Here is a 57,671-nt window from a genome sequence, read left to right as displayed (position 1 = left end):
GCCCTGTGCTCCGTGCTGCCGCCCAGCCGGCAGGCCGAGGTGCTGCGCGCCTGGGAGATCGCCGTCGACAAGACCGGCGGCTACCTCTACTCGCGCGCTCTGATGGCGCTGATCTCCGGCGTCGCGCATTACGTCCTGCTCCAGGTCCTCGGGGTGCCGTACGCCCCCGCGCTCGCGGTCTGGGTCGGGCTCGTCTCCCAGTTCATCCCGACCATCGGCACTTACCTCGCGGGCGCGCTCCCGATGCTGCTCGCCTTCACGGTGAACCCCTGGTACGCGGTGTGGGTGCTCGGCTTCGTCGTGATCTACCAGCAGTTCGAGAACTACCTGCTCCAGCCGCGCATCACGGCCAAGACCGTCGACCTGCACCCGGCCGTGGCCTTCGGTTCGGTGGTCGCGGGCACCGCGCTGCTCGGTGCGGTGGGCGCGCTGATCGCCATCCCGGCGACCGCGACGCTCCAGGCCTTCCTCGGCGCGTACGTGAAGCGCTACGACGTCACGGACGACCCGCGGGTGCACGGCCGGCGGCCGCGCCGCGGCCCGGGAGATTCGATCTTCGGGCGGTTGTTCAGGGCGTGGCGCGGGCGGTGACGCGGGCGGAGTGGCGCGCTTGACACCAAAATCGAACATCCATTCTTATGGGGTTCCGGGCCTGATGACGGACGCTGGTAGAGGCGAGTTATCCACAGGCCAGGACGACGCCCGGGCCGATTGTCAGTGGCAGGCGTTAGCGTCGTGGACGTGAAGCGATCGACTCAAGCAAACCGGGTGGAACCCATGGCAGGAACCGACCGCGAGAAGGCGCTGGACGCCGCACTCGCACAGATTGAACGCCAATTCGGCAAGGGCGCGGTGATGCGCCTCGGCGACCGGCCTAACGACCCCATCGAGGTCATCCCCACCGGGTCGACCGCTCTCGACGTCGCTCTCGGCGTCGGCGGACTGCCGCGTGGCCGTGTCGTGGAGGTGTACGGACCGGAGTCCTCCGGTAAGACCACCCTCACCCTGCACGCCGTGGCCAACGCGCAGAAGGCGGGCGGCACGGTCGCCTTCGTCGACGCGGAGCACGCGCTCGACCCGGAGTACGCGAAGGCGCTCGGCGTCGACACGGACAACCTCATCCTCTCCCAGCCGGACACCGGCGAGCAGGCGCTGGAAATCGTGGACATGCTGGTCCGCTCCGGTGCCCTCGACCTGATCGTCATCGACTCCGTCGCCGCCCTGGTGCCGCGCGCGGAGATCGAGGGCGAGATGGGCGACTCGCACGTCGGCCTCCAGGCCCGACTGATGAGCCAGGCGCTCCGTAAGATCACCAGTGCGCTCAACCAGTCCAAGACCACCGCGATCTTCATCAACCAGCTCCGCGAGAAGATCGGCGTCATGTTCGGCTCCCCGGAGACGACGACCGGTGGCCGGGCGCTGAAGTTCTACGCCTCGGTGCGACTGGACATCCGCCGCATCGAGACCCTCAAGGACGGCACCGAGGCCGTCGGTAACCGCACCCGTGTGAAGGTCGTCAAGAACAAGGTCGCGCCGCCCTTCAAGCAGGCCGAGTTCGACATCCTCTACGGCCAGGGCATCAGCCGCGAGGGCGGCCTGATCGACATGGGTGTGGAGCACGGCTTCGTCCGCAAGGCCGGTGCCTGGTACACCTACGAGGGCGACCAGCTCGGCCAGGGCAAGGAGAACGCCCGTAACTTCCTGAAGGACAACCCCGACCTCGCCAACGAGATCGAGAAGAAGATCAAGGAAAAGCTGGGCGTGGGCGTGCGCCCCGAGGCTCCGGCCGCCGAGCCCGGCCCGGACGCCGCCGGCGAGCCCGCCAAGTCGGTGCCGGCCCCCGCGGCCAAGTCCACGGGCAAGTCGGCCAAGGCCGCGGCGGCCAAGAGCTAGACCGTGGCACAGCGATGGGGGTACCGCCCCCGGCCTCAGGCCGGGGGAGACCGGTCGGACCTGGGCGCGGACGACCGCATGGACGGCGGCCCCCCTTCCCCGTCGAGGGCCGGGGACGGGGCGCCGCAGCGGCCGGAGGAGCAGGCGCGGGCGATCTGCCTGCGCCTGCTCACCGGATCGCCCCGGACCCGCAAGCAGCTGGCGGACGCGCTGGCCAAGCGCGGGATCTCCGACGAGGTGGCGGAGGAGGTGCTGTCGCGGTTCGAGGACGTGGGGCTGATCGACGACGCGGCCTTTGCCGACGCATGGGTGGAGTCCCGGCACCACGGCCGGGGGCTGGCCCGCCGTGCCCTGGCGCGTGAACTGCGCACCAAGGGCGTGGACTCCGCGGTGATCGACGAGGCCGTCGGGCAGCTCGACTCCGAGCAGGAGGAGCGCACGGCCCGGGAGCTGGTCGAGCGCAAGCTGCGGGCCACCCGCGGCCTGGACCGGGAGAAGCGACTCCGACGCCTCGCCGGGATGCTGGCCCGCAAGGGCTACGCCGAGGGTCTCGCCCTCCGAGTGGTGCGCCAGGCCCTGGAGGATGAGGGTGACGACCCCGAGCTGCTGGACCACTACCTGCCCGACGACTGACCGACGGGCGGTCCGGGCTCGGCTCGGACCCCGCCGCCCGCCGCGCCGGTGTCCGATGACGGTCGCCCGCGAGCGCCCGCCCCACGGGAGCCGACCCGAGCGCCGGCCCGAAGGGGTGGCACAGGGGCCTGCCGTCACGGCCGCGCCTGCGGTCAGGGCACCACCGGGAGTCCCGCCGCCCGCCAGGCCTGGAAACCACCCACCACGTCCGTGGCGTGGCGCAGCCCCAGCTGCCGCAGGGAGACGGCGGCCAGGCTGGAGGCGTAGCCCTCGTTGCAGATCACGACCACCCGCAGGTCGTGACCGCTCGCCTCCGCCGCCCGGTGTTCGCAGACGGGGTCGAGCCGCCATTCCAGTTCATTGCGCTCCACGACGAGCGCCCCGGGGATGGTCCCGTCACGTTCCCGCAGCGCCGCGTAGCGGATATCGACCAGCAGGCCGCCCCCGGCCTGCACTTCGGCGGCCTGGGCCGCATCGAGGCGGTCGAGGTCCGCGCGGGCGGCGGCCAGCAGCTCCTCGATCCTCATGCCCACTCCTGCGCCCACTCGACCTGCTCCAGCCGCAGTACCTGTCCCACCCGGCTGTAGCGCCGCATCATCGGCAGCGGTGGGTAGTAGGCGTGCACGGACACCGCGTGCTCCCTCGCCGAGGCGTTGAACACCTGGTGCACATGGTGCGGTCCGAAGGCCCGGCCCTGCCCGTCGGCGAGCTGCCGCTGACGGTCGACGCCGTCCGCCAGCTCCAGCACCTTCCAGCCCTCGGTGGGCAGTTGGGCGGACAGTGACTGCTCGGTGAGCCGTCCCGCCGCCGCCGCGAAGGCTCCGTGCGAGCCGCCGTGGTCGTGCCAGCCCGTACCGGTGCCGGGCGGCCACCCGATCAGCCAGGCCTCACTTCCGCCCGGCCCCTCCAGCCGGATCCAGGTACGGCCCTCGGGGTCGAGGGGGAGCGAGGCGACGAGCGCGGTGTCGGAAGCGGTGCGGCGGGCGAATCCCAGAAGATCGGCTGCCGAAGGCGCGGGGACATCCGAAGAGGGAGCCGCGGAGGAGCCGGAGGCCAGCGAGGAGACAGCGGAGGAGGCAGAAGCGGGAAGCGCGGACGCGCCGACGGGGAGAGACACAGGGGGACCGTCCTGAGGGATCGCGAAGGAGCGCGCGACCTCCCACAGACATGGCGGGAAGACGATCGCGCGAAGAGACAGCGGATCAGCAGGACGGACGACAGACGCAACCCGCATAGCGGACCAGGTCCAGATGGACCCTCCGCCAGAAACGCGCGCCGCTCTCAGTCACGCTCCGGAGTCAACCACGGTGGCCCGGACGGGTCAACGATTGGCCGTAGCCTCACTGGCCGCTCCGTCGGTCGCCCCCGCGAGCCCGGCGCGTCCGGCCCGGCCCGAGCGTTTCGCGGGTCCTTGGGACACCGTGCCCCCGGCGGTTCCGGTCGTTGCGGTCATCCCGGCGATCTCCGTGCCGCCACCGGCCGCTCCCGTCTCGCGCACGTCGGGCGTTCCCACCGCGCCGCCACGCACCGCGTCCGCGCACGCGTACAGCTCCGCCGGCCGCACCCCGGCCAGCGCCGCGGCCAGATGCCCATCCGGCCGCACCAGCAGCACCGTGTGTGCCGCGGCCCCCGGATACCCCTCGGTGACCAGCAGTTCCGCGGGCATCGGCAGAGCGCAGACGGCTGCCGCGAGCCGTGGCATGAGCCCGGCACCCAGCCAGTGCCGCCGCTCCCACACGCTTGTGCCGGGGGCGACGAGGACCACCAGCAGACCGCCGCCCAGCCGGTCCCGCAGCCGGGTGTCCGAACCGTCCGGCGCGGTCACCGGGACGTCCACGACCGGCGCCCCCACGGCAGTCCCCACCGGGACGGCGCTCGCGGGAGGCGCGGCCGGGGCCAGGGGCGTGCGGGTGTAGACGTAGGGCGCTCCCAGCGGTCCGCGCCCCAAGTGCCCGTCGCCGAGCAGCCCGTCGTGCCCCCGCGCCGCGCCCGGTACCACCGTCCGCCGCACCGCGCTCCAGCCACCCACGCCGCGCACCGGCGGCAGCGCCCGGTCCGCGGCGCGCAGCCGGGCGCCGATCGCCCCGCGCCGCTCCGCCTGGTAGCTGTCGAGCAGGGCGTCCGAGGCGCCCTGGTGCCAGGCCAGGCCCAGCTTCCAGGCGAGGTTGTCGGCGTCCCGCAGCCCTTCGTCGAGCCCTTGGGTGCCGAGAGCGCCGAGCAGATGCGCGGCGTCCCCGGCGAGGAACGCCCGGCCGGTGCGCCAGCGGCGGGCGAGCCGGTGGTGCACGGCGTGCACGCCGGTGTCCAGGAGTTCGTACGGCGGCACTTCTCCGCACCACGTGTACAGGGAATCGCGCACCCGCGCGACGAGCAGGTCCGGGGTGACCAGATCGCGGCCCGGCGGCAGCAGCCAGTCGAGCCGCCAGACCCCGTCCGGCAGCGGACGGGCCGTCACCTCGCCGCCGCCGTGCGGCGGCGCGCGGTGCAGCACGGCCTCGCCCGGCCAGGGCAGCTCGGCGCGGAGCGCGGCCACCGCGTACCGCTCCACGGCCGTGCGTCCCGGGAAGCGCACGCCCAGCAGCTTGCGGACGACGGAACGGGCGCCGTCACAGCCCACCAGGTAACTGCCGCGCCAGGTCGCGCCGTTGGCGCCCCGGGTGTGCGCGGTGACCCCGGTGGCGTCCTGCTCCAGGGTGTCCAGGCGGCTGCCCCCGACGATCCGGACCCCCGGGGCGCGGGCGAGGGCGGCGCGCAGTCCGCGTGTCAGCGCGTACTGCGGCAGGTGCAGCGGGGACGGCTCGCCCGGCTGCTCCTCGAAGTCGCCGAAGCGCCCGGGCTGTTTGACGTGCTCGACGCCTTCGCGCTCCCTGAACGTCAGCTGGGCGGCCACGGCGCGGCGCCGTACCGTGCGCCAACCGGTCCACCGGGCGCCGTCCCCCGTGGCACAGCCCAGCCGCTCCAGCATCCGGGCGGTGTCCGGCCGCAGCACGGCCGTACGGGCGAGGCGCTCGTCGTCGAGGTCCGCGCCACCGGTCGCGCCGACGGCCGGGTCCGCTCCCTCGGCGCGGCCCGCCGGCCCCTCGTCGAGGACGACGACGGGCACCTCGTGCCGGGTCAGGGCGAGGGCCAGGGTGAGGCCGACCGGGCCAGCCCCGACGACGATCACCGGGTCCACGGCACGGCTCCTTCGGACCCGTGGGGACCGGCGATCCCGTGGCGGGTCGCGCGGTGCGTACCGCCCGTACGGGCCGTACGGGTCATAGGGGGACAGCCGGGGGGAACACGGTGCGCGATCACAGAACGTATGCAACCCATTGCGGGTGCTTGCGTCAAGTGACCATGGCGTTCGCCACGGCGCGCCGGAACGCGTGCGCCCCGTCGGCCCGATCGGGCCGACGGGGCGTCACCGTCGTGTCGTGCGGTCGGGCTTGGGGCGTCACGCGCCGGAGCCGCCCGGCACCGGTCTAGGCCGTTTGGCCCCCGGCGCCCCCCATCCCGTTGGTGATGCTCGGGTCGTCGGCGGGCATCGCGGGAGGGGAGCCCTTGCGCGAGCGCTTTGTGCGCCGTTCGACCCAAGTGGCGACGGAGGACAGGGCCAGACAGAGCAGGATGTAGATCGAACCGAAGACGATCACCATCGGGATGAAGGCGTAGACGCCGTTCACGGGCGGGGTCTGCTGGGCGAACGCCTTACCGACGAACAGCAGCTCCTCGTACAGGATGATGAACCCGAGCGAGGTGTCCTTGAGGGTCACCACGAGCTGGCTGATGATCGACGGCAGCATCGAGCGGACGGCCTGCGGGACGAGTACGCCCGTCATCACCTGGGTCTTGCGCAGCCCGATCGCGTACGCCGCCTCGCTCTGCCCGCGGGGCACGGCGTTGATGCCGGACCGGAAGATCTCCGCCTGCACCGAGCCGTTGTACAGGGTCAGGCCGATGACCAGGGCCCACATCGGCTCGGAGGTGAAGACCGCCGCGTAGAGCAGGAAGATCATGATGAGCAGCGGCATGGCGCGGAAGAACTCCACGACCGTGGTGGCCACCCAGCGCACGGGCTTGTGGTCGGAGAGCCGGCCCGTCGCGAGCACGGTGCCGAGCACCACGGAGAGCACCGCGGCGATCGCGAACGTCTTCAGTGTCGTCAGCAGACCGTCGAGGATCCGCTGCTGTGTGTCGGCGTACTCGTAGTCGTCCCACAGGCCGGCCTGGAACTGGCCGGTCGAGTCGAGCTTGTAGACGATGAAGGCGATCAGGCCGAGGATGGCGACGGCGGACACGACGCCGTAGACCCGGTTGCGGACCTTGGCCCTGGGGCCCGGTACGTCGTACAGGACGCTCGAGGTCATCGGGCCACCGCCAGCCGGTTCTCCAGCAGTCGGAAGAGACCGCTGATCGTGAAAGTGATGATGATGTAGCAGACCGCGATCCACAGGAAGATCACGTAAATGTCATAGCCCGAGGCGGCGTTGAGGGTCTTCTGCACGGAGCCGAGCTCCGTGACGTTGAAGCCCGAGGCGATCGCCGTGTTCTTGGCGAGGGCGATCATCAGGCTGCCGATGGGCGGAATCGCCGTCCGGGCCGCCTGCGGCAGGACTATCTGGCCCAGGGTCTGGTTGAAGGTCATGCCGATCGAGCGGGCGGCCTCGGCCTGGCCCACCGGCACCGTGTTGATGCCGGACCGGATGGCCTCGCAGATGAACGCCGAGGTGTAGCAGCCCAGCGCCATGACGGCGAGCCAGAAGGAGTCCCAGCCCTTGAGCCCGAGCGCGGGCAGCCCCAGGGTGACGGCGAGGAAGAGCAGCACCAGCGGGGTGTTGCGCAACAGCGTCACCCAGGCGGTGCCGAATATTCGCAGCGCGGGCACCGGAGAAACGCGGAACGCCGCGATCAGGGTGCCCAGCACCAGGGCGAGCGCCGCGCTCAGCGCCGTCAGCTCGACGGTGCCGAGAAATCCTTCGCGGAACATCGCGAAGTTGTCCGACAGAACGTTCAAGTCACTTCTCCGGAAATCGCGTGGCGGGCAGCCGCGCCGGGGCGCCCGGCCCCCGGGTCACCCCGGGGGCCGGACCTCGCCGGCGCGGCACCGATCAGGCACCGCTGGTCAGTAGCGGTCGACCGCGGGCGGGGTCTGGGCGGCGGCCCCGGAGAGACCGAGCGTGGCGTCGTACGCCTTCTTCCAGTCGCCGCTCTTCATGTGCGCCTCGATGGCGTTGTTGACCGCGTCGCGCAGCGCCTTGTCGTCCTTCATCAGGCCGACGCCGTACGGCTCCTTGGAGAACGGAGCGCCGACGACCTTCAGGGCGCCCTTGTTCTCCGCGGCGTAGCCCTTGAGGATCGAGTCGTCCGTGGTGACGGCGTCGACCGAGCCGTTGACCAGGTCCTGCACACAGAGCTGGTAGCCCTGCTGCGCCTTGGCCTCGCCCACCCCGTACTTGGCTTCCTTGATCCGCTTGAGCGGCGTGGAGCCGGTCGCCGAGCAGACCTTCTTGCCCTTGAGGTCGTCCGGGCCCTTGATGTCGCTGTCGGCCTTCACCAGCAGGTCCTGGCCGGCGATGTAGTACGGGCCGCCGAAGCCGACCTGCTTCTTGCGCTCGTCGTTGATCGTGTACGTGCCGACGTACAGATCCACGCCGCCACTGGCGATCTGCGTCTCGCGGGCCTCGGAGGGGACCGTCTTGAACTTGATGTGCGCCTCGTCGAAGCCGAGGTCGGCCGCGATCATGCGGGCGATCTCCACGTCGAAGCCGGAGCGCTTCTTGGTGCCGGGGTTCTCGAAACCGAGGCCGGGCTGGTCGGCCTTGGTGCCGATGGTGATCGTCTTGCCCTTGATCTTCTCGAAGACGGGCGAGTCCTTCACATCGGCGGCGGAGTTCACCTTGTACGTCGGCAGGGTCGGTGCCGACGCGCCGCCGCTGGCCTTGTCGCTCTCGTCATCGGGGCTGCCCGACTTGCCGCAGGCGGTCGCGGACGCGGTGAGCGCCAGCACCACGGCGGCCGCTGCGGCGGTTTTGCGGAGCTTCATGGTGAACATCCTTTGCGTCTGCGGGTGTCCGCTGGGTGGTCGAAACCGCCGGCGGCCCGGCGGGGGAAAAGGGGGTAGGGGTAAAAGGCGGTCCGCGAAGCGCGGCCGGAATCGATCAGTGGTGGAGGATCTTCGAGAGGAAGTCCTTCGCCCGGTCGCTGCGCGGGTTGGCGAAGAACTGGTCCGGGCGCGCCTCTTCGACGATCTTCCCGTCCGCCATGAAGACGACACGGTTCGCGGCGGAGCGCGCGAAGCCCATCTCGTGCGTGACGACGACCATCGTCATGCCGTCCGCCGCGAGCTGCCGCATGACCTCCAGCACCTCATTGATCATCTCCGGGTCCAGGGCCGAGGTCGGCTCGTCGAAGAGCATGACCTTGGGGTCCATGGCCAGTGCCCGGGCTATCGCCACGCGCTGCTGCTGGCCACCGGAGAGCTGCGCCGGGTACTTGTCCGCCTGGGCGCCCACGCCGACCCGGTCGAGCAGCGAACGGGCCTTCGTCTCGGCCGTCTTGCGGTCCGTCTTGCGGACCTTGACCTGGCCCAGCGTCACGTTCTCCAGCACGGTCTTGTGCGCGAAGAGGTTGAAGGACTGGAAGACCATGCCCACATCCGCGCGCAGCCGTGCCAGCTCCCTGCCCTCCTGGGGCAGCGGCTTGCCGTCGATGCTGATCGTGCCGGAGTCGGTCGTCTCCAGCCGGTTGATCGTCCGGCACAGGGTCGACTTACCGGACCCCGAGGGCCCGATGACGACGACTACCTCGCCGCGCGCGATGGTCAGGTCGATGTCCTGGAGCACATGCAGCGCGCCGAAGTGCTTGTTGACGTTGTTCAGGACGACCAGTGCGTCCGCGACGGGGGTCGCGTCCTTGGTCACCGATACTTCGCTCATCGGCGTTCTCGCTCCGTCCTCCTCGATTGGGGTGGACCCTAATGAGCCGTGACGACCAGCGTCATTACATCTGAGCGGAAATTGAGCATAACGATACGGACTCGAACGGACACTCCGCGTGAACGGGGCCCCAGGGCCACACTCCGGACGCGCGGGCGTACCGGGTCCATAACGGAAACCCCTTCAAGGCCGGAACCCCCTTGACGCGCCGGGCGTCCATCGGCGTGGATGCGGTGTCACGCCACAGCCACCCGGAGGGGGGCCGATGAGACTCCTGCTCGTAGAAGACGACGACCACGTCGCCGCGGCCCTGTCCGCGGTATTGGCCAGGCACGGCTTCCAGGTCACCCATGCCCGCAGCGGGGAGGAGGCCCTGCAGGCCCTGCTGCCGGCCGAGCGCGCGCCCTTCGGCGTCGTGCTGCTCGACCTCGGCCTGCCCGACCAGGACGGCTTCGAGGTGTGCGGCAAGATCCGCAAGCGCACCACCACGCCCGTGATCATGGTGACGGCCCGCGCCGACACCCGATCGAAGATCCACGGCCTGAACCTCGGCGCCGACGACTACGTGGTCAAGCCCTACGACACCGGCGAGCTGCTCGCCCGCATCCACGCGGTGGCCCGGCGCACCCCGCCCGCCGACAACGCCCCCGGTGAGCCGCACGAGGCGGATTCCCCGTGCGCGCTACGGCTCGGGGCGCTGACCATCGAACTTCCCAACCGCCACGTCTCCGTGAGCGGCTCCACCGTCCCGCTCACCCGCAAGGAATTCGACCTGCTCGCGCTGCTCGCCCAGCGCCCGGGCGTCGTCTTCCGCCGCGAGCAGATCATCAGCGAGGTGTGGCGGACCAGTTGGGAGGGGACCGGCCGCACCCTCGAGGTGCACGTCGCCTCACTGCGGGCCAAGTTGCGCATGCCCGCGCTCATCGAAACGGTCCGTGGCGTCGGTTACAAAATCGTCGTTCCGGCCGTCTGACGGCAGTATGAGCTCGTGCGCACCCGACTCCTCCCGCTGCTCATCGTCCTCATGGCGGGCGTCCTGCTGGCCCTGGGCTTCCCGCTCGGGGCGGGCATCGCCGCGGTTCAGCAGCAGCGGGTGGTGGTCGACCGGATCGACGACACCGCCCGGTTCGCCGCTCTCGCCCAGTTCGTCACCACCCGGCAGTTCGGGCCCGCGGGTGAGGCGGACGAGCGGCTGACGACCCTGCGGTCCGAACTCGCCCGCTACGAGGATCTGTACGACATACGCGTAGGCGTCTTCTACCGCGACGGGCGGGCCATGGCCGTCGCCCCCGCGGGATGGTCCGTACCACCCGAGGGGGAGGGCCGGCAGGCGTTCCAGGAGGCGCTCGCCGGGCGCCGCAGCCACGACCCCGGTCAGGTCCTGCCCTGGCGGGGCGGCCGGCTCGCCGTCGCCTCGCCCGTCATCCGCGACGGTGACGTCGTCGCGGTCGTCGTCACCGAATCGCCCACGGGGAAACTGCGCTCCCGCATCCTGCACTCCTGGCTGCTGCTCGCGGCGGGCGAGACCGCGGCGATGTTACTGGCCGTGGGGGCCGCCTTCCGCCTCACCGGCTGGGTGCTGCGGCCCGTGCGGACGCTCGACGTGGCCGCGCACGGCATCGCCACCGGAGCACTGAACTCCCGCGTCGCGGTGTCCAGCGGGCCACCCGAACTACGCCGCCTGGCCCGCTCGTTCAACGAGATGGCCGACAACGTCGAGGAAGTCCTGGAACAGCAGCGCGCCTTCGTCGCCGACGCCTCGCACCAACTGCGCAACCCGCTCGCCGCCCTGCTGCTGCGCATCGAGCTGCTCGCCCTGGACCTCCCCGACGGCCACGAGGAGATCGCCTCGGTGCGCACCGAGGGCAAGCGGCTCGCCCGGGTCCTCGACGACCTCCTGGACCTGGCCCTGGCCGAGCACGCCGAGAGCGACCTCCAGCTGACCGACATAGCCGAGATCGTCACCGACCGGGTGGGCTCCTGGTCCCCGGTCGCCGACCGGGAGCAGGTCACCCTGACCTACAGCGGCCCGGTCGCCGTCACCGGCTGGGCCGATCCGATCGCGCTCTCCAGCGCGCTCGACGCGGTGGTGGACAACGCGCTGAAGTTCACGCCCGCACACGCGCGCGTGGAGGTCACCGTCGAGGTCGGCGGCGACAGCATCTGCATCACGGTCGCCGACGGCGGTCCGGGACTCACCGAGGACGAGCTCAACCGGATCGGTGACCGCTTCTGGCGCAGCAACCGCCACCAGAACGTCTCCGGCTCCGGCCTCGGCCTGTCCATCAGCCGCGCCCTCCTCGCGGCGGGCGGCGCCACCCTCTCGTACGCGCCGAACGAGCCCAACGGACTGCGGGCGACGATCGCGGTGCCGCGCGACGGCGCCGGCGACACCGGAGGCCGCAAGGGACAGCCGGGCGGCCGCGTCAGGGCCTGAGGGGCCCGCTCAGGGCGCGACCTGCGGGTCGCCTCACGGCTTGACCGACATGTAATAGCGCCGCGCGCCCGCGTGCAGCGGCAGCGGATCGGTGAAGACCGCCGTCCGCAGGTCCACCTTCTGCGCCGCGTGGACCTTGACGCCGATCCGGTCGCGGCTGTGTATCACCGAGCGGGTGATCCGCTCCGTGAGTTCGGGGTCGGCGTGGTCCATGGTGACCAGGAGGTTCGCGACGGCGATCGTCTTCACGGCCTGCGTGGCCCGCAGCTCCGGGTAGGCGTCCGCGGGCATGACGGCCGCCCTGTAGTAGCGCGTGTTCCCGCCGAGGGCGTGCAGCGGCGCTATCAGGTCACCGAGCTGCACCAGACGGATCTGCATCCGCCTCCCCAGGGTCTGCACGGCGTTGGTGGGCAGCCCGCCGGACCAGAAGAAGGCGTCGATGTCGCCCTTCTCCAGCAGGCCCGGCATCTGGTCGATGCCCACCCGCACCGGGGTGATGTCCTTGTCGAAGTCGACCCCCGCGGCCCGCAGCAGCCGCCGGGTGATCAGCTGCACCCCCGACTCGTCCGTGCCCACGCCGACCCGCTTGCCCTTGAGGTCCCGCGCGGACCCCACCTTCGAGTCCTTCTCCACCACCAGCTGCATGTAGTCGTCGTACAGCCGGGCGCAGGCGCGCAGTGAGCGCGCCCCCTCCCGCCCCGAGGCGCGGTAGGTCGCGACCGAGTCCGCGGTGGCCAGGGTGAAGTCGGCCCTGCCGGTCGTGAGCTGCCGCAGATTGTCCAAGGACCCCTGGCTCTCCCTGAGCCGCACCTCCAGCTCGGGCAGGTCGCGGGCCAGATCCTCCTGGAGGAGAGCGCCGTACTTCGCGTACACCCCGGTCGGCACCCCGGTCGCGAACGACATCCGTCCCCTCGGCGAGGTCTCGCCGCCGAACGGCCACAGCCACCAGGCCAGGAGTGCGAGCACGACGGCGGCCACCGCGCCCGCTCGCAGGGCACGGCACCGGTCGACGTGCGGGAGTCGGGGAGCCATGGGTGCGGATACTGCCAGTCCGCGTGGATACGGACCAGGCCCCAAACCGTGACCATCGGGGACCATCACGGCCCCCGCTCCCCGCCCGGCCCCGGCCCGGACCGCGCGGGGAGGGGGCGGGTTGTCCGAGCGACCACGTACCCTGGTCGATTGAGATGAGTGCGAAGACATACGAGGTGCGCACCTACGGGTGCCAGATGAACGTCCATGACTCCGAGCGGCTGTCCGGCCTGCTGGAGGACGCGGGCTATGTCCGCGCGCCCGAGGGGACCGCGGAGGGCGATGCCGACGTCGTCGTCTTCAACACCTGCGCGGTGCGGGAGAACGCCGACAACAAGCTGTACGGCAACCTCGGCCGGCTGGCCCCCATGAAGACGAAGCGGCCCGGCATGCAGATCGCCGTCGGCGGCTGCCTCGCCCAGAAGGACCGCGACACCATCGTCAAGCGGGCCCCGTGGGTCGACGTCGTCTTCGGCACGCACAACATCGGCAAGCTGCCCGTCCTGCTGGAGCGCGCCCGCATCCAGGAAGAGGCGCAGGTCGAGATCGCCGAGTCGCTGGAGGCGTTCCCCTCCACGCTGCCGACCCGCCGCGAGTCCGCGTACGCCGCCTGGGTCTCCATCTCCGTGGGCTGCAACAACACCTGCACCTTCTGCATCGTCCCGGCGCTGCGCGGCAAGGAGGAGGACCGCCGGCCCGGCGACATCCTCGCCGAGGTCGAGACGCTGGTCTCCGAGGGCGTCTCCGAGATCACCCTGCTCGGCCAGAACGTGAACGCGTACGGCTCGGACCTCGGTGACCGCGAGGCGTTCTCCAAGCTGCTGCGCGCCTGCGGCGGGATCGAGGGCCTGGAGCGCGTCCGCTTCACCTCCCCGCACCCGCGTGACTTCACCGACGACGTCATCGCCGCCATGGCCGAGACGCCGAACGTGATGCCGCAGCTGCACATGCCGCTCCAGTCCGGTTCGGACACCGTGCTCAAGGCGATGCGCCGCTCGTACCGGCAGGAGCGCTTCCTCGGGATCATCGAGAAGGTCCGGGCCGCGATGCCGGACGCCGCGATCTCCACCGACATCATCGTGGGCTTCCCCGGCGAGACCGAGGAGGACTTCGAGCAGACCATGCACGTCGTGCGCGAGGCCCGCTTCGCGAACGCCTTCACGTTCCAGTACTCCAAGCGCCCCGGCACGCCGGCGGCCGACATGGAGGGACAGATCCCCAAGGAGGTCGTCCAGGCGCGCTACGAACGCCTCGTCGCCCTCCAGGAGGAGATCTCCTGGAGCGAGAACAAGAAGCAGGTCGGCCGCACCCTCGATGTCATGGTCGCCGAGGGCGAGGGCCGCAAGGACGGCGCCACGCACCGCCTCTCCGGCCGCGCCCCCGACAACCGCCTCGTGCACTTCACCAAGCCCGAGCAGCCGGTGCGCCCGGGCGACGTCGTGACCGTCGAGATCACCTACGCCGCACCGCACCACCTGCTGGCCGAAGGCCCCACCACGGGCGTGCGCCGCACGCGCGCGGGCGACGCGTGGGAGAAGCGCACCGCCGCTCCGGCCGAGAAGGCGGGCGTCATGCTGGGCCTGCCGGGCATCGGTGCCCCGGCTCCGCTGCCCGCGCCGACGGGCGGCTGCAGCATCGTCTGACGGCGGCCCGGGGGCGGCTCCGGCCGCTCCCCGCGCCGTCCGGGGCGGATGACCTCCCGGGTGTGCCGAGTGCCCGCCGCGACCCGCGCCCGTCGCCCCACTAGGCTGCGGATCATGCTTGTCGCCGCCGCCGTCTGCCCCTGTCCGCCGTTGCTCGTCCCGGAGGTCGCCGCCGGGGCCGCACCCGAACTGGACGCCTTGCGGGCCGCGTGCCTGGACGCCGTGGCCGTACTCGCCGCCGCCCGCCCCGACCGGCTCGTCGTCGTCGGCCCCGCCGCGGCCCCCGGCCCGTACCCGCACGGCGCGGCGGGATCGTTCCGCAGCTTCGGCGTCGACGTCGACGTACGCCTCGGCCCGGGCGAGCCCACGGGAGAGCGGGAACTGCCGCAGGCCCTCGCCGTGGCCGCCTGGCTGCTGGGACGCACGAGCTGGTCCACCGCGCCGGTGGAGGGCCTGGGCGTGGACGAGCCGCTGGACGCCGCGCGGTGCCTGGAGACCGGCCGGGAGCTGGCCGCGGGGGCCGAGCGGGTCGCGGTCCTCGCGATGGGCGACGGCAGTGCCTGCCGCACCCTCAAGGCACCGGGCTATCTCGACGATCGGGCCGCCGCGTTCGACGCGGGGGCGGCTCGGGCGCTCAGCTCCGCCGACACCACGGCGCTCGCCGCGCTCGACCCGGAGCTGGCCCGGGAACTGAAGGCCGCCGGCCGCGCCCCCTGGCAGGTGCTCGCGGGCGCGGCCGAGGGCGCCGGACTGGCCGGGCAGCTGCTCTACGACGACGCGCCCTACGGCGTGGGGTACTTCGTGGCGTCCTGGTCCTAGAACCGTCCGGTGGGTCTTCGCGGGCTCCCGGCGCCTGGCACCGGAGGTACCTCCGGGCGGTGGCCCGCGTTGTCGGAAGTCGCCCGCATGCGCCCGGTACGAGGGCGGTCCTCCGCCGTGCGAGCGCACGTGCCGCTCGCCGATTCACGGATTCACGAAGATCCGCCGGAGAGGCCCTGGCTCCGCCGGTGGCCCCGGCGCCCGGGCCGCATGGCGACGGCCGCGGAGCGATACGCTCCGCGGCCGGTCGCCGACGAGGTGTCAGGAGGCCGCCGAGCCCGTACCGCCGCCCTTGGCGTCCTTCTCGGAGAGCCGGCCGAGGGCGTCCTTCGCCTTGGCCGTGCCGGTCCGGATCTGGCTGCTGTACTTGCCCTTGGTCTGCGAGTCGACCACCTGCGCGGCCTTCTCCAGCACCGGCCCGATCTTGTCCCCGTGCTGCTGCGCGAGATCACCGACCTTGCCCTTCACCGGGCCGAGCTTGGCTATGAGATTGTCGAACAGGCTCACGGGCACTCCCTGATTTTCCTCGTCGATACGCTACTTACGGGCGCCCTCACCGGCCTCGCTGTCGGCAGCCTTCTCCGCGGACTGCTGCTTGGGGATCTCGACTCCCTCGGCCGCCTCGTCCTCCGCGCCGGCCTCGGCGGACTCCTCCGCCTTCGCCTCGGCCGTCTCCTCGGCGTCCGTCGATTCCGCCGTCAGAGTGGCAGCCGCGGCCTCTTCGGTTGACGCTTCGGACGCCTTACGGCGAAACCTTGAAAACACGCCCATATCTACTCCATTACCTTACTGGTGTGAGCGAAATCCCGCGTCGCCCGGAGCGTCCCATTGCGCCGCTTCCGGGCACCGACCCGTGAACCGGCCGTCGGAACCTCGCAACAGGCAACGAACCCGGCCGCGTCGCGTCACGTCGCTCGTTCGAGGGGCGAGCCCAAGGTTTGCGAGACTGGTGCAGTGAAAAACGCAGTTCCCGCACCGCGGGTCATCGCCGTCGTCGGACCCACGGCCGCCGGCAAGTCCGATCTCGGCGTCGCCCTCGCCCAGCACCTGGGCGGCGAAGTCGTCAACGCCGACTCCATGCAGCTCTACCGCGGCATGGACATCGGCACCGCCAAGCTGACGATGGAGGAACGCCAGGGGGTGCCGCACCACCTGCTCGACATCTGGGACGTGCGGGAGGCCGCGAGCGTCGCCGAGTACCAGCGGCTGGCCCGCGCCGAGATCGACCGGCTGCTCGCCGAGGGCCGCACCCCGGTGCTCGTCGGCGGCTCCGGGCTCTACATCAAGGGCACCATCGACGCCCTCGACTTCCCCGGCACGGACCCCGCCGTACGCGCCCGGCTGGAGGCGGAGCTGGCGGAGCACGGCCCCGGCGCCCTGCACACCAGGCTCGCCGCCGCCGACCCGGCCGCCGCCCGGGCGATCCTGCCCGGCAACGGCCGGCGCATCGTGCGTGCCCTGGAGGTCATCGAACTCACCGGCAAGCCCTTCACCGCCAACCTGCCCGGCGAGAAGCCCGTGTACGACGCCCTCCAGATCGGGGTCGACGTCGAGCGCCCCGAGCTGGACGAGCGGATCACCCTGCGCGTGGACCGCATGTGGGAGGCCGGGCTCGTCGACGAGGTGCGCGCGCTGGAGCGCGAGGGACTGCGCGAGGGGCTCACGGCGCCCCGCGCGCTCGGCTACCAGCAGGTGCTCGCCTTCCTGGCGGGGGAGTGCACCGAGGAGGAGGCGCGGACCGAGACCGTCCGCGCCACCAAGCGGTTCGCCCGGCGTCAGGACTCGTGGTTCCGGCGGGACGCGCGCGTGCACTGGCTCAGCGGCGCGGCCGACCGACGGGCGGAACTCACCGGGCAAGCGCTGGGGTTGGTCGAACGGGCGGTCACAGCCTGATCACGTGATGGCATCGGGACGCTCCGCACGCCATTCATGACCGTGCGAGCGTGCCATCATCGAGCTCGATCGAGCCGTGAAGTCCGAGTTGGGAGGGCGCGTGGCGATGGAGGCCGGTCCTCGCGACAGACCGCAGCAGCCGCCGCCCGGTGAGCCGGAGGCGCTGACTCCGGACGGCCCCGAGGACACCGAGGACACCGCGCCCGACAGCACCGTGCCCGCGTCCTTCCGGGAGCTGCGCCCGCCGCGCAGGCTGCGCGTCTGGCAGCTCGCACCGATCGTCGTGCTCGCAGCCGTCGGTTCGCTGATGTTCGCCTTCCCGCTCGCCTTCGAATTCGGCGACGGCGGCCCGGTCGTCGCCATGCTCGGCCTGCTCATCAGCTGCTGCGCCGCGGGCTGGGGCGTGATGGCGGCCCGTCGCGTGGGCTACACCTGGCCCGGCCTGCCGCAGCGGGGCTCCGGACGCCGCCCGGACTGGCGGTACGTGGCCCTCTACACAGCCGTGGTCGCCCTCCTGGTCGTCCTCGCCGTCTGGCGCGTGGCGCGCCTGCGGTAGCGGGGACCGCCCCGCCCCTTGCCCTCCTGTGGGGCCACCCCTGGTCGGGGCCGCTGTCACCGGTGCCCCGTACCATCGAAGCGTGAGCACAGCGCAGATCGCCTTCCTCAAGGGCCACGGCACCGAGAACGACTTCGTGATCATCCCCGACCACGACGGCCGGCTCGAGTTGTCCCCGGCCGCCGTCGCCCGGATGTGCGACCGGCGGGCCGGCATCGGCGCGGACGGCGTGCTGCGGGTCGTACGGTCCGCGGCGCACCCCGAGGCGCGCGCGATGGCCGACGAGGCCGAGTGGTTCATGGACTACCGCAACGGCGACGGCAGCGTCGCCGAGATGTGCGGCAACGGCGTCCGCGTCTTCGCGCGCTACCTCCAGCGGGTCGGCCTCGCGGAGGAGGGCGACCTCGCGATCGCCACCCGCGCGGGCATCCGCCGCGCCCACATCGCCAAGGACGGCCCCGACGGCACCCCTGGGGACATCACCGTCGGCATGGGCCGGGCGCTGCTCCCGGAAGGCGGGATCACGGTCACCGTGGGCGAGCGCGACTGGCCCGCCCGCAACGTCAACATGGGTAATCCGCACGCCATCTCCTTCGTCGACGACCTCGCCGACGCCGGGAACCTGTTCACGGCCCCCCTCGTCAGCCCCGCCTCCGCGTACCCGGACGGCACCAACGTCGAGTTCGTCGTCGACCGCGGCCCGAACCACGTCGCGATGCGCGTCCACGAGCGCGGCTCCGGCGAGACCCGCTCCTGCGGCACGGGCGCCTGCGCCGTGATGGTCGCCGCCGCCCGCCGCGACGGAGCCGACCCCGCCCTCCTCGGCCACCCCGTCACCTACACCGTGGACGTCCCCGGCGGCCGACTGGTGATCAGCGAGAACCCCGACGGCACGGTCGAGAAGACCGGCCCCGCCGTGATCGTCGCGGAGGGCTCGTTCGACCCGTCCTGGCTGGAGACGGCCGTCGGCTGAGAGCGCCGCCGCGCACCCCGTGCCCGTTCGCGGGGACTTTCGGACGGGGGCTCGCTCGAATGGGTGATCCGTTTCACTCTGGGCGAGAGCGGGTGAGCGGTGCGTGATGGGCTCGGTAGCATCAAGCACCGGTCTGGAGGCGTGAGCCGACCGCCGGTCGATGCCGCCGGAGGTGCCCATGAGCGCAGACGCCACGAATGAAGGTGCTCTCGGCCGCAGGCGCGGCCGCCCCCGTATCGACCTGAGACGGCTGGGGCGCGCGGCGCTCCGCGGTTCCGGGGCGCGAGGGCGCCTCCCCGACGCCATCGATCACGTCGCCAAGGTCCATCGGGCGCACCACCCCGGCGCGGATCTCGACATCCTGCGCCGGGCCTATGTGCTCGCGGAGTCCTCCCACCGCGGGCAGACGCGCAAGAGCGGCGAGCCGTACATCACGCACCCCCTCGCCGTCACTCTGATCCTCGCCGAACTGGGCGCCGAGACGACGACCTTGACGGCCTCCCTCCTCCACGACACCGTCGAGGACACCGAGGTGACCCTCGATCAGGTGCGCGAGCAGTTCGGCGAGGAGGTCCGCTTCCTCGTCGACGGCGTCACCAAACTGGAGAAGGTCGACTACGGCGCCGCGGCCGAGCCCGAGACCTTCCGCAAGATGCTCGTGGCCACCGGCAACGACGTCCGGGTGATGTCCATCAAGCTCGCCGACCGGCTGCACAACATGCGCACCCTCGGCGTGATGCGCCCCGAGAAACAGGTCCGCATCGCCAAGGTCACCCGCGATGTGCTGATCCCGCTGGCCGAGCGGCTCGGCGTGCAGGCCCTCAAGACCGAGCTGGAGGACCTGGTCTTCGCGATCCTCCACCCCGAGGAGTACGCCCGCACCCGTGACCTCGTCCTCGCCCACGCCACCCGCACCGACCCCCTGCAGGCGACCGCGGTCCGGGTGCGCTCGGTGCTGCGGGAAGCGGGCATCGCCGCCGAAGTCCTCGTCCGGCCCCGGCACTTCGTCTCCGTGCACCGGGTCCGGCTCAAGCGCGGCGAGCCGTCCGGCTCGGATCTCGGCCGGCTGCTCGTCCTCGTCACGGAGGACGCGGACTGCTACGCGGTCCTGGGCGAGCTGCACACGTGCTTCACCCCGTTCATCTCGGAGTTCAAGGACTTCATCGCCGTACCGAAGTTCAACCTCTACCAGTCACTGCACACCGCCGTCGCGGGCGAGGACGGCCAGGCCGCCGAAGTCCTCATCCGCACCCACCAGATGCACCGGGTCGCCGAGGCCGGTGTGATCGCCCTCGGGAATCCCTACACCGGCCCGGAGACCCCCGACGCCCCGGACGGCGAGCGCGTCGACCCCACCCGCCCCGGTTGGCTCTCCAGGCTCTTGGAGTGGCAGCGCGCCACACCCGACCCCGACACCTTCTGGACCTCGCTCCGTGACGAGCTGGCCCAGGACCGGGAGGTCACCGTCTTCCGTGCCGACGGCGGCACGATCGGCCTCCCGGCGGGCGCGAGCTGTGTCGACGCGGCCTACGCCCAGCACGGCGACGGTGCGCACGGCTGTCTCGGCGCGCGCGTCAACGGCCGGCTGGCGACGCTCAGCACGGTCCTGCGCGACGGCGACACACTCCAACTGCTGATGTCCCCCGACACCGTCTCCGGGCCGTCCCCGGAGTGGCTGGATCACGCCCGCACGCCGGCCGCGCGGATCGCCATCGGCCGCTGGCTGGCCAACCACCCGACGCCCGAACCCGGTGCGTCGCCCACGGCCCCGCCCGCGCCGCCCGCCCCGGGCCCGCCCCGGCCCGCCGCCAAGGCCGCGGGGCCGGCCCCCGCCGGGCCCGTCGTCGTCGCCGAGCAGGCCCATCTGGCAGCCGCGAGTGTGCGGCTCGCCGGCTGCTGTACGCCCGTGCCGCCCGACGAGGTCACCGGCTTCGCCGTGCGCGGCGGCGCGGTGACCGTGCACCGCGCCCAGTGCCCCGCGGTCGACCGCATGGTCACCTCCGGACGCGACCCGGTCGGCGTGCAGTGGCGGGCCACGGACGGCGAGGGCGCCCGCGACTACCGCGTCACCCTGCGCGCCGAGTCCTTCAGCAGGCCGCATCTGCTCGCCGATCTGACCGAAGCCATCGCCGCGGAGGGCGCGGCGGTGATCTCGGCCGCCGTCGAGCCGCCCCACGAGCAGCGCGTGCGCCATACGTACACGCTCCAGCTGTCCGACGCCGCGCGGCTGCCCGAGCTGATGCGCGCGATGCGGCGGGTCCCGGGCGTCTACGACGTCGAGCGGGCGGGCCGGCCGGTGGCGGCCGCGCCCCTGTGACGAGCCGGCATGGGCCGACCGGGGGATCCGTCGGCAGGGGGTGACGCTCCGTACGGCCCTTCGGGCCGCTCGTACGGGTGGGAAAGCGTCGTGGCGCCACTCGCGGTGACTTCCGCGCTGATAGCGGTGGACGCATGCCGCACACACCCGGGGCACGTCCCCCGAAGCCCCGGCGGTCCGTACGCCGCCGCGCCGCCCTGACCGCCGCCGTCGCGGCCCTCCTCATCGGGGCCGCCGCCCCGCCGCCGTCCCCCATCGCGCGGGGCATCGGCGACCGGCTCTTCCCCGACCTCGGCAACCCCGGCTTCGACGTCACCGCCTACGACATCAGCTTCGACTACCACGGCAACGACAAGCCGCTCGACGCCGTCACGGTCATCGAGGCCGAGGCCACCACGGATCTGGACAGCCTCAACCTGGACTTCACCCACGGCACGGTCGGCTCGGTCGAGGTCAACGGCCTGCAGGCCGACTTCGCGACCGTCAAGGAAGACCTGGTCGTCACCCCGCGGGTCGCCCTGCCGAGCGGCGGTGGCTTCACCGTCACCGTCCGCCACACCAGTGACCCGCGCGGCAGCGGGGACGGCGGCTGGGTCCGCACCGGCGACGGGCTGGTCATGGCCAACCAGGCCGACGCGGGCCACCGGGTGTTCCCCGGCAGCGACCACCCCTCCGACAAGGCCCGCTTCACCTTCCACGTCACCGCGCCCAAGGACCTGACCGTGGTCGCCAACGGGCTGCCCACCGCGCGCAGAGCCGGGGGAGCGGTCACCTCCTGGACCTACCGGACCGGCCACCCCATGGCCACCGAGCTCGCCCAGGTCTCCATCGGCCGCTCCTCCGTGCTGACCCGCACCGGCCCGCACGGCCTGCCCGTCCGAGACGTGGTGCCCACCGCCGACCGGCAGAAGCTGGAGAAGTGGACGGCGAGGACGCCGGGCCACCTCGCCTGGATGGAGAAGAAGGTCGGCAGGTACCCCTTCGAGAACTACGGCGTGCTGATCGCCGACGCGTCGACCGGATTCGAGCTGGAGACGCAGACCCTCTCCCTCTTCGAGCGCGGGCTGTTCACGAACGCCGCGTTCCCCGCCTGGTACGTCGAGGCGGTCATGGTGCACGAGCTGGCACACCATTGGTTCGGCAACAGCGTCAGCCCCCGCACCTGGTCCGACCTCTGGCTGAACGAGGGCCATGCCACCTGGTACGAGGCGCTGTACGCCCAGGAGAAGTCCGACAAGCCCCTCGTCGACCGCATGCGCCTCGCGTACGAGCAATCCGACGCCTGGCGCGCCGACGGCGGCCCGCCCGCCGCGATCAAGGCCCCGGTCCCGGGCAAGAAGATCAGCATCTTCCGGCCCGTCGTCTACGACGGCTCCGCCCTCGTGCTCTACGCCCTCCGGCAGAAGATCGGCGCGACCGCCTTCGACCGCCTGGAGCGCGAGTGGGTCGCGGGCCACCGGGACGCCACCGCGACCACAGCCGACTTCATCGCCCTCGCCTCGAAGATCTCCGGCCAGGACCTGAAGCCGTTCCTGCACGCCTGGCTGTACGAGGCCAAGACGCCGCCCATGCCGGGCCACCCCACCTGGAAGACCGCCAAGAAACCCGAGTGACGCTCCGGCGGCGGCATGGGACCATCAACGGGTCGGCGAGGCGGCCGGCCCCGGGAATCCCCGGGGCCTCCCCAGCGTTGTCGACGGTGCGGCCCCACGCATCGGGGCCCGCACTTCCCAACGACGTAAGGATCAAATGACCTCCTCTTCTTCCCTTCCGCAGGACCAGGACCGGCAGAGCCTCCCGGAGAGCCTTCGGGCCGACGCCCTGATGGAAGAGGACGTCGCCTGGAGCCACGAGATCGACGGGGAGCGCGACGGCGATCAGTACGACCGCTCCGAGCGCGCGGCACTGCGCCGGGTGGCGGGTCTCTCCACCGAGCTGGAGGACGTCACCGAGGTCGAGTACCGGCAGCTGCGCCTGGAGCGTGTGGTGCTGGTCGGCGTCTGGACGTCCGGCACGGCCCAGGACGCGGACAACTCCCTCGCGGAGCTGGCCGCGCTCGCGGAGACCGCGGGTGCCCTCGTCCTCGACGGTGTCGTCCAGCGCCGTGACAAGCCGGACCCGGCCACCTTCATCGGTTCCGGCAAGGCGCGGGAGCTGCGCGACATCGTCCTGGAGAGCGGCGCCGACACCGTTGTCTGTGACGGCGAGCTCAGCCCCGGCCAGCTCATCGCCCTCGAGGACGTCGTCAAGGTGAAGGTGGTCGACCGGACCGCCCTCATCCTGGACATCTTCGCCCAGCACGCCAAGTCCCGAGAGGGCAAGGCGCAGGTCGCTCTCGCGCAGATGCAGTACATGCTCCCGCGCCTGCGCGGCTGGGGTGCCTCGCTGTCCCGGCAGATGGGTGGCGGCGGCGGTGGCGGCATGGCCACCCGCGGCCCCGGTGAGACCAAGATCGAGACCGACCGGCGCCGCATTCGCGAGAAGATGGCGAAGATGCGCCGGGAGATCGCGGAGATGAAGACCGGCCGGGACATCAAGCGCCAGGAACGCCGGCGCAACAAGGTCCCCTCGGTCGCCATCGCCGGATACACCAACGCGGGCAAGTCCTCGCTGCTCAACCGGCTCACCGGTGCGGGTGTCCTGGTGGAGAACTCCCTGTTCGCCACCCTGGACCCGACCGTGCGCCGGGCCGAGACGCCCAGCGGGCGGCTCTACACCCTCGCCGACACCGTCGGGTTCGTCCGGCACCTGCCGCACCACCTCGTCGAGGCGTTCCGCTCCACCATGGAGGAGGTCGGGGACTCCGACCTGATCCTGCACGTGGTGGACGGCGCGCACCCGGCGCCGGAGGAGCAGCTGGCCGCCGTGCGCGAGGTGATCCGCGAGGTGGGCGCCGTCGACGTGCCCGAGATCGTGGTGATCAACAAGGCCGATGCCGCCGATCCGCTGGTCCTCCAGCGGCTGCTGCGGGTCGAGAAGCACTCGATCGCCGTGTCCGCGCGGACCGGCGAGGGCATCGAGGAGCTGCTCGCGCTGATCGACGTCGAGCTGCCGCGGCCCGCCGTCGAGATCGAGGCGCTCGTGCCGTACACGCACGGTTCCCTGGTCGCGCGGGCCCACGCCGACGGCGAGGTGATCTCCGAGGAGCACACCCCGGAGGGCACCCTCCTCAAGGCGCGCGTGCACGAGGAGCTCGCCGCCGAACTCCAGCGGTTCGTGCCGGCCGCGCGCGGCTGACGCGAGGCCGCTCCCGCAGGCGAAACGAAGGCCCGCCCCCGACGACGTCGGGGGCGGGCCTTCGCGATGGTGCCGCGGACCTACTGGTTGGCGAACTTCCGGCTGAGCGCGTCGTAGACGCCCTTCGCCTCCGGGCCCAGGCGCGGACCCGCCAGCCAGGTGTTGCCGGCCGGGCCGATCGAGGTGTTGGAAACGAGCGCCAGCTTGCCGTCGGCACCCTTGGCGAACCAGCCGCCGCCGGACGAACCACCGGTCATGGTGCAGCCGATGCGGTACATCGTCGGCTGCGCGGGCTGCAGGGTGAAGCGGCCGGGCCGGTCGATGCAGTCGTACATCTTCTGACCGTCGAACGGCGCCGCGGCCGGGTAACCCCAGGCGCCCATGGACTGGATGGACTTCACCTGCGGGGTGCTGAAGTCCACGGGCAGGGCGTTGCCGACCGTCTCCTCGAGGGACTTGCCCGTGGGGCTCTCCTGCTTGACGTGCAGCACGGCGAAGTCGTACGGCGCACCCGCGCCACCGCTCTCCGCGCCCTGCGCGATCCACTGCGAGGACGTCTGCGCCCAGTTCGCCCACCACACGCCGTACGGGGCGACGTCCTGCATCGGCGCGCTGTTGACCTGCGAGGCGGGCAGGCCCTTGTCGTTGTACGACGGGACGAAGGCGATGTTGCGGTACCAGCCGCCCTTCTGGCCGGCGTGCACGCAGTGACCCGCGGTCCAGACCATGTTGGACTTGCCCGGGTGGGCCGGGTCCTTGACGACGGTCGCGGAGCAGACCATGTGCCCCTGCGGGCCGTCGAAGAACACCTTGCCGACCGGGGCCGCGTTCTGGCGGTAGGGGAGCTTGACGGCCTTCGCGGTGACCGGGCTCGGCTCGGGGTCGGTGACGCCCTGGTCGCTGCTGCCCGAACCCGGGACCGTCCCCGGGGCGCCCTGCGTCGCGAGCGTCTTGTCGCCGGCCCGGGCGTCCTTCATGTTGCCGGGCTTCCAGTGTTCCTTGATGATCGGGTTGATGAAGTCGCGGGCCTCACGCACCCACTGGTCCTTGTCCCAGTTCTTCCAGGCCCCCTCCTTCCACTTCTGCTTCCACTTCTCCAGGTCCTGCGCGGGGATTCCCTTGGGCAGGCTGGGGAGGTCGTCGCTCGCCTGGCTCGCGGTCGCACTCGGCTTGGTGTCGCCGCCCGCGGCCTTGTCGTCGGACGGCCCGCACGCGGTGGCGGTCAGCGCCAGAGCGGCGGTGAGAGCGGCGGCCGCCAAAGCCGGCCGGCGTATGGGTGACATGGAGTGGACTCCCCCTGGTTGATCTCTGCTTGTCATGAAAAGTGCCCGTCGGTCGCGCGCCGATGCGCCCGGTGGCACGGGCACTGATGAACTTGTCATGCACCGCCCCAGTGACGGGGCGCGGCCCCACACTATGCCCGGTGTGGTGGGAGACGGATGATCGCGGGTCCTCGGTTCCGCCGGGAAGGATCTTGACTTCGGGCCGTGTTCCGTAGCCCGCGGCGTCGTTGGTACGTACGGGGGACAGCCGACCAGCGTTCAGCAGGAGGACCCAGAGCCGTGGCCTTGACCCAGCTACCGCCCGTGGGGCCGTCGGCGCGCGAGGAGATCCCCCTGCGACAGCCGACCCGTGAATTTGCGGCCCGCACCTACGCCCGCTCGCTGCCCGTCGTGCCGGTGCGCTCCCGTGGGCTGACCGTCGAGGGCGCCGACGGCCGTCGCTACCTCGACTGCCTCTCCGGAGCGGGCTCGCTGGCCCTCGGGCACAATCACCCGGTCGTGCTCGAAGCCATCCGTTCCGTCCTTGACTCCGGTGCGCCGCTGCACGTCATGGACCTGGCCACGCCGGTGCGGGACGCCTTCACCCACGAGCTGTCCGCCACGCTGCCACGCCCCTGGGCCGACTCGGCGCGGGTCCGCTTCTGCGGCCCGGCCGGCACCGACGCCGTACGGGCCGCGCTGGGGCTCGTACGGAGGGCCACCGGGCGCACCGGGCTGCTCGCCTTCACCGGCGCCCACGACAAGATCGCCGCGGCCGCGCCGGGCGGGAGCGTGATCCGGCTGCCCTACCCGCAGGACTACCGCTGCCCGTTCGGCGTCGGCGGCGCGAACGGCGCCCACCTGGCGGCCGACCGGGCGAAGAGCCTGCTGGAGCACCGCGGGAGCCGGGCGGACGGCCCGGCCGCGATGCTCGTCGAACCCGTCCTGGGCGAGGGCGGGGTGATTCCCGCGCCGGACGGATGGCTGCGCCGGATGCGGGAGCTGACCGCGGCGCACGGCCTTGCGCTGATCGCCGACGAGACGCACACCGGGGTGGGCCGGACCGGCGCGTTCTGGGCCGTCGAGCACAGCGGGGTCGTCCCCGACGTCATGGTCCTGTCCGAAGCCATCGGTGGCAGCCTCCCGCTCGCCGCCGTCGTCCACCGCGACGAGCTGGACGCCGGGCGGACCGGCGACCGCGCGGGGACCTTCCGGGGCAACCAGCTCGCCATGGCGGCGGGCGCCGCGACGCTGAAGTACGTCCGAGAGAACCGTCTCCCCGAGCGCGCCGCGCTGCTGGGCGAGCGGATGCTGGCCGGGCTGAGGGCGACGGCGGCGCAGTGCGACCACATCGGGGAGGTACGAGGGCGCGGACTGATGATCGGCGTGGAGTTCGTCGACCCCGACGGAGGAGACCGCCCGCCGCTCCCGGCCGCGCCCGCTTCGGCCGCCGCGGTGCGACGGGAGTGCCTGCGGCGCGGCCTGATCGTCGGGCTGGGCGGCCGGTATTCCAGCGTGATCCGGCTGCTGCCACCCCTGACCATCACGGACGAGCAGGCGGCGGCGGTGCTCGACCGGTTCTCCGACGCCGTCGCGGCCGTCTCGCGCGGCGCGCACCAGCGGCCCCCTGACCTCGGCTCCCCGAAGCACCGCGGTACGTCGAGGAACGTCGGTGCGCCGGGCAGCCCCGGCGGGTGGACGGCGCCCGTCGCCGCGCCTCCCCCCGGCACCACCCCGCACCCCAGCCCGTCGAGCCACCCCAGCACGCCGAAGGAGGCAGGCGCCGCATCCCCGGCCTGACCGCCGAGGTGCACGCCGCACCGCCCATGAACGCATCCCCCGACACCGATGCGTCCACCGCCGCCCAGGGCCACGACCCCGGCCCGCGGCAGGAGATCGTCTCGGCGGTGCCGCGCCAGAGCGGCCACCCCGGCGGGATCCAGGACCCCGGCCGCCACGCCGAAGCCGACCCGCTGGAGCACCCCGACCCGCGGGTCGCCGGTGACGCCGCCACTGTGGAGAACCTGCTCCGCTGCTGGGTGCGCGAGAACGACGTCGCCCACCCCGACGGCCCCGTCCTGCACATCCCGCTGCCCGCGAGCGGTACCACCCTCCTCGTCCCCGTCGTCTACTGGTCCGCCGCCGGCTGGCACCGCTTCGGCCCGCCCGCGTCGGCGGACGCCCCCGCCGACGCCCCGTCCGTCGACGCCGTGACGCTTGCCGCCCTCCTCGGCCGCGAGGCCGCGTACCGTGCCGCGGGAGAAGGCGGGCCGTCCATCGGGGACGGCGGCGATCTCGTCGGGCGGGTCGCCGACTCCGCGCGCCGCACCGCCGAGTTCGTCGCGCACCGGCGGGCCCGGCCCGCCGACCCGGACGGGGGAGACCTCTTCCTCTACAGCGAGCAGGCCCTCGTCCTCGGGCATCCCCTGCACCCCGCGCCCAAGAGCCGCGAGGGCTTCTCCGAAGCCGAATCGCCGCTCTACTCCCCGGAGACGCGGGGCTCCTTCCCCCTGCACTGGCTGGCCGTCCACACCTCCGCGCTGGCCACGGACTCCGCCTGGACCGAGCGCGGCCGGGCCGTGGAGGCCGCCACACTGGCCACCCGGCTCGCCGGCCCCCGCCTCCGGTTCCCCACGGACACCGTGCCTCTGCCGCTGCACCCCTGGCAGGCACGCGACCTCCGCAACCGCCCCGCCATGGCCCGGCTGTTCGACGCCGGCCTGCTCCACGACCTCGGCCCCTGCGGCGAGCCCTGGTCCCCGACCTCCTCCGTACGGACGGTCTACCGCTCCGGTGCGCTCGCGATGCTGAAGCTCTCCCTCGGCGTGCGCATCACCAACTCCCGCCGTGAGAACCTCCGCAAGGAGCTGCACCGCGGGGTCGAGGTGCACCGCCTGCTGCGCAGCGGCCTCGCCGAGCGATGGCGGGCGGCCTGCCCGGGCGGCCTCGGCTTCGACATCGTCCGGGACCCGGCCTGGCTCGCGGTCGACGCCCCCGACGGCACACCGCTGCCCGGCCTCGACGTCGTCATCCGGCACAACCCCTTCGGCCCCGGCGACGACGCCGTATGCCTGGCCGGCCTCATCTCCCCGCGCCCCTGGCCGGACCGGGCCGGACCGGACGGACGACCGGCCATGGGCTCCCGGCTCGCCGACATCGTCGCGGGGCTCGCCCTGCGCACCGGCCGGCCCGCCGGGGCGGTCTCCGCGGAGTGGTTCCTGCGCTATCTGGAGGCGGTCGTACGGCCCGTGCTCTGGCTGGACGGCGAGGCGGGCATCGCCCTGGAGGCGCACCAGCAGAACACCCTCGTCCTGCTGGACCGCGACGGCTGGCCGGTCGGCGGGCGATTCCGCGACAACCAGGGCTACTACTTCCGGGAGTCCCACCGGACCGCGCTCGAACGCGGGCTCCCGGGGATCGGCGCGAAGAGCGAGACCTTCGTGGACGACGACGTCGCCGACGAGCGGTTCGCCTACTACCTCGGCATCAACAACATCCTCGGTCTGATCGGCGCGTTCGGCGCACAGCGCCTGGCCGACGAGCGGATCCTGCTGGCCGCGCTCCGCCGCTTCCTCAAGGAGGCCGCCAGGACGACGGGCGAGGACCGCACCCCGCACCCCTCGCCCCTGACGGGCCACCTGCTCGAGGCACCCACCCTCAGCTGCAAGGCCAATCTGCTGACCAGGCTGCACGGGCTCGACGAACTCGTCGGCCCGGTCGACACCCAATCCGTCTACGTCACCATCACCAACCCCCTTGTCACCTCCGCCGAATGAGCGGCGCGCGCCCCGGCACCGGGGTGAACGGGGCTCAGCGGGCCTCTGCGACGGTCGAGACACGGAAGATCTCCGAGGGTCTCGGGAGCCCGAAGGGCAGTGGGGCTCCCGAGGGCCATGAGGTCCACGGGATTCAGGGGGGTCCTACTCACGGGGGCATCCAAGAGGAGAGCGACGCTGTGCCACCCATCGACGCCGATGCCGACGCGGACCTCGGCCCCGACACCCTCGACCTGCGTCTTTCCGACGAACTCGTCGAGCTCATCGCCTACGACCGCCCCGAGGCGCCCGCCTCCCGTGACCCCGACCTGCTGGACGGCCTGGCCGGCTGGGGCCCCGTCGACACCACGGCCGGCGCCTTCCAGCTCGTACCGGTCCGGATCGAGCGCGACCTGCGTCTCGTCGCCCGCTGGATGAACGACCCGGCCGTCGCGGCCTTCTGGGGACTGGCCGGGCCCGACAGCGCGAGCGCGGACCACCTCCGCACCCAGCTCGACGGCGACGGGCGCAGCGTGCCCTGCCTCGGCGTGCTCGACGGGGTGCCCATGAGCTACTGGGAGGTCTACCGCGCCGACCTCGATCCCATCGCCCGCTATTACCCGGCCCGGCCGCACGACACGGGGCTGCACCTGCTCATCGGCAAGGTCTCCGACCGGGGCCGGGGCCTGGGCACGGCCCTGCTGCGCACCGTCGCCGACCTCGTCCTGGACCACCGGCCGTCCTGCGGCCGGGTCGTCGCCGAACCCGATCTTCGCAACACCCCCTGTGTCGCCGCCTTCCTCGGCGCGGGCTTCCGGCTGACCGGTGAAGTCGACCTGCCCGACAAGCGCGTGGCCCTGATGATCCGCGACCGCTCCCTGCGCGACGTCCTGTGAAGCGGCGACCGTTTCGTGCCACGGTTCCCCTGCACTCCGCACTCCATGAGGACGGCGATGTCAGTGCCGCCCCTTAGGCTGGAAGAGCTATGACTGCCTCCTCCTCCCTCACCGACCTGCTGCACGCCGCCGTCACCGCCGTCGGGGGCAGTGAGCGCCCCGGCCAGGTCACCATGGCCGAAGCCGTCGCGGAAGCCATCGACGGCGACGCCCATCTGCTCGTGCAGGCCGGCACCGGCACCGGAAAGTCCCTGGGCTATCTGGTGCCGGCCCTCGCCCACGGCGAGCGGGTCGTCGTCGCGACCGCGACGCTCGCGCTCCAGCGCCAGCTCGTCGAGCGTGATCTTCCGCGGACCGTCGACGCCCTGCACCCGCTGCTGCGCCGCCGTCCGCAGTTCGCCATGCTCAAGGGCCGGTCGAATTACCTGTGCCTGCACCGGCTCCACGAGGGAGTGCCGCAGGAAGAGGAGGAGGGGCTTTTCGACCCCTTCGAGGCGGCGGCCCCGTCCAGCAAGCTCGGCAAGGACCTGCTGCGGCTGCGTGACTGGTCGGACGAGACCGAGACCGGCGACCGGGACGACCTGACGCCCGGCGTCTCGGACCGCGCGTGGTCCCAGGTCTCGGTCACCTCCCGCGAGTGCCTCGGCGCCTCGAAGTGCGCGTACGGCGCGGAGTGCTTCGCCGAGGCGGCCCGCGAGCGCGCCAAGCTCGCCGATGTCGTGGTCACCAACCACGCCCTGCTCGCCATCGACGCGATCGAGGGCGCCCCGGTGCTCCCCAGTCACGAGGTGCTGATCGTCGACGAGGCCCACGAGCTGGTCTCCCGGGTCACCGGCGTCGCCACCGGCGAGCTCACTCCCGGCCAGGTCAACCGCGCCGTGCGACGGGCCGCCAAGCTCGTCGACGAGAAGGCCGCCGACGCGCTGCAGACCGCCGCCGAGAGTTTCGAGCGGCTGATGGAGCTGGCCCTGCCGGGGAGGCTGGAGGAGATCCCGGAGGACCTCGGATACGCCCTCGTGGCGCTGCGTGACGCCTCCCGCACGGTGATCTCGGCGATCGGCGACACCCGCGACCGATCCGTCCAGGACGAGGACGCGGTCCGCAAGCAGGCTCTCGCCGCGGTGGAGAGCATCCACGCGGTGGCCGAGCGCATCGTGGAGGGTTCCGAATACGACGTCGTCTGGTACGAGCGTCACGACCGCTTCGGCGCGTCCCTGCGCGTCGCGCCGCTCTCGGTCTCCGGTCTGCTGCGCGAGAAGCTCTTCAGCGAGCGCTCCGTGGTGCTCACCTCGGCCACGCTCAAGATCGGCGGCGATTTCAACGGCGTCGGTGCCTCCCTGGGCCTCGCCCCCGAGGGCATCGAGGGCGACGACCTCCCCCAGTGGAAGGGCGTCGACGTCGGCTCCCCGTTCGACTACCCGAAGCAGGGAATCCTCTACGTCGCCAAGCACCTGTCCCAGCCCGGCAGGGAAGGCAGCCGGAGCGACATGCTGGACGAGCTGGCAGAGCTGATGGAGGCCGCGGGGGGCCGGACGCTCGGGCTGTTCTCCTCCATGCGGGCCGCGCAGGCCGCGGCCGAGGAGCTGCGGGGCCGGCTCGATCTGCCGATCCTGCTCCAGGGCGAGGAGACGCTCGGAGAGCTGATCCGGACCTTCGCCGCCGACGCCCGTACGTGCCTGTTCGGCACGCTGTCCCTGTGGCAGGGCGTCGACGTGCCGGGGGTGAACTGCCAGCTCGTCGTCATGGACCGGGTGCCCTTCCCCCGCCCCGACGACCCGCTGATGAGTGCCCGGCAGAAGGCCGTGGAGGAGGCCGGCGGCAACGGCTTCATGGCCGTCGCGGCGACCCACGCGGCGCTGCTGATGGCGCAGGGGGCCGGCCGGCTCGTACGGGCGACGGGCGACCGGGGCGTGGTCGCGGTGCTCGACCCGCGGCTGGCGACGGCTCGCTACGGCAGCTTCCTGCGCGCCTCGATGCCGGACTTCTGGTACACCACGGACCGTAACCAGGCGCGCCGCTCACTGGCGGCCATCGACGCCGCGGCGAAGGCGGACGAGAAGTAGCGGCGGGCCGCGACGTCGGGAACGGGGCCGCACACAGCAGGGCCCCGGAACCGGCGCAGTGGTTCCGGGGCCCGGTCTTCGCGCACTCACACCCGCCGCAGCACCGCCACGACCTTGCCGAGGATGGTGGCCTCGTCACCGGGAATGGGCTGGTAGGCGGCGTTGTGCGGCAGCAGCCACACATGGCCGTCCTCGCGCTTGAAGCGCTTGACGGTCGCCTCGCCGTCGAGCATCGCAGCCACGATATCGCCGTTCTCCGCGACGGGCTGACGACGCACCGTCACCCAGTCGCCGTCACAGATGGCGGCTTCGATCATGGAATCGCCGACCACCTTCAGCACGAACAGCTCGCCGTCGCCCACCAGTTGGCGGGGGAGAGGGAAGACGTCCTCGACGGACTCCTCGGCGAGGATCGGGCCACCGGCGGCGATCCGGCCGACCAGGGGTACGTACGACGCGGCGGGCTTGCCGGTCGTGTCGGTCGGCTGGGAGCTCGGCTGGTCGGAGCCGCGCACCTCGTAGGCCCGGGGGCGGTGCGGGTCCCGGCGCAGGAATCCCTTGCGCTCCAGGGCCATCAGCTGATGGGCCACGGAAGAGGTGCTGGAGAGCCCCACCGCCTGGCCGATCTCTCGCATGGACGGTGGGTAACCGCGGCGCTGGACCGAGTCCCGGATGACCTCGATCACGCGCCGCTGCCGGTCGGTGAGCCCGGAGCTGTCCGCCCGGATTCCTGGAGGGCGTCCCGGGAGTGAGCGGGCCGGCTTCTGCCCCTCGGCGTTCATGGCTGCGTCATTCATCGGGTGTGCCTGGTCGAGTCGGCTCTGGGAGCGGTCCTGGGCGGTGATGGTGGCGCTGTCTGCGGTGGTGGTCACGTCGGCCCCTCTCGAGATGTTCTCCCTAGCTGGACAACGGTAGTTGCTTTCGAAAGGTTGCGCCAAACACACGTTCGAGTGAAATATCGCAGATTGCCTGACGTGATCAGGCGGGAAGGTGTACAGGCGGAGATCAATTCGCCCATTGCGGTAGCCTTCGGTGCGAAGGCCGCCGGATCGCGCGAGGATCGCCGGACCGGGCAATGCGCCCCAAAGTGCCCTCGACTGCGGCTGTTCCGCGCCCGTGCCGTGGTGCTCGGCGCGGGGTGGACCGGGGTGGATCCATGGGGTCCGGTGCCGGGCTCCGTGCGCCGGGGCCAGTGTGCCATTCGTGGGCCCGTGGCGCCCCGTCCGGGGTCGCTCCCGCGCGCCCCGGGCCCGTCCGACGGTGTCGGCGCCCGTCCCCGGCGGCGCGACACGCGCTCGGCGCGCTTGCCCGCCGGGCACCAGATCTAGTGGTTTGATGGGCGGCGGCCACCCACCAGTAGTGGTCCGCGGGTGGCCCTGGTGCATTCCGGTCGCGGCCATCGCCTATGCTGGGGGCTGCTTCACGAGGCCTGTACGAGGCCCGCCGAAGCCCAAGATCGTGTACAGCTTTTTTCGAGGTTCCTCGAGGGTGAAGGAGGGTGGAGAGCCATGCACTGCCCCTTCTGCAGGCACCCCGACAGCCGGGTCGTCGACAGTCGGACCACCGATGACGGTTGTTCGATCCGCAGGCGCCGCCAGTGCCCCGACTGCTCCCGTCGCTTCACGACCGTGGAGACCGCGTCACTCATGGTGATCAAGCGGAGCGGGGTCACCGAGCCCTTCAGCCGCAACAAGGTCATCTCCGGCGTGCGCAAGGCGTGCCAGGGACGCCCGGTCACCGAGGACGCCCTGGCCCAGCTCGGCCAGCGTGTCGAAGAGGCGGTGCGCGCCACGGGCAGCGCCGAGCTCTCCACGCATGACGTCGGGCTCGCCATACTCGGTCCGCTCAAGGACCTCGACCTGGTCGCGTATCTGCGGTTCGCGTCCGTGTACCAGGCCTTCGACTCGCTGGAGGACTTCGAGGCCGCCGTCGCGGAGCTCCGCGAGCAGCGGCCCGCGGCGGACGCCGTCGGTCGCGGCACGGACGTCGACGTTCCGGCGCCCGCCGCGGCCGCCGAGTAAAAGCGGAGACCACACAGGATCAGCCCGGCGCGCCCCGCGCGCACGGGTGGAAGACACACATCGCGCCACGGAAGAATTGGGCGCATTAGGGCGTTTTGCCCGTAGAGGGAGGCGGCATGACAGAGACGACGAGCGGCCCGGCACGAGGTTCCCGCTCCAAGGGAAACAAGGGTGCCAAGGGTCTGCGCATCGAGCGCATTCACACCACTCCCGGCGTCCACCCCTACGACGAGGTGGTCTGGGAGCGTCGTGACGTCGTCATGACCAACTGGCGCGACGGCTCGATCAACTTCGAGCAGCGTGGCGTCGAGTTCCCCGACTCCTGGTCGGTGAACGCGGTCAACATTGTCACGAGCAAGTACTTCCGTGGCGCGGTCGGCTCCCCGGACCGTGAGTCGAGCCTCAAGCAGCTCATCGACCGAGTGGTGCGCACCTACCGCAAGGCCGGCGAGGAGCACGGCTACTTCGCCTCCCCGGCGGACGCCGAGATCTTCGACCACGAGCTGACCTACGCCCTGCTGCACCAGGTCTTCAGCTTCAACTCCCCGGTCTGGTTCAACGTCGGCACCGCCCAGCCGCAGCAGGTCTCCGCCTGCTTCATCCTCTCCGTCGACGACTCCATGGAGTCGATCCTCGACTGGTACAAGGAAGAGGGGATGATCTTCAAGGGCGGCTCCGGCGCCGGCCTGAACCTCTCCCGCATCCGCTCCTCCAAGGAGCTGCTCTCCTCCGGCGGCAACGCTTCCGGCCCGGTCTCCTTCATGCGCGGCGCCGACGCCTCCGCCGGCACCATCAAGTCGGGCGGCGCCACCCGTCGCGCGGCCAAGATGGTCGTCCTCGACGTCGACCACCCGGACGTCGAGGCCTTCATCGAGACCAAGGTGAAGGAAGAGGAGAAGGTCCGCGCCCTGCGCGACGCCGGCTTCGACATGGACCTGGGCGGCGACGACATCACGTCCGTCCAGTACCAGAACGCCAACAACTCCGTCCGGGTGAACGACGAGTTCATGAAGGCCGTCGAGGCCGGCTCGAAGTTCGGTCTGCGCGGCCGGATGACCGGTGAGGTCATCGAGGAGATCGACGCCAAGGGCCTCTTCCGCAAGATGGCCGAGGCGGCCTGGGCCTGCGCCGACCCGGGCATCCAGTACGACGACACGATCAACCACTGGCACACCTCGCCGGAGACGGGCCGGATCACCGCGTCCAACCCGTGCAGCGAGTACATGCACCTGGACAACTCCTCGTGCAACCTCGCCTCGCTCAACCTCATGAAGTTCCTGCGCGACGACGACCAGGGCAACCAGTCGTTCGACGCCGAGCGCTTCGCCAAGGTCGTCGAGCTGGTCATCACGGCGATGGACATCTCCATCTGCTTCGCCGACTTCCCGACCGAGAAGATCGGCGAGACGACCCGCGCCTTCCGCCAGCTGGGCATCGGCTACGCCAACCTCGGCGCCCTGCTGATGGCCACCGGCCACGCGTACGACAGCGACGGCGGCCGCGCGCTCGCCGGTGCCATCACCTCGCTGATGACCGGCACCTCCTACAAGCGCTCCGCCGAGCTGGCCGCGGTCGTCGGCCCGTACGACGGCTACGCCCGCAATGCCGACGCCCATCGGCGCGTCATGAAGCAGCACGCGGACGCCAACGGTGTCGCCAACCGCGTGGACGACCTGGACACCCCGGTCTGGGCCGCGGCGACCGAGGCGTGGCAGGACGTCATCCGCCTCGGTGAGCAGAACGGCTTCCGCAACGCCCAGGCCTCGGTGCTCGCCCCCACCGGCACCATCGGCCTGATGATGGACTGCGACACCACGGGCGTCGAGCCGGACCTGGCCCTGGTCAAGTTCAAGAAGCTCGTCGGCGGTGGCTCGATGCAGATCGTGAACAACACGGTCCCCAAGGCGCTCAAGCGACTCGGCTACCAGCCGGAGCAGGTCGAGGCGATCGTCGCCCACATCGCCGAACACGGCAACGTGATCGACGCCCCGGGCCTGCGGACCGAGCACTACGAGGTCTTCGACTGCGCCATGGGCGAGCGCGCGATCTCCGCCATGGGCCACGTGCGCATGATGGCCGCCGCGCAGCCGTTCCTGTCGGGCGCGATCTCCAAGACCGTGAACCTGCCGGAGTCGGCGACCGTCGAAGAGGTCGAAGAGGTCTACTTCGAGGGCTGGAAGCTCGGTCTGAAGGCGCTCGCGATCTACCGCGACAACTGCAAGGTCGGCCAGCCGCTCTCCGCGAAGAAGAAGGAGGAGGCGAAGGCCCCCGAGGCCGTCGCCCCCGTCACGGAGAAGGTCGTCGAGTACCGCCCGGTCCGCAAGCGGCTGCCCAAGGGCCGTCCGGGCATCACCACCTCCTTCACCGTGGGTGGCGCCGAGGGCTACATGACCGCCAACTCCTACCCGGACGACGGTCTCGGTGAGGTCTTCCTCAAGATGTCCAAGCAGGGTTCGACCCTCGCGGGCATGATGGACGCCTTCTCGATCGCCGTCTCGGTCGGTCTGCAGTACGGCGTCCCGCTGGAGACGTACGTCTCGAAGTTCACGAACATGCGCTTCGAGCCGGCCGGCATGACGGACGACCCGGACGTGCGGATGGCGCAGTCGATCGTCGACTACATCTTCCGCCGCCTGGCGCTGGACTTCCTGCCGTTCGAGACGCGCTCGGCGCTGGGCATCCACTCCGCCGAGGAGCGCCAGCGTCACCTGGACACCGGCTCGTACGAGCCGTCCGACGACGAGGTCGACGTCGAGGGCCTGGCGCAGTCCGCGCCGCGGCACTTCGAGGCCCCGAAGGCGGAGACCCCGGCGCAGCCGGCGGCCGTCGTCCCGGCCCCCAAGCAGGTCCACAACTCCACCGAGCTGGTGGAGATGCAGCTCGGCCTGAACGCGGACGCACCGCTGTGCTTCTCCTGTGGCACGAAGATGCGCCGCGCGGGCAGCTGCTACCTCTGCGAGGGCTGCGGCTCGACCAGCGGCTGCAGCTGACAGTCGTGTGAACCGAAGGGGAGCCGGCCCGGTGCCGGCTCCCCTTCGGTGTACCAGGGCCTTGGACGCCGGGAGCTCTCGACCGGCTCCACCGCTGGTCGCGAAAGCTGATCACGAACGTTCCGGGCCGATCGCCGACGGTCATTGCCGATCATGAATACTCACGGAACGACCAGGCGAGGGAGCGAGCGGCGGTATGGGCGAGTCCTTGTGGGGCGGCGACGAGCTGGACCTCGACGGCTACCTGGCACGCATCGGATGCACGGGCACACCGCGGGTGGACCTGGCGACGCTCCGGGCGGTGCACCGGGGGCACGTGGCCGCCTTCCCGTTCGAGAACCTGGAGATCCTGCTCGGCCGCCCTGTCCTGTTGGACGTTCCGGCGCTGCAGGACAAAATGGTGAAGCGCCGTCGCGGGGGCTACTGCTACGAGCAGAACCTGCTGCTGGCCGCCGCTCTCGACCGCATCGGCTTCTCTTTCACCGGCCTCGGGGCACGGGTCCGCATGGGCAGCGACAAGCAGCGCGCCGTCACCCATATGGCGCTCAAGGTCGAGGCCGATGGCGAGCAGTGGCTGTGCGACGTCGGGTTCGGCGGCGAGGGGCTGCTGGAGCCGCTGCCGCTGCGGGACGGGGTACGGGAGCGCCAGGGGGACTGGACGTTTGGAATCGAGCGTGAACAGAAGGACGTACGCGTCCTGCGCACGCTCCACCCGGAGGGTTGGTCGGACCTCTACGCGTTCGGTCCGGAGGAGCGGTTCCCCGTCGACTACGCCGTCATGAACCACTACATCTCGACGCACCCGCGCTCACCCTTCGTCTCCCGGCCCGTAGTGCAGCAGACGGAGTCCGATCACCGGCGGAATCTGGTCGGCACGGTCCTGACGCGCGCTCGGGCCGACGGCTCGCGTGACGCGTGCGAGGTCGGGGTGGAAGAGTTGACGGATGTGCTGTCTCGGGAGTTCCGGATCGAGCTGGGCGCGGCGGACGCCGAGACGCTCGCGCGGGTGTACTCCTCCGGTACGTGATACGCGCCACGGCCGGGGCCGTACGATGGCGCGGTGCTGGTCAAGTGGATTCGCTGCACCGTGGTGGACCGCCGCGGGTTCGAGCGGGGGCAGCGGAAATGGGCGGGGTTGCTCGGTGAGCCCGGATTCCGGGGGCAGGGCGGCGGCTGGAGCCGTGGGCGTCCGCATGTGGCGCACCTCTTCGGCTTCTGGGAGAGCCGCGCCTTCTACGACTCGTTCATGGCGCGCTCGCACGACAGACTGGCGGCCTCCCAGGTCGGCACGTACAAGGACATCCAGGTCCGGCTGTTCGAGCACCGCTTCGATGTGAAGGTGGGTTTCCGGCCGCAGTTCTCGGACGCCGACGTGGTGCGGTTCGCCCACTGCCGGATCCGTGCGGACCGGGTGGAGCACTTCACGCACATGCAGGAGAAGGTGTGGAATCCGGCGATGGCCGGGTCCCCGGGAATGCTGCGCGGCGTGTTCGGCGAGGCGCCCGGCCAGGAATTCCTGGTGCTGTCGATGTGGAACTCCGAGGCCGAGCACGGCAAGTACCGGACCGAGCGCGTGGAGCGGCTCGCCCTGCGGGCGCAGACCGAGGCGGACGTGGCGGCCATCGCGGGCGACATCGTCGCGATAGAGCCGTCCTGGACGGTGTGACCGCCCGGCCCCGCACGCTCCGGGGCCGGGCGAGCAGTGCCCGAGAACACGACCCCGGCCGGGGGCCGTGATCTCCGGCTGGTCCCGGACCGGCGCGGCGGGTGGCCGGTACTCGATCTAGGGTGGCGGCATGTCACGGCCCCGGCGCATCGTTCTCATCCGACACGGAGAGTCGGAAGGAAACGTCGACGACACCGTCTACGAACGGGAACCCGACCATGCCCTGAGCCTGACCGAGAGGGGCCGCAAGCAGGCCGAGGAAGCCGGGGTGCGGATGCGTGAGCTCTTCGGGGACGAGCAGGTCTCCGCCTATGTCTCGCCCTACCGCCGCACCCACCAGACCTTCCAGGCCCTCGGGCTCGACCCGCGCCTCGTCCGGGTCCGCGAGGAGCCGCGGCTGCGCGAGCAGGACTGGGGAAACTGGCAGGAGCGCGAAGACGTACGCAAGCAGAAGGTCTACCGCGACGCCTACGGGCACTTCTTCTACCGATTCGCCCAGGGCGAATCGGGCGCGGACGTCTACGACCGGGTGGGCGCCTTCCTGGAGAGCCTGTGGCGCAGCTTCGAGGACCCGGCGCACCCGCCGAACGTCCTGATCGTCACGCACGGCCTGACCATGAGGCTGTTCTGCATGCGCTGGCTGCACTGGACCGTCGCCGAGTTCGAATGCCTGTCGAACCCGGGCAACGCCGAGAGCCGGGCCCTGCTGCTCGGACCCGACGGCCGGTATCACCTGGACCGGCCGTTCGAGCGCTGGTGCACCCCCGAATCGTACGGCTTCACCGGTTAGAGTTCGCTGCGATGACCGCTGACCGATTCCACCGAGCCCTGGGGAGCCTGCGAGGGCTGGCCGTGGGCGACGCCCTCGGCTCCCAGTTCTTCGTCCCCGACAACTATCCCTCCCTCAAGCGTCGCGAGCTGCCGCCCGCCCCCTGGCAGTGGACCGACGACACCGAGATGGCCTGCTCCGTGCTGGCCGTCCTCGCCGAGCACGGCCGCATCGACCAGGACGCCCTCGCGCGCTCCTTCGCCGAGCACCACGACTTCGACCGCGGCTACGGTCCGGCGGTCAACCGGATGCTGCGGCTGATCAGGGAGGGCGGCGACTGGCGTGAGCTGGCCGCCGCGCTGTTCAAGGGCCAGGGGTCCTGGGGCAACGGCGCCGCCATGCGCATCGCCCCGCTGGGCGCCTGGTACGCGGACGACCCCGAGCAGGCCACGCACCAGGCCGAGATCTCGGCCTACACCACCCACCAGCACCGCGAGGCGGTCGCCGGGAGCATGGCCGTGGCCGCCGCCGCGGCGATCGCCGCCGACCCGGCGGGCTCCGTCGACCCGGGCGCCCTGCTGGACGGCGTAATCGCCCTCGTGCCCCGCAGCGCCGTGCACGCGGGGCTGCGCCGCGCCCGCGACATGCTCGACTACGGGGACCCCACTACCGTCGCGGCCGTCCTCGGCTGTGGCCGGCGCACCAGCGCCCACGACACGGTGCCCTTCGCGCTGTGGGCGGCGGCCCGCCATCTCGGTTCCTTCGAGGAGGCGTTCTGGACGACCGCGCAGGCGGGCGGCGACGTGGACACCACCTGCGCGATCGCCGGCGGCGTGGTCGCGGCCGGGGTGAGCGGTGCCCCGCCCGCCGACTGGCTGCGGCAGACCGAGGACCTGCCCGACTGGCTGCCGGCCGCCGCGCGCTGAGCTGACGGGCGGTAGTGGGGGCGGCGCACCGCGTGCCGCCCCCGGGGCGTACGCTTACAGCGTCATGCCGTACGAACCGCCTACCCACAGCGTCGAGCGCTCGCTCCGCGCCACGACCGGAGCCAAGATCGTCGCCGGTGTCGACGAGGTCGGCCGGGGCGCCTGGGCCGGTCCGGTCACCGTCTGCGCGGCCGTCACGGGTCTGCGTCGGCCGCCGGACGGCCTCACCGACTCCAAGCTCCTGACGCCCAAGCGGCGCACCGCGCTCGCCCAGCAGCTGGAGAGCTGGGTGACCGCCCACGCCCTCGGTGACGCCTCCCCCCAGGAGATCGACGAGCTGGGGATGACGGCGGCGCTGCGACTGGCCGCGTGCCGCGCCCTGGACGCGCTGCCGGTGCGGCCCGACGCGGTGATCCTCGACGGCAAGCACGATTACCTCGGCGACCCCTGGAAGGTCCGCACGGTCATCAAGGGCGACCAGTCCTGTGTGGTCGTCGCCGCCGCCTCCGTGATCGCCAAGGTCCGGCGCGACGCGATGATGGCGGAACTGGGCGTCGACCACGCGGACTTCGGTTTCTGTGACAACGCCGGATACCCCTCGCCGGTGCACCGGGCCGCTCTGGAGGAGCTGGGCCCGACTCCGCACCACCGGATGTCCTGGGCCTACTTGGACGCGCTGCCGCGGTGGCAGCACCTCAAACGGCCCCGCATCAGCCCCGAAACAGTCGCCTTGGAGGCCGGAGGCCAGATCGGCTTCGACTTCTGAGCGGCCCTACGGCCACCCGCCGATGCGACCCGCACCGGCGTTTGATAAACATCAACTCATGCCTCTCATCCCCGAGGAGCCTCAGATTCACGAGAGTGTCCCGGGTCCCCGCGCAGTTCCCACCGCCGGCCGGACCACGCAGACCCCCCGACCCGTCCCTGGCCCCGGCCCCCGCCCCGTCCCGGCGCGACCCGGAAACCCCGGCTCGAACCGCGGACCGGTCCCCGCTCCGCGCAGCCCGCGCGAGACGGTGGCGGACGCCCCGGCCGCCGCCTCGATACCGGCGCAGGCTTCGCGGCCCGCCCCGGCGGCCGCCCCGCAGATCCAGCTGATCCCCGCCTCCGTGCAGGGCGCCTTGGACGCGGCGGACGAAGCCGTCGACCTGCTGCTCGACACGGGCCGCGCGCCCGGTGAGATCCTGGTGCTCACCACCGGTGATCCGCACCCCTGGGCGGCGCACGAGCTGTCCTTCGGCGAGGCGTCGTACTGGGCGCAGCACGACGCCGGAGACGATGTCTTCTACGCGGGTGCCGACGCGGCCCGTGCCACGACCCGCCCGGTCGTGGTCGTCGCCGTCAACGGCGGCACGGACGCCGCGGTGTCCGGCGCGCTGCCCGCGGCGCTGGCTCGCGCCGGTGCGCTGCTGATCGTCTGTGGTGACCCGCAGCGGGTCAACGCCCTTCTCTCCACGGGCGTCTAGCGTTCGAACCCGTCGGCCACCCCGCCCCGTCGAGGAGGCGCCGGTGGCCGACGGATCCGTGGTCGCGGGGACGCGGGCGCGTCGCCGGGTGAACCGTCCGGCCCTGCCGTGCGAGGCCGTGGCCTTCAGCGGGCCGCCGTATGGCGGTGCGCTTCGGGTGCTCCGCCGCCGGACCTCAAGCGTGCCGCCGAGTACGCGGGGGACCGCGGCTGACGCCCGCTGCGACCCTCCCCGAGGATCCGCCACCCGTTGCGGGTCAGTGTGATGTACGCGCCGCAGCGCAGCCCGTGCAGGGTGCACGCGTCACGCAGCCCCCACATCCAGGCGCCGTCCTCCCGGGTCCAATGACCCCCGCCCTCACGGCAGTAGAGCAGCACGGCCGTGCGGATCGGGGTCCTGCGGCGCAGATCGTGCGGGATCACCTGGCGTAGCTGGGTGAGGAGCGCGTTGCGCAGCTCCCATCCGTCGGCCGCGGCCTGCTGTCTGACCACGGAGGCGCTGGCCGCGAGCCGTTCGTCCGGACCCAGGACGGCGATGACGGCCGTCGACGGTGTCGGCGCGTGGCGGTCGTGCAGCCCGGTGACGACCTCGCGCGGATTGCGCAGCAGAGGGATCCCGGCAGCGGCCCACTCGGCGGGTTCGAGCAGCCGGGCCAACCGGGAAACGGAATCGGCGGACGGCGGTGCGGCGAAACCGAAGGCCACGATTCTCCCTTCGTCTGCGCGCCCACGGCTCGGGTGGGGCGTCAGGCGCGGGCGCGCACCACGACAGCCGTCCCGGCGAAGCCGTGGAGGCGGGAGCGGGGGGCCGGTCCCAATTCTCGCGGCCGCACCAGTCACCCGGCAACGATCAATTGGCGCCACCGACCGTTATCGGGCGGTCCGTCGTGTATATTCCCGCCGCTTGCCCGCGCGCACGGTGGCGGTTCACCCCTGAACCGCCAAGACCAGCGGGAACACCTCCCTGGCGCCGGACCGGCGCAGCAGCCTCGCGGCCACGGCGAGGGTCCATCCGGTGTCGGCCATGTCGTCCACGAGCAGCACCGGCCCGTCCGCCGACGCGAGCGCCTGGGCGAGCGCGGGGGGCACGGTCAGCGCCCCGTCGAGCGCCCGCAGGCGCTGCGCGCTGTTGGTGCGCGGCAGCCGGGTGTCCGTCGCCGCGTCCCGGTATTCGACGGAGCCCAGCAGGGGCATCCGGCCGATCGTGGCGATGTGGTGGCCGAGGGACCCGATCAGCTGGGGACGGGTGCGGGAGGCGAGGGTGACGACGCCCACGGGACGGGACGGGGCGTCGGGGGCGCCGGACGCCCAACCGCCGGGCCCCTTGGCCCAGTCGGCCAGGACGGTCACCACTGCTTCTGCCACATCGTCCGGAATCCGACTGTCGGGCGTCTGCGGGGCGAGCAGCGGTCGCAGCCGGTTGCCCCAGCCGATGTCGGAGAGCCGCCCGAGGGCGCGTCCGGCAGCGGCCTGCTCGCCCGCCGGGATACGGCCCTTGAGATCCACGCCCACGGCGGACATCCCCGTCGGCCACATCCGCCGCGGCTCGACCTCGACACCGGGGCGGCCCAGTTCGCCGCGCGACGCGTCCAGCGCCACGCTGGAGACCTCGGCGGTGAACCTGGCACCCACGCAGTTGTCACACCGCCCGCAGGGAGCTGCTTGCTCGTCGTCCAACTGGCGGCGCAGGAACTCCATCCGGCACTCGGTCGTGGTGGCGTAGTCCCGCATCGCCTGCTGCTCCGTCTCGCGCTGCCGCGCGACCCACGCGTACCGCTCGCCGTCGTAGGCCCACGGCCGGCCGGTCGCGGTCCAGCCGCCCTTGACGCGGTGCACCGCGCCGTCCACGTCGAGGACCTTGAGCATGGTCTCCAAACGCGAGCGCCGCAGCTCGACCTGCGGCTCCAGGGCGGGAAGGGACACGGGCCGGTCCGAGGCGGCCAGCACGTCCAGCGTGCGGCGCACCTGATCCTCCGGAGGGAAGGCGAGCGAGGCGAAGTACTTCCAGATCGCCTCGTCCTCACGGCCCGGGAGCAGCAGGACTTCGGCGTGCTCGACGCCGCGGCCGGCGCGGCCCACCTGCTGGTAGTAGGCGATGGGGGAGGAGGGCGAGCCCAGGTGGACCACGAAACCGAGGTCGGGCTTGTCGAAGCCCATGCCCAGGGCGGAGGTGGCGACGAGTGCCTTGACCCGGTTGGCGAGGAGGTCCTCCTCCGCCTGCTGCCGGTCGGCGTTCTCCGTCTTGCCGGTGTAGGAGGAGACCGTGTGCCCGCGCCGGCGCAGGAACGCCGTCACCTCCTCGGCGGCGGCGACCGTGAGGGTGTAGATGATGCCGGAGCCCGGCAGGTCGTCGAGGTGGTCGGCGAGCCAGGCCAGCCGGTGGGCGGCATCGGGGAGCCGCAGGACGCCGAGGCTCAGGCTCTCCCGGTCCAGCGGTCCGCGCAGCACGAGCGTTTGAGCGGCGCCCTCGCCCGTCCCCAGCTGCTCGGCGACGTCGGCGGTGACCCGGGCATTGGCGGTGGCGGTCGTCGCGAGGACGGGCACGCCCGGGGGGAGGTCGGCCAGCATGGTGCGCAGCCGGCGGTAGTCGGGCCGGAAGTCGTGGCCCCAGTCGGAGATGCAGTGGGCCTCGTCGACGACGAGCAGGCCGGTGGCGGCGGCGAGCTTGGGCAGCACCTGATCGCGGAAGTCCGGATTGTTGAGCCGCTCGGGGCTCACCAGCAGCACGTCGACCTCGCCCGCGGCGATCTCGGCCTGGACGGTGTCCCATTCCTCGACATTGGCGGAGTTGATCGTGCGCGCGTGGATCCCGGCCCGCGCCGCGGCCTCCACCTGGTTGCGCATCAGGGCGAGCAGCGGCGAGACGATGACCGTCGGGCCGCTGCCGCGCCCGCGCAGCAGCGCGGTGGCGACGAAGTAGACGGCCGACTTGCCCCAGCCGGTGCGCTGCACCACGAGCGCGCGGCGGTGCTCCGCGACCAGGGCCTCGATCGCGCGCCACTGATCCTCACGCAGCTTCGCCGTCCCCGTGGTGTCCCCGACGAGGCGGGCCAGGACGGCGTCGGCCGAGGCGCGGAGATCTTCGTTGCTCATGCCCCCATGCAACACGAGCCCACTGACAATGCGCGAATGGGGACCGTCGGCCTGTGGAAAACGCGGCAGACCCAGCACACGCCGAAGGCCCGGAAACGCCGCGTCCACAGGACTAGTAGGACAATATGCGGGAGTTATCCACAGGCCTGGCGAACCTTGACAAGTCCGCGGGACTCTCGGGCCATGACCAAGCGCGATGAATCAGCCCGCCCGTCCACCTCGTCCGCCACCTCGTCCGCCGCCTCCGCCACGCCGTCCGGCGCGCCGGCCTCGCCGGCGGAGGAGCAGATCAGCCTCCGCAGCCCGGCCGAGCTGGCCGACGCCCTGCCGTACCTTCTCGGCTTCTTCCCGGACGACAGCGTCGTCATGGTCGCGCTGCACGGCGAGCGCGGCCGCTTCGGCGGCCGGCTCAGGCTCGGCATTCCGCGGACCCGCGAGGAATGGCCGGAAGTCAGCACCCAGCTCGCCGAGACCCTCATCGCGGGCAGCAGCAAGCGCGGCGCCCGGCCCGACGGCATCGTCCTGTTCCTCTGCCAGGACCCCGGGGCCGGGGAGACCGCGCGGGACGTGATGGAGCGGCTCCATCCGCTCGCCCAATGCCTGCGCCTGGCCTGCGGAGGGCTGGACGTACCGGTGTACGAGGCGTTGTGCATCTCCGACGGCCGCTTCTGGTCCTCCCTCTTTTTTGCGGCACTCCCCGTGTCCCGGCCCAATCTGTTGCGGGTGGAAGGCGTTCAGCAGCAGGCGCTCGGCGTGGATTAGTGGCGTGAGTCTCATTCTGAGATCAGCCGGGACTGCTGATGGTGGTCACGTCGGGGGCGGGGCAGGTTCGTGACCTGCTGGTGTGACCCCTCGCTGAGCTGTCGCCGGAGGCGCTCGATTTCGAGGTGTAGCGCGGCCAGCTGCGAGACCGCACGTTGCCGGAAACGAGTCAGCTCCTCGACCTCGGTGTCACGCTCGGCCAGCCGCCGCCGGAGGCCGGAAGCGTCCTCCTTGAGCCGGAGGATCTGGGCCTCGCGAGGGTCAGGGATGGTGCCTGCTTGCTGAAGAAGGTCACGCCTGCGGGTGAATTCCTCGGCCAGGTGCTGGAAGGGGCCGGGGTGTCCTTCCTTGCCGTAGAACCCGGTGCGGTTCACACCTGCCTGGGCGGCGAGCGTCTTGAGGTCGCAACGCCCACCAGGCGGGATCTCACCTCGAAGGAGGCGGTCCATCGCGGCTCGGACGCGGTCTTCGGCTAGCTGCCGTTGTTCGTCAGTGGTCCGCATGGGACTCCTCGTCCGGCGTTCGGCCGGAGGCGTTGTCGATCTCGTCGAGGACGCGCTGTGCCCGGTCGAGTTCGGCCTGGAGGCGGATGCGCTCGCCCTTCTGGGGGCGACTGAGAGAACCGAGAAAGATCGTGGTCTGGGAGACCGCCTCGGCCCAGACCGGCCGGTGACCGGGATGGTGGGTGGCCTGTGGGCATCGCGCGGAGTCACACATTCCCGCCAGTGGCTTGCGGGCGTTCGGGGTGCCGGCCAGTTTCAAGCACAGGGCCTTGCTGGGATCGGCGAACCAGCAGTAATTCGCGCTGCTCAGGTGGAGAGTGTCGGCTCGTTTCGCCAGAAGGTTTCGGACGTCCTGGTCACCGGAGCGGACGTGGGGTGAGGCGGTTGTGTGCTGGGTGATCTGGTCGTCGACGTGGGCGAAGAACCTGATGAGGTCTTGGGCTCCGGGGCCGGCTGGCATGATGCCTTGCTGGTAGTGGCGGAACTCGGCGAGGGCCAGGGAGGTGTTTCGGTCCTGTTCATGCAGATTGATCTCGGCCAGGAGCTTGGCCTGGGCGCCTCCGGGCCGGGCGGCGTAACCCTCTGTTGTGACTACCGACACATGCTTGAGGGCGATCTTCGCCGCCAGCATCCCGTTAGGCCGGTAGGCCACTTCCATGGCGAGAGTCCGCCGCAGCATCCGCAGGTTGACCTTCCCTTCCGGGATCGGGGCGAGGCCCAGGCGGCGGCCCCCGGCTCCGTTGACCCAGGCCCGGAGTGAATTGGCGTATTCCCAGGCGAACGCGCCGAACAACGACTCACCGCATCTCGGGTCGTCGTGAAGGTCTTCCGCGAGGGCGATGGCCTGATGGACCTCCTTGAGTACGATCCACTCGTCGGCGACCCCGCCGAGTTCCTTCCCCTTGATGATCTTGCTGGCGAGGCTGTGACGGACCATGCCGGGGGCGGTTTCCAGGGTGCGTCGGCAGCCGATCAGCAGTTCGCAGAGCTCACTGCGCCGCATGCCGGAGACCAGTGCAGTGATCACCAGCGTCGCCTGTCGGGCCATGCTCACGAGTTCCAAGACCTCCCGCGTGTGCAGGGGGACTGTCCAAGGGACCAGTTCCTGGGTGTCGGCGCGGGGAACGGCCGGGGCGTCCTGGCCCCATGGCTTTGCCAGGCCGACGGCCCGAAGCGTCTCCTCGGCATGGGTGCGGAGTGCGGGGGTGAGCATGGCCGAGCGGAACTCGCGGCAGCCAGCCCGGGTCGCCAGAGCGGTGAGACTCACCCGGATCAATGGATCCTCCGGGCTCCAGCCGGCGGAGAGCCGTGTCTGGAGACGGCAGTCGGTCAGCTCGACCAGGGGTTCCCGGCTCAGGCGGTGCTCGTCCAGGGCGAGGGAGAGGTCTGTGTGGGTGGGGCGGCGCCGGAACGGCCCGCCCTTGCGGGGAGGACGGTCTCTGACCTGGTGCAGCAGGCTGGTCAGGTGCGGGCCGAGGCTGTCGACGATGTAGAGGCAGGCGGCCAGCAGCGGCTGCAGGATGAGTTCCGGGACGGGTTGGGTTTTGTTCTCCGCGGTTTTCGGCGAGCCGGCAACGACCGAGGGACTGGCGAAGCGCCAGGGCTCAAGATCGGGCTCGTAGCGATCACTGCTGAACAGGTCACCGTAGAAGGCCAGATCCATGATCGTGCTGACGAGCGTCTGCTTGGATCCCGCGCTGGCATCGCGCAGACGCTGCCCGCGCTTGTCGCGGATGGTGCTGCGTAGGGCGAGGTAGCGGTCGCAGTGCTCCTGCGTGACCTCCCGCAGGCTGGTGATGCCGTGTTGGGAGAGCCAGTTGAGCCAGCCGAACAGGGTGAACTTCAGCCGGCTGCAGGTCCCCAGTGCTCGCGGTGTGCGGTAGGCCCGGGCCAGGTGGGCGACTACGGGGTGGGTCGGAGCCCAGCAGGCAAGCAGGAATTCTTTGGCGACCAGCCGCCAGCGCGGGTTGGTGATCTCCGTGAAGTCCCAGACCAGCTCATAGCGGCGAAACTGCTGGGGCCGTCCCTGGATGCCTGAAAGATCCCATACGTCGTCGTCGAAGCGGGGTCCGGTGAACCCGTTGGCCTCGGTCCAGCCGGCTTCCCGGAAGACATCCGCCCCTGCGAAAGGCGAGATCGAGGCCAGCGCCAGGCCGGGGGCATGCTGTCCGATCACGCGGTTCGCTCCTCCGGCCGCAGGGGCAGTTCGTCGTCGGTGTCGGTCACCTGTGTGGCGGCCGCCGTCACCACGACAGGGTCGAAACAGTCCAGGACCTGTGAGACGCGCTGGGCATAGGGGCTGAACACGGCCATAAAGTGCTGGGCCGGCATCTGCCGCCACTGGCGGCTGAAGAATGCCTTCAACCGCAGCAGGTTGCCCGCGTGTCGCGGGGCGAAGACGGCCAAGGGGCAGAGCAGGCAGACCCAGGGCCGGGCCGGGCAGGGCTTGCCCTTCGGGCCGTGCAGTCCGGAGAGCTGATCCGCGCAGGCCGCGACGAAGACGTCCCGTTCGCCGCCCACCAGTTCCTCGATCACCGCGTCCTCCAGCCGCAGCTGGGCGATGACCTGGGGATAGTCGCGCGCGAGCGCGACGGTCGCCTCCTCGGTCAGGACCGTGGGAGGTGAAGCCCGGCGAAGAAGATCACCCTGGGCCTCCTCGATGACCTCTTCAACCGCCCGGAGCTGGGATTTTGTCGGCGCAGACAGGTAGTTGTCGCCCTCGACTCCCGGAGTGTGGTTCGGGTCGATCGTCGCCCGCGGGCTGCCGGACCAGGTCCGGCGGTCTCGGTGGGTGTGAAAGGTGGTGCGGATGCGCTGGCGGTGGACTGGCAGCGGGGCGCCCGCATCGTCTCGCAGCTCGTGCCTGATAACCCAGGCCCGCACCGACGGATCGGAGACCCGCCCAGTCTCGAACGAGCCGGGGCTGTTGAGGATGTCCCGCAGCCAGAGCACGGAGCGGTCTTCTTCCGGGGCCAGCGAGCGGAGAAGAGCCGAGTGTTCGAGCCAGCGCTCCAGCAGGCGGACTGCGTTGCGAGGCAGATTCAGGCTTTCCCGCGAGGTGCGGCCCTTGATGTAGGTGAGGATCGCTTCGGATCCGCCCGCCCAGTCGATGTCCTCCAGGCTGAGCCCGTCGATGCCGTCGGGCACGACCCCGCTGTAGGAACCGAACAGAAGCTGGTAGGAGATCACCAGGTCGGTCTGGGGAAACAGGGCCGCCCGGCTTTCGGCGAGCGGCCGACGGACCTGCGTGGCTGTCTGGTTCGAGACTCCGAGGAATCGCAGATGGGGGTAGGCCAGCGGCCCGTGGTGGGCCAGGAGCCAGTGCAGATTGTCTCCGGACCACACCCCGTTTTCCAGCGGAGAGGAACCCCGGCAGGCGGCTGCCCGGGCCGCGGCGTGGGCGGCGAATGCGGCGCGGACCCGGCGGCGGCAGAGGGTGATCAGCCGGTCCCACTCGGCTTCGCTATAGGGGGCGTAATTGCCCCGCTGTTCGGGCTGGTTGAAGGTCCGGCCCTCGGCCATCGCCCGGACCGGCCCGGGAAGCCTTCCCCGATCCTCGTCCCATGCCTTCAGCAGGGCCTTGGTGTGCAGTTCGGTGATCCGCTGGGAGGCCATCCAGAACTCGACCAGATGAGTGCGGGAAAGATCGGCGGCGCCGCCCGTGAAACCGCGGGCGTCCAGGAACAGCAGCAGGTGCCGGGCGGCGATCAGGTACTTGTCGATGATGCTCCGGGAGGCCAGCCGTCCGTGTGGATGGATCAGGTTGACCATGCCCGTCATCAGGTCGGCGGCCAGGCCCCGGCAGCCGACCTCCGGCATCAGGCCTTTCCGCTGAACGCCCTCCGCGGTGGTGTAGGCGATGCCGATGGGGTCGTGAAGGGTGGCTGCTGTCACCACAGGTCCTCGTCCTCCTCGTCGAATTCGCCGCGGGCTTCCCGCTCGGCCGCAGCGTCGCCGACCAGCCCGTAGTCGCGTCCGGCTCGGTCGTAGGCATCCCGGTAGATGCGGGTCATGTCCAGACGGCGAAGGTACTTTTCCGTGGTCAGGACGCTCGAGTGACCGAGCAGATCGCGCAGGACCATCAGCGGGTCGGCCTTGGCCAGGTAGAGGGCCAGCCCCGCTGACGCATCGGTGTCCTTCACCAGCTGTGCGGCCTGCTGGTAGTAGCCGCCCACCAGTCGGGCCAGGGTCGCCATCGAGAAGGTGTGCCGGAGCCGGTGCGGGTGGATGTGCGGGAACCTGGGCTCGAACCGTTCGCGGATGCGGTCCGCGGTCCGTGAGAAGACGGTGGGCCAGGCCGTGAAGGGCCCGCCGTCCGACTTGACCGCCAGCAGCATCGATCCGCCGTCGGGAGCCACAAGTCGCCGGCGCTCGGACGGTCGCAGTTCCTGCCAGGACAGCCGGCGGCCGTTGATCCGGCCGCCCCACTGATCGGCTTCGGTCACCAGCAGCGGCGGACCCCACCGCTCAGGCGGATGCCACCCCGAACCGTCCGCAGCCAGGGCCCGGTCCAGTTCCCGGTATTGGTGCAGGTTCGCCAGGGTGGTGTAGGGGATCCACGACGTGCGGAACTTGCGGCCCTTAGCGATGCCGGACGGCACTGGGAATGGAATCGGGAGCGTGGTCGGCTTGGCCGGAAGTGGCGGCAGTTCGACCGCAAGGTAGAACGTGAACTCCTGTGACCGCAGCCCGGTGTCCAGGGCGGCGCGGCCGACGGCGCCGTTGCGGGCCAATTCCCGGCCCCGGAAACGCTCGTCCTCCCCGTCGGGACCCCTGCCGTGTAGGCCACGGACGAACAGCTCCGTGAAGTCGTCCTCCAGGTATTTGATCGTCACGTGCGGCTTCGGCACCCGCCGGACCGCTTGGTTCACCGGCCGGCTGGCGACCTGGTCGGCGAAGAAGAGAGTGGCCTGCCGGTAGGTGAATGGCTCCGCCTGCGCGTGCCCCTCTGCCACGGCCCACCGGTAGAAGAGCGCCAGGACGCTCACGTGCTGGTTCCACGTCGTCGCCGCGAGACGCACGTCCAAGGGGCCGCTGCCACGATGCACCGCGTACGAACTGAGGGCGGACTTGAGCTGACTCCTGTGATCGAACAGTCCGGTCCCATGGTCATTCAGAAAGACTGCCCAGTCCCGCACTGCCCGGGCATAGACACGCCATGAGCCCGGCTCGGGGCAGCCGCTCGACGGCAGCTCGCGTAACCACTGGTTGACGGCCACCAGCGGCCGGGGCGACTCGGGGCCGTCCTCGAACCGCAAGTCGTTGTCGACGAGGACAGGCATCCCCTCAGGGATCAAGGGCTCATGATCAAGTCCCCACTCTTCCCAACCCGCCGGCTTGAAAAACACCAGCTCCACAGGCGTTGAGCGTAGATGCTCATCCGCTCAGGCTGCCCGGCACCTGTTGGGCTTCACCCAAACGAGAAGTGTGGGCAGGATTCGAGCCAGGAGCCCCAAAGTCCGTGTGATTAACCGGCCTTGGTGGCGCCCTTCGGGTCGCCGGAAGGCTCTGTAGGAACACCGAAAGTAGAAGCCTGAAGCCTCTTGGTGACGCCTCGAACGTACTTCCTGACCGCCTCGACGATCTCTTCGTCGGAAGCTCCAGGCAAAGAGCGGACGAACAGCTGCCGGGTCACCTCATGGCTGAGCAAACGCTCGACCTTTTCTTCTTCCTCAGCCGAGAGTCGCACCGGGAGACGCTTCAGTAGCTGGCCCATGGCTTCAGGCTACTGCCCCGTTCGTTAGTACGACATTCAGGCGAGGCAAAATGGGCACGCCCCCTTTGCGTGACCGAAGATCGTCTCGTCGATGTAGGTGAGCGTCTCAATCCTGCAGGCCCGCTCGCGGTCGTTGGCGAGGTAGACGGGGTTCGTCTGCCAATGCAAGTCGTAGAAGATCTTTCGGAAGTGACTCCGCGTGTCCTCCTCGTCGCGTCCATGGATCTCGTGGAAGAAGCTGCAGATCAGGGCCTCATCTGGGAGGCCCCAGAACTCGAAGGCGTCACTCATTGGGCACCTTCCCCTTCGGCTCTCTGTGGAAGAGCCACCAGGCCAACCCCCTCCGTCTCACCCTGAGTGGATCTTTATTGAAGAGCCGCCGCATCTGTTCCGCAACCAAGAGTCCAGCTGCCGAACCCACCACCGCAGGCACCAAGATCCAGCCGACAAAACGGATCGTGATCGCCCACGCCTGCTGGCCCGGCCGCAGAGGGTGAGGAGGGTTGAAAGGATTCAAGTACCCGATCATGAACTGAGCCGCACATTCGAAAGACTCAAGGGAGCAGCTGGCGGCCAAGTACAGGACGGTCACGGCCACAAAGCCCCAGACGCCGCGCTGCCTAAACCAGATGAAGAGGGGCCGCTTCCACCACCTGTAGAACCACTTCGCCATCTTGTGCCGGAGCCGGTTCGAACCGGGGGGCGGCCAAGTCGGCTGATCAGTGTCCACGACCACAAGCTAGGTGTACGAGCCGACTTTCGCCTTACAGCTGAGGGGGCTGGGTGAATCAACCGAGGACCCAGTTCGCCTCTCATCGAGACACAGCAGAAGCGCAAGAGAAAACTGCTGCCCCGACGCCCGTTGCTGCCCACCGGAAGGCACGCCACTGGCAGCGCCCGGCACGTCGGTCATGGCGGCGGCCGCCGCCTACGCCGGCATCCAGGTGCGCGGATCCCTGCGCCAGATGGAAGCCCGGCTCGCACCGCTCACCGGCCCCCCGGCCGAGGAACAGGAACGGGCGCTGGACGCGGCCGCCGTCGACCTCGTGCCCCGCATCCTCCGAGGGACGGACTGCGAGACCGTGCGCGAGGAGACGATGGGCCTGGCGCGGCTGGTGCTGGACCGACTCCACGCCGCACCTCCGAACCCCCGGCGGCCGGAGGCGGACGCCCAGGACGACGCCCTCCTCGCCCACGACGAAGCCGCCGCGATCATCCTCGGGCTCCAGGACCGCACCACACGGGACCAGGCGGCGGAATGGATGGAGGGCCCCCTCGCGCCCACGGTGCTGCGCCTTTGGCGCGCCCTCGCCCGGCGCTGTGTGTCCTCGTACGCCGAGCACGCGGCCGCGCCGCTCACGCTCGCGGGCTGGGTCGCCTGGTCCACCGGCGATCAGCCGGAGGCCCGGGTCGCGTTGAGCCGCGCCCTGGCGGCCGATCCCGAGTATCTCTTCGCCCAGCTCCTGCACCGCGCCTGTAACGAGGGCATGGACCCGGAGCCCCTGCGCCGCTGTCTGCGCCGCGAGCGCGCCGACCGTGCCGTGCACGCCGCCGCGCACGCTGAAGCGGACCGAGTCGGGGGCGCGGACGCGGAGGGTGGCGCCCGGGGCGTGCAGCAGGCGCCCCGGGTCAGGCGGCGCCGTCGCCCGCCCCTCACCGGCGCGGCCGAAGCCGGTGAGGGCAACCGGACGGCCGGTCCCCTCAGGAACGCCGGGAGCCTTCGTCCCACCGGCCCCGGCGGAGCGAACGGGCCCGCCGGTAAGGCCCGGGCGCGGCGCCGCAGCGGGCCCCGAGGGGCTCGTGGCCGGCAGTGATCAGGGTGTGGGGCGGGGGGCACCGTGACTTACGTGGCCCCCGCGCCGTTCACCTAGGTGGCCCCGCAGCCGTCCGTCGCCCGGTCGCGACGTCCACAGGGAGCGCAGACACATGCAAGGCAATGTCCCCCATGGTCATCCGACCCTGACCCCGAGCCCGACCGCGGGCTCCGCCGCGACACGCCGCCCGCCCCCCACCCCACGCCCGGGGCTGGGACGCGCTCACGGGCCGCAGCCCGTGCACGGCGCACTGATCTGCGTGGCGCTGCCCGCTCTCGCGATCTCCGGCGAGGACGGTCAGCTGACCGGGCACGGACTCGACGGGTTCTACCGCGCGGGGCGGCGGCTGCTGGCGCGCTGCCGGGTGCGGGTCGCCGGAGCGGAACCGGTGCCCGTGCAGGGGCGGATGCTCGCCGCCGACCGGGCCCGCTTCGTGGGCACCGTGCGGACCGTCGCCGACTCGGGGCCCGACCCGGCCGTCACCGTCGAGCGGCTGCGGGACGCCGAGGGAACCGAGCGGATCACCCTGCGCAGCACGGCCGCGCGGGCGTTGAAGCTGGGCGTCGAGGTATCGCTGGGCACCGACCTCGCCGAGCTCGGTGCGGTCGCCTCGGGTCTGGCGGGACCCGAGGTTCCCGCCGCGGTGCACGCCTGCGGGCTGCGCTGGTCGGCGGCGGGGACCCAGGTGACGGTCACCGCCGACCCGGCGCCCGGGGACTCCCTCGCTTCGGCCGGGCTGCTGTGCTGGGAGCTGGAGCTGCCGCCCGGCGGCACTCGGAGCATCGAGCTCCGCGTCAGGCTGGAGCTGCCCGGACGGGCGCGACCGGCCGAGACCGCGGCGCCCCGGGGCCGCGGTGGCACCGCGCCCTGGGGCGAGGCGGCGGCGGAGGGCGACGACCCGCGGACGGCGGCCCTGTTGGAAGCCAGCCTCGACGATCTCCGCGCGCTGCTGGTCCGCGATCCGGGGCAGCCCGCCGACGTCCACCTCGCCGCGGGCGTCCCCTGGCGCTGCGGTCACCTCGCCCCCGCCGAGGCGCTGTGGGCGGCCCGGATGACACTGCCCCTGGGGGTCCGCCTCGCCGCGGGGACGCTGCGCACCCTGGCCCGCGCGCAACTGCCCGGGCCGCACGGGGACGGCGGTCGCATCCCCGGGGCGCTGCGGCACGCGGGAGCGCACCTGCCGCCCGGGTGCACGGGCGTCGAGGCGACCTTGCTGTTCCCCGTGGTCCTCGCCGAGGCCCGGCGATGGGGGCTGGCCGAGCGGGAGACCGAGGCCCTGCTGCCGGCCGCCGAGCGGTGCCTGGGGTGGCTGCGGACGGCGGTGGGGGAGGGCGGGTACCTCGCGGACCCGGTGCCGGGCGGGCCGTACCGCTGCGAGGTGCAGGCGCACGCGCACCGTGCCGCGTTGCTCGGCGCGGATCTCCTGGAGGCGTACGGCCGTCCCGGCGCGGAGCGGTGGCGGGACTGGGCGGGCGAGCTGCGGCGCCGCTTCCGGGACGACTTCTGGGCCGAGGACCCTGGCGGCGGGCGTCCCGTCGCCGCCCGGACGCCGGACGGGCGGCGGATACCGCATCTGGGATGCGCCGCCGCGCATCTGCTCGACACAGGTCTGCTCGGAGCCGGTGACTACGCCCCGGGGCTGCTCGACAAGGTGCAGACCGAGCAGTTGGCCAGGCTGCTCGGCGGGCCGGCGCTCGACTCGGGCTGGGGGCTGCGCAGCCTCGGGGCGAAGGAACCCGGGCACAATCCGTTCGGGCACCGCAGCGGGGCCGTGCGGGTCCATGAGACGGCCGTGGCCGTGGCCGGGCTGGCGGCCGCCGGTTTCGAGAAGGAGGCAGGAGGGTTGCTGCGAGGCACCCTCGACGCGGCCGAGGCCTTCGGATACCGACTGCCGGAGATGTACGCGGGGGAGCAGCGCACCACCGGCAGCGTGCCGCTGCCGCACCCGGCGGCCTGCCGTCCCGCCGCTGTCGCCGCGGCGGGCGCGGTCCAGCTCCTGACCACCCTGGCCGGGGTGCGCCCCGACGTGCCGGCGGGGAGCGTGGCGGTCCGCCCGCCACGGACCGCACCGCTGGGCGCCCTGCGGTTCACCGGACTGCGGGTCGCCGACCAGCCGTTCGCCGTGCGGATCAGCAGGCTCGGTCTGGGCATGGTCGAGGAAGCCGCCGACGGTCTTCAGCTGGGGGTGTGAGCGGGTGCGGGCCAAGCTGTCCGAAGGGACGTTGGTGAGCAGTGAACAAGACCCTGTTTATCGTCAAGCAGACGACTATGATCGCGTCATGCCCTACGACCCGTCGGCCTTTCCGCCCTTCGCCGTCACCGTCGACCTGGTCGTGCTCACCGTGCAGCGCCATGCGCTGTGCGCGCTGGCCGTCCGTCGAGGTGAGCCTCCCTACCAGGGGCGCTGGGCGCTGCCGGGCGGATTCGTCAGGGGTGACGAGGACCTGGCGACCGCGGCGGCCCGTGAGCTGGCCGAGGAGACCGGGCTGCATGCCCACGACCCGGCCGGGCCCGCCCCCGTGAACGCCGCGCACCTCGAACAGCTCGCCACCTACGGCGACCCGAAGCGCGACCCCCGCATGCGGGTCGTCAGCGTGGCGCACCTCGCCCTCGCGCCGGATCTGCCCGCCCCGCGCGCCGGCGGCGACGCGCGCAGTGTGCGGTGGGCGCCCGTGGAAGACCTGCTGGACCAGGAGGACGGCTACGGCCGCGACGGGGAGCTGACCGCGCCGCTCGCCTTCGATCACGCCCGCATCCTCGCCGACGGTGTCGAGCGGGCCCGCTCCAAGATCGAGTACTCCTCGCTGGCCACCGCCTTCTGCCCGCAGGAATTCACTGTCGGCGAGCTGCGCCGGGTGTACGAGGCGGTGTGGGGCGTCGCCCTGGATCCGCGCAACTTCCATCGCAAGGTCACGGGCACCCCCGGATTCCTGGTGCCCACCGGCGGGACGACGACACGTCAGGGCGGCCGCCCCGCGCAGCTCTTCCGGGCCGGCGGGGCCACGTTGCTGAACCCGCCGATGCTGCGCCCCGAGGCGTAGGGCAAAGCCCGGACGCGGCCGGGTGCCCACGGCAGTCCCGTACCCACCCCGCCGCCGCGCGCCCGTCGCGGGATCGGTCGGGCTCGTAGCGTCCGTCCCGCTCCGGGGTGGGACACGGCCGCCCGGAAATGCTGACAGTACGGAGCAAATCGGGCATATCGGGTTACGGTGCTGCGGTACGTCCCAGCGTTCCGCGCGCCCCCGCAGCCCAGGGTTTCCGCGCCGAGCCGGCCCACGCCCCGCGGGAGAAGCCATGATCCAGGCCATCGGGCTGACCAGCGCCCCCCGCCGCAACCACCCTCCCGCCGTCGACGACCTCACCTTCGAGGCCCGCCCCGGCCGGGTCACCGTTCTGCTCGGTGAGCCCGGGGCGGGCAAGACCAGCGCGCTGCGGCTCATGCTGCGGCTCGACCCCGGGCGCGGGGTCGCGCTGTTCCGCGGCCGCACGCTCGACCGGGTCGCCCACCCCACCCGCGAGATCGGCGTGCTGCTCGGCGACGTCCCCGGCCACCCCGCCCGCACCGCCCGCGGTCATCTGCGGATGCTCTGCGCCGTAGCCGGGGTGCCCGCGGAGCGCGC

General features: G+C 71.7%; 51 protein-coding genes and 1 pseudogene (2 of these 52 only partly in view). 30 read left to right on the top strand and 22 right to left on the bottom strand.

Translation table 11 applies throughout. From position 1 onward, the window contains the following. From FHS38_RS29410 to recX, 3 genes are all read left to right on the top strand, one after another. A protein-coding gene (locus tag FHS38_RS29410; RefSeq protein ID WP_308433594.1) for an AI-2E family transporter crosses the window boundary here: on the top strand, positions 1-591 show its final stretch. 606 nt of this gene lie to the left of the window's left edge; only the last 591 of its 1,197 coding nucleotides appear in the window; the start codon falls outside the window, past its left edge; it ends in the stop codon at positions 589-591. 186 nt (positions 592-777) lie between these two features. Next, on the top strand, positions 778-1,893 hold the full coding sequence (gene recA, locus FHS38_RS29405) for a recombinase RecA (RefSeq protein ID WP_184738670.1): 1,116 nt from the start codon (positions 778-780) through the stop codon (positions 1,891-1,893). A gap of 78 nt (positions 1,894-1,971) precedes the next feature. Further along, entirely contained in the window at positions 1,972-2,526 is a 555-nt protein-coding gene (gene recX, locus FHS38_RS29400) for a recombination regulator RecX (RefSeq protein WP_184738721.1), read from the top strand. 152 nt (positions 2,527-2,678) lie between these two features. Here recX and FHS38_RS29395 read toward each other — a convergent pair whose 3' ends face one another. The 8 genes from FHS38_RS29395 to FHS38_RS29365 form a co-directional block, all read right to left on the bottom strand. After that, positions 2,679-3,053: a rhodanese-like domain-containing protein gene (locus tag FHS38_RS29395; RefSeq protein ID WP_184738669.1), complete on the bottom strand. Its 375-nt coding sequence runs from the start codon at positions 3,051-3,053 to the stop codon at positions 2,679-2,681. Next, positions 3,050-3,583, bottom strand: coding sequence for a cupin domain-containing protein (locus FHS38_RS29390; protein ID WP_221495511.1), 534 nt, complete (start codon positions 3,581-3,583; stop codon positions 3,050-3,052). The genes FHS38_RS29395 and FHS38_RS29390 overlap by 4 nt, the downstream gene beginning before the upstream one ends. A gap of 145 nt (positions 3,584-3,728) precedes the next feature. Then, on the bottom strand, positions 3,729-3,815 hold the full coding sequence (locus tag FHS38_RS36425; RefSeq protein WP_324606970.1) for a putative leader peptide: 87 nt from the start codon (positions 3,813-3,815) through the stop codon (positions 3,729-3,731). 32 nt (positions 3,816-3,847) lie between these two features. After that, positions 3,848-5,701 (bottom strand): FAD-dependent oxidoreductase, encoded by a 1,854-nt coding sequence (locus tag FHS38_RS29385; RefSeq protein ID WP_184738665.1) that lies wholly within the window; start codon positions 5,699-5,701, stop codon positions 3,848-3,850. 289 nt (positions 5,702-5,990) lie between these two features. Further along, positions 5,991-6,875 carry an amino acid ABC transporter permease gene (locus FHS38_RS29380; RefSeq protein WP_184738663.1) on the bottom strand — a complete coding sequence of 295 codons (885 nt, stop codon included), beginning with the start codon at positions 6,873-6,875 and terminating at the stop codon, positions 5,991-5,993. Next, a complete protein-coding gene (locus FHS38_RS29375) occupies positions 6,872-7,522 on the bottom strand; it encodes an amino acid ABC transporter permease (protein ID WP_130881842.1) in 651 nt (216 codons plus the stop codon). Before FHS38_RS29375 ends, FHS38_RS29380 begins: the two co-directional genes overlap by 4 nt. Positions 7,523-7,630: 108 nt before the next feature. After that, positions 7,631-8,551 (bottom strand): glutamate ABC transporter substrate-binding protein, encoded by a 921-nt coding sequence (locus tag FHS38_RS29370; protein WP_184738661.1) that lies wholly within the window; start codon positions 8,549-8,551, stop codon positions 7,631-7,633. A 115-nt stretch (positions 8,552-8,666) separates the two neighbouring features. Beyond that, entirely contained in the window at positions 8,667-9,443 is a 777-nt protein-coding gene (locus FHS38_RS29365) for an amino acid ABC transporter ATP-binding protein (protein WP_184738659.1), read from the bottom strand. Positions 9,444-9,708: 265 nt separating this feature from the next. Here FHS38_RS29365 and FHS38_RS29360 point away from each other — a divergent pair, with 265 nt between their 5' ends. Both FHS38_RS29360 and FHS38_RS29355 read left to right on the top strand, forming a co-directional pair. Next, the gene (locus FHS38_RS29360; protein ID WP_184738657.1) at positions 9,709-10,416 is read left to right on the top strand and encodes a response regulator transcription factor; all 708 of its coding nucleotides are present in this window, start codon (positions 9,709-9,711) and stop codon (positions 10,414-10,416) included. A gap of 15 nt (positions 10,417-10,431) precedes the next feature. Further along, positions 10,432-11,880, top strand: a complete 1,449-nt coding sequence (locus FHS38_RS29355) for a sensor histidine kinase (RefSeq protein WP_184738655.1) — start codon at positions 10,432-10,434, stop codon at positions 11,878-11,880. A 33-nt stretch (positions 11,881-11,913) separates the two neighbouring features. Here the strand turns inward: FHS38_RS29355 and FHS38_RS29350 are convergent, their stop codons facing one another. Beyond that, on the bottom strand, positions 11,914-12,912 hold the full coding sequence (locus FHS38_RS29350; RefSeq protein ID WP_184738653.1) for a TAXI family TRAP transporter solute-binding subunit: 999 nt from the start codon (positions 12,910-12,912) through the stop codon (positions 11,914-11,916). A gap of 155 nt (positions 12,913-13,067) precedes the next feature. Between FHS38_RS29350 and miaB the strand changes: the two genes are divergently transcribed. Then, on the top strand, positions 13,068-14,555 hold the full coding sequence (gene miaB / locus FHS38_RS29345) for a tRNA (N6-isopentenyl adenosine(37)-C2)-methylthiotransferase MiaB (protein WP_184738651.1): 1,488 nt from the start codon (positions 13,068-13,070) through the stop codon (positions 14,553-14,555). A 114-nt stretch (positions 14,556-14,669) separates the two neighbouring features. Further along, positions 14,670-15,374, top strand: a complete 705-nt coding sequence (locus tag FHS38_RS29340) for a class III extradiol dioxygenase subunit B-like domain-containing protein (RefSeq protein ID WP_184738649.1) — start codon at positions 14,670-14,672, stop codon at positions 15,372-15,374. Between the two features lie 261 nt (positions 15,375-15,635). On the opposite strand, the gene FHS38_RS29335 is transcribed toward FHS38_RS29340, so the two are convergent. Both FHS38_RS29335 and FHS38_RS29330 read right to left on the bottom strand, forming a co-directional pair. Continuing rightward, the gene (locus tag FHS38_RS29335; RefSeq protein ID WP_184738648.1) at positions 15,636-15,881 is read right to left on the bottom strand and encodes an antitoxin; all 246 of its coding nucleotides are present in this window, start codon (positions 15,879-15,881) and stop codon (positions 15,636-15,638) included. A 30-nt stretch (positions 15,882-15,911) separates the two neighbouring features. Continuing rightward, positions 15,912-16,145, bottom strand: coding sequence for a gliding motility protein (locus FHS38_RS29330; protein ID WP_130881833.1), 234 nt, complete (start codon positions 16,143-16,145; stop codon positions 15,912-15,914). 183 nt (positions 16,146-16,328) lie between these two features. Here FHS38_RS29330 and miaA point away from each other — a divergent pair, with 183 nt between their 5' ends. From miaA to hflX, 6 genes are all read left to right on the top strand, one after another. Then, positions 16,329-17,267: a tRNA (adenosine(37)-N6)-dimethylallyltransferase MiaA gene (gene miaA, locus FHS38_RS29325; protein WP_184738646.1), complete on the top strand. Its 939-nt coding sequence runs from the start codon at positions 16,329-16,331 to the stop codon at positions 17,265-17,267. Positions 17,268-17,373: 106 nt separating this feature from the next. After that, complete coding sequence (locus FHS38_RS29320; protein ID WP_184738720.1) at positions 17,374-17,823, top strand: hypothetical protein; 450 nt, start codon at positions 17,374-17,376, stop codon at positions 17,821-17,823. 82 nt (positions 17,824-17,905) lie between these two features. After that, the gene (gene dapF, locus FHS38_RS29315; RefSeq protein ID WP_184738644.1) at positions 17,906-18,796 is read left to right on the top strand and encodes a diaminopimelate epimerase; all 891 of its coding nucleotides are present in this window, start codon (positions 17,906-17,908) and stop codon (positions 18,794-18,796) included. 178 nt (positions 18,797-18,974) lie between these two features. Continuing rightward, positions 18,975-21,113, top strand: coding sequence for a RelA/SpoT family protein (locus FHS38_RS29310; protein WP_184738642.1), 2,139 nt, complete (start codon positions 18,975-18,977; stop codon positions 21,111-21,113). A gap of 134 nt (positions 21,114-21,247) precedes the next feature. Next, complete coding sequence (locus FHS38_RS29305) at positions 21,248-22,726, top strand: M1 family metallopeptidase (protein ID WP_184738640.1); 1,479 nt, start codon at positions 21,248-21,250, stop codon at positions 22,724-22,726. Positions 22,727-22,862: 136 nt separating this feature from the next. Further along, positions 22,863-24,350, top strand: a complete 1,488-nt coding sequence (gene hflX, locus FHS38_RS29300) for a GTPase HflX (protein WP_184738638.1) — start codon at positions 22,863-22,865, stop codon at positions 24,348-24,350. An 80-nt stretch (positions 24,351-24,430) separates the two neighbouring features. On the opposite strand, the gene FHS38_RS29295 is transcribed toward hflX, so the two are convergent. Beyond that, positions 24,431-25,633 (bottom strand): trypsin-like serine peptidase, encoded by a 1,203-nt coding sequence (locus FHS38_RS29295; RefSeq protein ID WP_184738637.1) that lies wholly within the window; start codon positions 25,631-25,633, stop codon positions 24,431-24,433. Positions 25,634-25,912: 279 nt separating this feature from the next. Between FHS38_RS29295 and FHS38_RS29290 the strand changes: the two genes are divergently transcribed. The 4 genes from FHS38_RS29290 (at position 25,913) to FHS38_RS29275 (ending at position 32,326) form a co-directional block, all read left to right on the top strand. After that, a complete protein-coding gene (locus FHS38_RS29290) occupies positions 25,913-27,412 on the top strand; it encodes an aminotransferase class III-fold pyridoxal phosphate-dependent enzyme (protein WP_184738635.1) in 1,500 nt (499 codons plus the stop codon). A 26-nt stretch (positions 27,413-27,438) separates the two neighbouring features. Next, a complete protein-coding gene (locus FHS38_RS29285) occupies positions 27,439-29,388 on the top strand; it encodes an IucA/IucC family protein (protein WP_184738719.1) in 1,950 nt (649 codons plus the stop codon). Positions 29,389-29,567: 179 nt separating this feature from the next. Then, the gene (locus tag FHS38_RS29280) at positions 29,568-30,263 is read left to right on the top strand and encodes a GNAT family N-acetyltransferase (protein WP_184738633.1); all 696 of its coding nucleotides are present in this window, start codon (positions 29,568-29,570) and stop codon (positions 30,261-30,263) included. 89 nt (positions 30,264-30,352) lie between these two features. Continuing rightward, the gene (locus FHS38_RS29275) at positions 30,353-32,326 is read left to right on the top strand and encodes an ATP-dependent DNA helicase (protein ID WP_184738631.1); all 1,974 of its coding nucleotides are present in this window, start codon (positions 30,353-30,355) and stop codon (positions 32,324-32,326) included. 86 nt (positions 32,327-32,412) lie between these two features. On the opposite strand, the gene lexA is transcribed toward FHS38_RS29275, so the two are convergent. Further along, complete coding sequence (lexA, locus tag FHS38_RS29270; RefSeq protein ID WP_130881823.1) at positions 32,413-33,198, bottom strand: transcriptional repressor LexA; 786 nt, start codon at positions 33,196-33,198, stop codon at positions 32,413-32,415. Positions 33,199-33,834: 636 nt separating this feature from the next. Between lexA and nrdR the strand changes: the two genes are divergently transcribed. The 8 genes from nrdR (at position 33,835) to FHS38_RS29230 (ending at position 42,164) form a co-directional block, all read left to right on the top strand. Then, positions 33,835-34,347, top strand: a complete 513-nt coding sequence (gene nrdR / locus FHS38_RS29265) for a transcriptional regulator NrdR (protein ID WP_184738630.1) — start codon at positions 33,835-33,837, stop codon at positions 34,345-34,347. A gap of 116 nt (positions 34,348-34,463) precedes the next feature. After that, a complete protein-coding gene (locus FHS38_RS29260; protein ID WP_184738628.1) occupies positions 34,464-37,337 on the top strand; it encodes a vitamin B12-dependent ribonucleotide reductase in 2,874 nt (957 codons plus the stop codon). Between the two features lie 196 nt (positions 37,338-37,533). Then, positions 37,534-38,364: an arylamine N-acetyltransferase family protein gene (locus FHS38_RS29255; protein ID WP_184738626.1), complete on the top strand. Its 831-nt coding sequence runs from the start codon at positions 37,534-37,536 to the stop codon at positions 38,362-38,364. Between the two features lie 33 nt (positions 38,365-38,397). Beyond that, positions 38,398-39,003 carry a YdbC family protein gene (locus FHS38_RS29250; protein ID WP_184738624.1) on the top strand — a complete coding sequence of 202 codons (606 nt, stop codon included), beginning with the start codon at positions 38,398-38,400 and terminating at the stop codon, positions 39,001-39,003. Between the two features lie 130 nt (positions 39,004-39,133). Then, positions 39,134-39,793, top strand: coding sequence for a histidine phosphatase family protein (locus FHS38_RS29245; RefSeq protein WP_184738622.1), 660 nt, complete (start codon positions 39,134-39,136; stop codon positions 39,791-39,793). A gap of 11 nt (positions 39,794-39,804) precedes the next feature. Beyond that, positions 39,805-40,698: an ADP-ribosylglycohydrolase family protein gene (locus FHS38_RS29240; RefSeq protein WP_184738620.1), complete on the top strand. Its 894-nt coding sequence runs from the start codon at positions 39,805-39,807 to the stop codon at positions 40,696-40,698. Positions 40,699-40,762: 64 nt separating this feature from the next. Continuing rightward, complete coding sequence (gene rnhB, locus FHS38_RS29235) at positions 40,763-41,464, top strand: ribonuclease HII (protein WP_184738618.1); 702 nt, start codon at positions 40,763-40,765, stop codon at positions 41,462-41,464. A gap of 58 nt (positions 41,465-41,522) precedes the next feature. After that, on the top strand, positions 41,523-42,164 hold the full coding sequence (locus tag FHS38_RS29230) for a hypothetical protein (RefSeq protein ID WP_184738616.1): 642 nt from the start codon (positions 41,523-41,525) through the stop codon (positions 42,162-42,164). Between the two features lie 125 nt (positions 42,165-42,289). Here FHS38_RS29230 and FHS38_RS29225 read toward each other — a convergent pair whose 3' ends face one another. Together FHS38_RS29225 and FHS38_RS29220 are read right to left on the bottom strand one after the other, a co-directional pair. After that, positions 42,290-42,868: a hypothetical protein gene (locus FHS38_RS29225; RefSeq protein ID WP_184738614.1), complete on the bottom strand. Its 579-nt coding sequence runs from the start codon at positions 42,866-42,868 to the stop codon at positions 42,290-42,292. A gap of 222 nt (positions 42,869-43,090) precedes the next feature. After that, a complete protein-coding gene (locus FHS38_RS29220) occupies positions 43,091-45,256 on the bottom strand; it encodes a RecQ family ATP-dependent DNA helicase (RefSeq protein ID WP_184738613.1) in 2,166 nt (721 codons plus the stop codon). 125 nt (positions 45,257-45,381) lie between these two features. Here FHS38_RS29220 and FHS38_RS29215 point away from each other — a divergent pair. Then, positions 45,382-45,931: pseudogene (locus FHS38_RS29215) on the top strand (DUF4192 domain-containing protein); the annotation flags it as partial. Positions 45,932-46,029: 98 nt separating this feature from the next. On the opposite strand, the gene FHS38_RS29210 reads toward FHS38_RS29215, so the two are convergent. The 7 genes from FHS38_RS29210 to FHS38_RS29180 all read right to left on the bottom strand — a co-directional run bounded on the left by FHS38_RS29210 (position 46,030) and on the right by FHS38_RS29180 (position 52,967). Beyond that, entirely contained in the window at positions 46,030-46,521 is a 492-nt protein-coding gene (locus FHS38_RS29210; protein ID WP_184738609.1) for a hypothetical protein, read from the bottom strand. Beyond that, on the bottom strand, positions 46,508-48,697 hold the full coding sequence (locus tag FHS38_RS29205) for a site-specific integrase (protein WP_229822795.1): 2,190 nt from the start codon (positions 48,695-48,697) through the stop codon (positions 46,508-46,510). Before FHS38_RS29205 ends, FHS38_RS29210 begins: the two co-directional genes overlap by 14 nt. Further along, positions 48,694-50,340: a hypothetical protein gene (locus tag FHS38_RS29200; RefSeq protein ID WP_221495482.1), complete on the bottom strand. Its 1,647-nt coding sequence runs from the start codon at positions 50,338-50,340 to the stop codon at positions 48,694-48,696. The genes FHS38_RS29205 and FHS38_RS29200 overlap by 4 nt, the downstream gene beginning before the upstream one ends. Positions 50,341-50,411: 71 nt before the next feature. Beyond that, positions 50,412-51,878: a site-specific integrase gene (locus tag FHS38_RS29195; protein WP_308433592.1), complete on the bottom strand. Its 1,467-nt coding sequence runs from the start codon at positions 51,876-51,878 to the stop codon at positions 50,412-50,414. A gap of 110 nt (positions 51,879-51,988) precedes the next feature. Continuing rightward, positions 51,989-52,237, bottom strand: coding sequence for a hypothetical protein (locus tag FHS38_RS29190; RefSeq protein ID WP_184738605.1), 249 nt, complete (start codon positions 52,235-52,237; stop codon positions 51,989-51,991). Positions 52,238-52,273: 36 nt separating this feature from the next. Then, a complete protein-coding gene (locus FHS38_RS29185) occupies positions 52,274-52,528 on the bottom strand; it encodes a hypothetical protein (protein WP_184738602.1) in 255 nt (84 codons plus the stop codon). Next, the gene (locus FHS38_RS29180) at positions 52,521-52,967 is read right to left on the bottom strand and encodes a hypothetical protein (RefSeq protein ID WP_184738600.1); all 447 of its coding nucleotides are present in this window, start codon (positions 52,965-52,967) and stop codon (positions 52,521-52,523) included. Before FHS38_RS29180 ends, FHS38_RS29185 begins: the two co-directional genes overlap by 8 nt. Before the next feature lie 13 nt (positions 52,968-52,980). Between FHS38_RS29180 and FHS38_RS29175 the strand changes: the two genes are divergently transcribed. From FHS38_RS29175 to FHS38_RS29160, 4 genes are all read left to right on the top strand, one after another. Next, positions 52,981-54,051, top strand: a complete 1,071-nt coding sequence (locus tag FHS38_RS29175) for a DUF4192 domain-containing protein (RefSeq protein ID WP_184738598.1) — start codon at positions 52,981-52,983, stop codon at positions 54,049-54,051. 112 nt (positions 54,052-54,163) lie between these two features. Beyond that, positions 54,164-56,242, top strand: coding sequence for a glycogen debranching N-terminal domain-containing protein (locus FHS38_RS29170; RefSeq protein WP_184738596.1), 2,079 nt, complete (start codon positions 54,164-54,166; stop codon positions 56,240-56,242). Positions 56,243-56,330: 88 nt separating this feature from the next. Then, positions 56,331-57,092 (top strand): NUDIX hydrolase, encoded by a 762-nt coding sequence (locus FHS38_RS29165; RefSeq protein WP_184738594.1) that lies wholly within the window; start codon positions 56,331-56,333, stop codon positions 57,090-57,092. A 253-nt stretch (positions 57,093-57,345) separates the two neighbouring features. After that, on the top strand, positions 57,346-57,671 hold the 5' end (the start) of the coding sequence (locus FHS38_RS29160) for an ABC transporter ATP-binding protein (protein WP_184738592.1). 1,540 nt of this gene lie beyond the right edge of the window; 326 of the gene's 1,866 nt are visible here — the first part of the coding sequence; the start codon lies at positions 57,346-57,348; its stop codon lies beyond the right edge, outside the window.

The organism is Streptomyces netropsis, assembly GCF_014203545.1.
GTDB classification, from domain to species: Bacteria; Actinomycetota; Actinomycetes; order Streptomycetales; family Streptomycetaceae; genus Streptomyces; species Streptomyces netropsis.
The sequence above is the reverse complement of the archived record's forward strand: the minus strand, read 5'-3'. Positions and strand labels throughout refer to the sequence as shown.

Coding starts and splice junctions, on each gene's coding strand:
- FHS38_RS29365 (WP_184738659.1), bottom strand. CDS start 9,443: ATGAGCGAAGTATCGGTGACCAAGGACGCGACCCCCGTCGCGGACGCA.
- FHS38_RS29240 (WP_184738620.1), top strand. CDS start 39,805: ATGACCGCTGACCGATTCCACCGAGCCCTGGGGAGCCTGCGAGGGCTG.
- FHS38_RS29190 (WP_184738605.1), bottom strand. CDS start 52,237: ATGGGCCAGCTACTGAAGCGTCTCCCGGTGCGACTCTCGGCTGAGGAA.
- nrdR (WP_184738630.1), top strand. CDS start 33,835: ATGCACTGCCCCTTCTGCAGGCACCCCGACAGCCGGGTCGTCGACAGT.
- FHS38_RS29200 (WP_221495482.1), bottom strand. CDS start 50,340: ATGCCGGAGGTCGGCTGCCGGGGCCTGGCCGCCGACCTGATGACGGGC.
- FHS38_RS29275 (WP_184738631.1), top strand. CDS start 30,353: ATGACTGCCTCCTCCTCCCTCACCGACCTGCTGCACGCCGCCGTCACC.
- FHS38_RS29185 (WP_184738602.1), bottom strand. CDS start 52,528: ATGAGTGACGCCTTCGAGTTCTGGGGCCTCCCAGATGAGGCCCTGATC.
- FHS38_RS29305 (WP_184738640.1), top strand. CDS start 21,248: ATGCCGCACACACCCGGGGCACGTCCCCCGAAGCCCCGGCGGTCCGTA.
- FHS38_RS29330 (WP_130881833.1), bottom strand. CDS start 16,145: ATGGGCGTGTTTTCAAGGTTTCGCCGTAAGGCGTCCGAAGCGTCAACC.
- FHS38_RS29360 (WP_184738657.1), top strand. CDS start 9,709: ATGAGACTCCTGCTCGTAGAAGACGACGACCACGTCGCCGCGGCCCTG.
- FHS38_RS29260 (WP_184738628.1), top strand. CDS start 34,464: ATGACAGAGACGACGAGCGGCCCGGCACGAGGTTCCCGCTCCAAGGGA.
- FHS38_RS29320 (WP_184738720.1), top strand. CDS start 17,374: ATGGAGGCCGGTCCTCGCGACAGACCGCAGCAGCCGCCGCCCGGTGAG.
- FHS38_RS29380 (WP_184738663.1), bottom strand. CDS start 6,875: ATGACCTCGAGCGTCCTGTACGACGTACCGGGCCCCAGGGCCAAGGTC.
- FHS38_RS29170 (WP_184738596.1), top strand. CDS start 54,164: ATGCAAGGCAATGTCCCCCATGGTCATCCGACCCTGACCCCGAGCCCG.
- miaB (WP_184738651.1), top strand. CDS start 13,068: ATGAGTGCGAAGACATACGAGGTGCGCACCTACGGGTGCCAGATGAAC.
- FHS38_RS29245 (WP_184738622.1), top strand. CDS start 39,134: ATGTCACGGCCCCGGCGCATCGTTCTCATCCGACACGGAGAGTCGGAA.
- FHS38_RS29310 (WP_184738642.1), top strand. CDS start 18,975: ATGAGCGCAGACGCCACGAATGAAGGTGCTCTCGGCCGCAGGCGCGGC.
- FHS38_RS29230 (WP_184738616.1), top strand. CDS start 41,523: ATGCCTCTCATCCCCGAGGAGCCTCAGATTCACGAGAGTGTCCCGGGT.
- FHS38_RS29210 (WP_184738609.1), bottom strand. CDS start 46,521: ATGCGGACCACTGACGAACAACGGCAGCTAGCCGAAGACCGCGTCCGA.
- FHS38_RS29295 (WP_184738637.1), bottom strand. CDS start 25,633: ATGTCACCCATACGCCGGCCGGCTTTGGCGGCCGCCGCTCTCACCGCC.
- FHS38_RS29370 (WP_184738661.1), bottom strand. CDS start 8,551: ATGAAGCTCCGCAAAACCGCCGCAGCGGCCGCCGTGGTGCTGGCGCTC.
- FHS38_RS29165 (WP_184738594.1), top strand. CDS start 56,331: ATGCCCTACGACCCGTCGGCCTTTCCGCCCTTCGCCGTCACCGTCGAC.
- recX (WP_184738721.1), top strand. CDS start 1,972: ATGGACGGCGGCCCCCCTTCCCCGTCGAGGGCCGGGGACGGGGCGCCG.
- FHS38_RS29285 (WP_184738719.1), top strand. CDS start 27,439: ATGAACGCATCCCCCGACACCGATGCGTCCACCGCCGCCCAGGGCCAC.
- hflX (WP_184738638.1), top strand. CDS start 22,863: ATGACCTCCTCTTCTTCCCTTCCGCAGGACCAGGACCGGCAGAGCCTC.
- FHS38_RS29395 (WP_184738669.1), bottom strand. CDS start 3,053: ATGAGGATCGAGGAGCTGCTGGCCGCCGCCCGCGCGGACCTCGACCGC.
- FHS38_RS29255 (WP_184738626.1), top strand. CDS start 37,534: ATGGGCGAGTCCTTGTGGGGCGGCGACGAGCTGGACCTCGACGGCTAC.
- rnhB (WP_184738618.1), top strand. CDS start 40,763: ATGCCGTACGAACCGCCTACCCACAGCGTCGAGCGCTCGCTCCGCGCC.
- FHS38_RS29350 (WP_184738653.1), bottom strand. CDS start 12,912: ATGGCTCCCCGACTCCCGCACGTCGACCGGTGCCGTGCCCTGCGAGCG.
- recA (WP_184738670.1), top strand. CDS start 778: ATGGCAGGAACCGACCGCGAGAAGGCGCTGGACGCCGCACTCGCACAG.
- FHS38_RS29340 (WP_184738649.1), top strand. CDS start 14,670: ATGCTTGTCGCCGCCGCCGTCTGCCCCTGTCCGCCGTTGCTCGTCCCG.
- FHS38_RS29220 (WP_184738613.1), bottom strand. CDS start 45,256: ATGAGCAACGAAGATCTCCGCGCCTCGGCCGACGCCGTCCTGGCCCGC.